52 protein-coding genes and 3 tRNA genes are annotated in these 57671 nt (G+C 56.9%); 18 read left to right on the forward strand and 37 right to left on the reverse strand.

The features are described from left to right. The 3 genes from HQL63_04500 to HQL63_04510 all read left to right on the forward strand — a co-directional run. A partial coding sequence (locus HQL63_04500; GenBank protein MBF0176094.1) for an ROK family protein occupies window positions 1-237 on the forward strand: 237 nt, incomplete at its 5' end. A 253-nt stretch (window positions 238-490) separates the two neighbouring features. Next, window positions 491-1093 (forward strand): LemA family protein, encoded by a 603-nt coding sequence (locus HQL63_04505; GenBank protein ID MBF0176095.1) that lies wholly within the window; start codon window positions 491-493, stop codon window positions 1091-1093. 8 nt (window positions 1094-1101) lie between these two features. Continuing rightward, window positions 1102-3099 (forward strand): M48 family metallopeptidase, encoded by a 1998-nt coding sequence (locus HQL63_04510; protein MBF0176096.1) that lies wholly within the window; start codon window positions 1102-1104, stop codon window positions 3097-3099. A 6-nt stretch (window positions 3100-3105) separates the two neighbouring features. Here the strand turns inward: HQL63_04510 and HQL63_04515 are convergent, their stop codons facing one another. The 8 genes from HQL63_04515 to prfB all read right to left on the reverse strand — a co-directional run bounded on the left by HQL63_04515 (window position 3106) and on the right by prfB (window position 11333). Then, window positions 3106-3867, reverse strand: a complete 762-nt coding sequence (locus tag HQL63_04515; protein MBF0176097.1) for an rRNA pseudouridine synthase — start codon at window positions 3865-3867, stop codon at window positions 3106-3108. Next, the gene (trpS, locus tag HQL63_04520) at window positions 3860-4888 is read right to left on the reverse strand and encodes a tryptophan--tRNA ligase (protein MBF0176098.1); all 1029 of its coding nucleotides are present in this window, start codon (window positions 4886-4888) and stop codon (window positions 3860-3862) included. The genes HQL63_04515 and trpS overlap by 8 nt, the downstream gene beginning before the upstream one ends. Window positions 4889-5193: 305 nt before the next feature. Beyond that, the gene (locus HQL63_04525) at window positions 5194-5934 is read right to left on the reverse strand and encodes an AAA family ATPase (GenBank protein MBF0176099.1); all 741 of its coding nucleotides are present in this window, start codon (window positions 5932-5934) and stop codon (window positions 5194-5196) included. A gap of 182 nt (window positions 5935-6116) precedes the next feature. Then, window positions 6117-6770, reverse strand: a complete 654-nt coding sequence (locus HQL63_04530; protein MBF0176100.1) for a site-2 protease family protein — start codon at window positions 6768-6770, stop codon at window positions 6117-6119. Further along, window positions 6767-7468: an ABC transporter ATP-binding protein gene (locus HQL63_04535; protein ID MBF0176101.1), complete on the reverse strand. Its 702-nt coding sequence runs from the start codon at window positions 7466-7468 to the stop codon at window positions 6767-6769. The genes HQL63_04530 and HQL63_04535 overlap by 4 nt, the downstream gene beginning before the upstream one ends. Next, window positions 7461-8705, reverse strand: coding sequence for a lipoprotein-releasing ABC transporter permease subunit (locus HQL63_04540; GenBank protein MBF0176102.1), 1245 nt, complete (start codon window positions 8703-8705; stop codon window positions 7461-7463). The genes HQL63_04535 and HQL63_04540 overlap by 8 nt, the downstream gene beginning before the upstream one ends. Window positions 8706-8716: 11 nt before the next feature. Further along, window positions 8717-10219 (reverse strand): lysine--tRNA ligase, encoded by a 1503-nt coding sequence (gene lysS, locus HQL63_04545; GenBank protein MBF0176103.1) that lies wholly within the window; start codon window positions 10217-10219, stop codon window positions 8717-8719. A gap of 9 nt (window positions 10220-10228) precedes the next feature. After that, window positions 10229-11333, reverse strand: a protein-coding gene (gene prfB, locus HQL63_04550) for a peptide chain release factor 2 (GenBank protein MBF0176104.1) whose coding sequence is annotated in 2 segments (ribosomal slippage) — window positions 10229-11263 and window positions 11265-11333 — 1104 coding nt in all. Because the reading frame shifts where the segments join, the coding sequence is not laid out codon by codon here. 216 nt (window positions 11334-11549) lie between these two features. On the opposite strand from prfB, the gene HQL63_04555 reads away from it, so the two are divergent. The 6 genes from HQL63_04555 (at window position 11550) to HQL63_04580 (ending at window position 16568) form a co-directional block, all read left to right on the forward strand. Then, window positions 11550-11849 carry a YciI family protein gene (locus tag HQL63_04555; protein MBF0176105.1) on the forward strand — a complete coding sequence of 100 codons (300 nt, stop codon included), beginning with the start codon at window positions 11550-11552 and terminating at the stop codon, window positions 11847-11849. Window positions 11850-11879: 30 nt separating this feature from the next. Beyond that, entirely contained in the window at window positions 11880-12452 is a 573-nt protein-coding gene (locus HQL63_04560) for a DJ-1/PfpI family protein (protein MBF0176106.1), read from the forward strand. Between the two features lie 163 nt (window positions 12453-12615). Further along, window positions 12616-13575 (forward strand): HAMP domain-containing histidine kinase, encoded by a 960-nt coding sequence (locus HQL63_04565; GenBank protein MBF0176107.1) that lies wholly within the window; start codon window positions 12616-12618, stop codon window positions 13573-13575. Continuing rightward, entirely contained in the window at window positions 13575-14057 is a 483-nt protein-coding gene (locus tag HQL63_04570) for a chemotaxis protein CheD (GenBank protein ID MBF0176108.1), read from the forward strand. The genes HQL63_04565 and HQL63_04570 overlap by 1 nt, the downstream gene beginning before the upstream one ends. A 57-nt stretch (window positions 14058-14114) precedes the next feature. After that, on the forward strand, window positions 14115-14702 hold the full coding sequence (locus HQL63_04575; protein ID MBF0176109.1) for an arylesterase: 588 nt from the start codon (window positions 14115-14117) through the stop codon (window positions 14700-14702). A gap of 123 nt (window positions 14703-14825) precedes the next feature. Then, window positions 14826-16568, forward strand: coding sequence for an EAL domain-containing protein (locus tag HQL63_04580; protein MBF0176110.1), 1743 nt, complete (start codon window positions 14826-14828; stop codon window positions 16566-16568). Here the strand turns inward: HQL63_04580 and HQL63_04585 are convergent. The 3 genes from HQL63_04585 to HQL63_04595 are packed head-to-tail and all read right to left on the reverse strand — an operon-like array spanning window position 16551 to window position 18585. Beyond that, the gene (locus tag HQL63_04585; protein MBF0176111.1) at window positions 16551-17384 is read right to left on the reverse strand and encodes a hypothetical protein; all 834 of its coding nucleotides are present in this window, start codon (window positions 17382-17384) and stop codon (window positions 16551-16553) included. The genes HQL63_04580 and HQL63_04585 overlap by 18 nt on opposite strands. Window positions 17385-17401: 17 nt before the next feature. Further along, on the reverse strand, window positions 17402-17719 hold the full coding sequence (locus HQL63_04590; GenBank protein MBF0176112.1) for a J domain-containing protein: 318 nt from the start codon (window positions 17717-17719) through the stop codon (window positions 17402-17404). Next, window positions 17716-18585, reverse strand: coding sequence for an HDOD domain-containing protein (locus HQL63_04595; protein MBF0176113.1), 870 nt, complete (start codon window positions 18583-18585; stop codon window positions 17716-17718). The genes HQL63_04590 and HQL63_04595 overlap by 4 nt, the downstream gene beginning before the upstream one ends. Before the next feature lie 244 nt (window positions 18586-18829). On the opposite strand from HQL63_04595, the gene HQL63_04600 reads away from it, so the two are divergent. After that, on the forward strand, window positions 18830-19525 hold the full coding sequence (locus tag HQL63_04600) for an OmpA family protein (GenBank protein ID MBF0176114.1): 696 nt from the start codon (window positions 18830-18832) through the stop codon (window positions 19523-19525). A 242-nt stretch (window positions 19526-19767) separates the two neighbouring features. Then, window positions 19768-21528 (forward strand): right-handed parallel beta-helix repeat-containing protein, encoded by a 1761-nt coding sequence (locus tag HQL63_04605; GenBank protein ID MBF0176115.1) that lies wholly within the window; start codon window positions 19768-19770, stop codon window positions 21526-21528. A 163-nt stretch (window positions 21529-21691) separates the two neighbouring features. On the opposite strand, the gene HQL63_04610 is transcribed toward HQL63_04605, so the two are convergent. Both HQL63_04610 and pepN read right to left on the reverse strand, forming a co-directional pair. Next, window positions 21692-22084: a PilZ domain-containing protein gene (locus HQL63_04610; GenBank protein MBF0176116.1), complete on the reverse strand. Its 393-nt coding sequence runs from the start codon at window positions 22082-22084 to the stop codon at window positions 21692-21694. A gap of 120 nt (window positions 22085-22204) precedes the next feature. Beyond that, complete coding sequence (gene pepN, locus HQL63_04615) at window positions 22205-24880, reverse strand: aminopeptidase N (protein MBF0176117.1); 2676 nt, start codon at window positions 24878-24880, stop codon at window positions 22205-22207. A gap of 191 nt (window positions 24881-25071) precedes the next feature. Between pepN and HQL63_04620 the strand changes: the two genes are divergently transcribed. Further along, on the forward strand, window positions 25072-28935 hold the full coding sequence (locus HQL63_04620; GenBank protein MBF0176118.1) for a DUF3683 domain-containing protein: 3864 nt from the start codon (window positions 25072-25074) through the stop codon (window positions 28933-28935). Between the two features lie 31 nt (window positions 28936-28966). Then, entirely contained in the window at window positions 28967-30571 is a 1605-nt protein-coding gene (locus HQL63_04625; GenBank protein MBF0176119.1) for a DUF1566 domain-containing protein, read from the forward strand. Here the strand turns inward: HQL63_04625 and HQL63_04630 are convergent. After that, complete coding sequence (locus HQL63_04630) at window positions 30553-32520, reverse strand: PAS domain S-box protein (protein ID MBF0176120.1); 1968 nt, start codon at window positions 32518-32520, stop codon at window positions 30553-30555. The genes HQL63_04625 and HQL63_04630 overlap by 19 nt on opposite strands. A gap of 297 nt (window positions 32521-32817) precedes the next feature. Here HQL63_04630 and HQL63_04635 point away from each other — a divergent pair, with 297 nt between their 5' ends. Both HQL63_04635 and HQL63_04640 read left to right on the forward strand, forming a co-directional pair. Next, window positions 32818-33933 (forward strand): D-alanyl-D-alanine carboxypeptidase, encoded by a 1116-nt coding sequence (locus HQL63_04635; GenBank protein MBF0176121.1) that lies wholly within the window; start codon window positions 32818-32820, stop codon window positions 33931-33933. A 150-nt stretch (window positions 33934-34083) separates the two neighbouring features. Next, window positions 34084-34365, forward strand: a complete 282-nt coding sequence (locus HQL63_04640; protein ID MBF0176122.1) for a hypothetical protein — start codon at window positions 34084-34086, stop codon at window positions 34363-34365. A gap of 225 nt (window positions 34366-34590) precedes the next feature. Here the strand turns inward: HQL63_04640 and HQL63_04645 are convergent, their stop codons facing one another. Next, on the reverse strand, window positions 34591-35316 hold the full coding sequence (locus HQL63_04645; protein ID MBF0176123.1) for a sel1 repeat family protein: 726 nt from the start codon (window positions 35314-35316) through the stop codon (window positions 34591-34593). Between the two features lie 229 nt (window positions 35317-35545). On the opposite strand from HQL63_04645, the gene HQL63_04650 reads away from it, so the two are divergent. Further along, entirely contained in the window at window positions 35546-35752 is a 207-nt protein-coding gene (locus tag HQL63_04650; protein MBF0176124.1) for a hypothetical protein, read from the forward strand. 208 nt (window positions 35753-35960) lie between these two features. Here HQL63_04650 and HQL63_04655 read toward each other — a convergent pair whose 3' ends face one another. Next, a complete protein-coding gene (locus HQL63_04655; GenBank protein ID MBF0176125.1) occupies window positions 35961-36473 on the reverse strand; it encodes a response regulator transcription factor in 513 nt (170 codons plus the stop codon). Between the two features lie 268 nt (window positions 36474-36741). Between HQL63_04655 and HQL63_04660 the strand changes: the two genes are divergently transcribed. Next, entirely contained in the window at window positions 36742-36900 is a 159-nt protein-coding gene (locus HQL63_04660) for a hypothetical protein (GenBank protein MBF0176126.1), read from the forward strand. Between the two features lie 148 nt (window positions 36901-37048). On the opposite strand, the gene HQL63_04665 is transcribed toward HQL63_04660, so the two are convergent. The 17 genes from HQL63_04665 to HQL63_04745 all read right to left on the reverse strand — a co-directional run bounded on the left by HQL63_04665 (window position 37049) and on the right by HQL63_04745 (window position 51618). Then, window positions 37049-38458: a YchF/TatD family DNA exonuclease gene (locus tag HQL63_04665; GenBank protein MBF0176127.1), complete on the reverse strand. Its 1410-nt coding sequence runs from the start codon at window positions 38456-38458 to the stop codon at window positions 37049-37051. Between the two features lie 4 nt (window positions 38459-38462). Beyond that, window positions 38463-39776 carry a hypothetical protein gene (locus HQL63_04670; GenBank protein ID MBF0176128.1) on the reverse strand — a complete coding sequence of 438 codons (1314 nt, stop codon included), beginning with the start codon at window positions 39774-39776 and terminating at the stop codon, window positions 38463-38465. Window positions 39777-39987: 211 nt separating this feature from the next. Further along, window positions 39988-41040: a hypothetical protein gene (locus HQL63_04675; protein ID MBF0176129.1), complete on the reverse strand. Its 1053-nt coding sequence runs from the start codon at window positions 41038-41040 to the stop codon at window positions 39988-39990. Then, window positions 41021-41650 (reverse strand): dTMP kinase, encoded by a 630-nt coding sequence (locus HQL63_04680; protein MBF0176130.1) that lies wholly within the window; start codon window positions 41648-41650, stop codon window positions 41021-41023. Before HQL63_04680 ends, HQL63_04675 begins: the two co-directional genes overlap by 20 nt. Window positions 41651-41672: 22 nt before the next feature. Further along, on the reverse strand, window positions 41673-42677 hold the full coding sequence (gene mltG / locus HQL63_04685) for an endolytic transglycosylase MltG (GenBank protein MBF0176131.1): 1005 nt from the start codon (window positions 42675-42677) through the stop codon (window positions 41673-41675). A 7-nt stretch (window positions 42678-42684) separates the two neighbouring features. Further along, complete coding sequence (gene fabF / locus HQL63_04690; GenBank protein ID MBF0176132.1) at window positions 42685-43932, reverse strand: beta-ketoacyl-ACP synthase II; 1248 nt, start codon at window positions 43930-43932, stop codon at window positions 42685-42687. A 75-nt stretch (window positions 43933-44007) separates the two neighbouring features. Then, a complete protein-coding gene (gene acpP / locus HQL63_04695; protein ID MBF0176133.1) occupies window positions 44008-44247 on the reverse strand; it encodes an acyl carrier protein in 240 nt (79 codons plus the stop codon). A gap of 98 nt (window positions 44248-44345) precedes the next feature. Then, window positions 44346-45089, reverse strand: coding sequence for a 3-oxoacyl-[acyl-carrier-protein] reductase (gene fabG, locus HQL63_04700; GenBank protein ID MBF0176134.1), 744 nt, complete (start codon window positions 45087-45089; stop codon window positions 44346-44348). Window positions 45090-45125: 36 nt separating this feature from the next. Continuing rightward, window positions 45126-46061, reverse strand: coding sequence for an ACP S-malonyltransferase (gene fabD, locus HQL63_04705; GenBank protein MBF0176135.1), 936 nt, complete (start codon window positions 46059-46061; stop codon window positions 45126-45128). Window positions 46062-46300: 239 nt separating this feature from the next. Next, window positions 46301-46834 (reverse strand): NYN domain-containing protein, encoded by a 534-nt coding sequence (locus HQL63_04710; GenBank protein ID MBF0176136.1) that lies wholly within the window; start codon window positions 46832-46834, stop codon window positions 46301-46303. Window positions 46835-47055: 221 nt separating this feature from the next. Then, window positions 47056-47130: transfer RNA gene (locus tag HQL63_04715), tRNA-Gly, on the reverse strand. Between the two features lie 33 nt (window positions 47131-47163). Beyond that, window positions 47164-47240 (reverse strand) — tRNA-Cys (locus tag HQL63_04720). 69 nt (window positions 47241-47309) lie between these two features. Then, window positions 47310-47384 (reverse strand) — tRNA-Gly (locus HQL63_04725). Window positions 47385-47574: 190 nt separating this feature from the next. Further along, window positions 47575-48126 carry a CDP-diacylglycerol--glycerol-3-phosphate 3-phosphatidyltransferase gene (gene pgsA, locus HQL63_04730; GenBank protein ID MBF0176137.1) on the reverse strand — a complete coding sequence of 184 codons (552 nt, stop codon included), beginning with the start codon at window positions 48124-48126 and terminating at the stop codon, window positions 47575-47577. A 12-nt stretch (window positions 48127-48138) separates the two neighbouring features. Further along, on the reverse strand, window positions 48139-49941 hold the full coding sequence (gene uvrC / locus HQL63_04735; GenBank protein MBF0176138.1) for an excinuclease ABC subunit UvrC: 1803 nt from the start codon (window positions 49939-49941) through the stop codon (window positions 48139-48141). A gap of 7 nt (window positions 49942-49948) precedes the next feature. Beyond that, window positions 49949-50776: a prolipoprotein diacylglyceryl transferase gene (locus tag HQL63_04740; GenBank protein MBF0176139.1), complete on the reverse strand. Its 828-nt coding sequence runs from the start codon at window positions 50774-50776 to the stop codon at window positions 49949-49951. Further along, entirely contained in the window at window positions 50773-51618 is an 846-nt protein-coding gene (locus tag HQL63_04745) for a prephenate dehydratase (protein ID MBF0176140.1), read from the reverse strand. Before HQL63_04745 ends, HQL63_04740 begins: the two co-directional genes overlap by 4 nt. Window positions 51619-51794: 176 nt before the next feature. On the opposite strand from HQL63_04745, the gene HQL63_04750 reads away from it, so the two are divergent. Then, on the forward strand, window positions 51795-52598 hold the full coding sequence (locus tag HQL63_04750) for a class I SAM-dependent methyltransferase (protein MBF0176141.1): 804 nt from the start codon (window positions 51795-51797) through the stop codon (window positions 52596-52598). Between the two features lie 164 nt (window positions 52599-52762). Here HQL63_04750 and HQL63_04755 read toward each other — a convergent pair whose 3' ends face one another. The 4 genes from HQL63_04755 to HQL63_04770 form a co-directional block, all read right to left on the reverse strand. Further along, window positions 52763-54109, reverse strand: a complete 1347-nt coding sequence (locus tag HQL63_04755) for a DUF4340 domain-containing protein (GenBank protein ID MBF0176142.1) — start codon at window positions 54107-54109, stop codon at window positions 52763-52765. Window positions 54110-54292: 183 nt separating this feature from the next. After that, a complete protein-coding gene (locus HQL63_04760) occupies window positions 54293-55639 on the reverse strand; it encodes a GldG family protein (GenBank protein MBF0176143.1) in 1347 nt (448 codons plus the stop codon). A gap of 23 nt (window positions 55640-55662) precedes the next feature. Next, window positions 55663-56439, reverse strand: a complete 777-nt coding sequence (locus HQL63_04765; protein ID MBF0176144.1) for an ABC transporter permease — start codon at window positions 56437-56439, stop codon at window positions 55663-55665. Then, window positions 56436-57392, reverse strand: a complete 957-nt coding sequence (locus tag HQL63_04770; protein MBF0176145.1) for an ABC transporter ATP-binding protein — start codon at window positions 57390-57392, stop codon at window positions 56436-56438. The genes HQL63_04765 and HQL63_04770 overlap by 4 nt, the downstream gene beginning before the upstream one ends. Window positions 57393-57671: the final 279 nt, after the last annotated feature.

Raw genomic sequence — 57671 nt, forward strand, 5'->3', positions numbered from 1 at the left:
TGTTCCAATTCGGTGGCCCTGATTGGCAAACCTTTGGAGAGTGAGATTTCCAAAGGGTTGGGGAGGCCGGTCCGACTGGCCAACGACGCCGATTGTTTCGCCCTGTCGGAGGCGGTCGATGGGGCGGGCGCCGGGCAACATTCGGTATTCGGGGTTATTCTGGGGACCGGGGCGGGAAGTGGGCTGGTGGTGGCCGGACGGCCTGTGCAAGGCCCGAACGGGGTGGCCGGGGAGTAATAACAAAGGTTTTTATATCCAGGCTTTTCTCGAAAGGGCGCTGAATAGTTACAGATCATTGACCGAACGTGCGGGACTGATACGGCAACGATTTCCGGGTGTGGTGCGGCCCCCGGTGGGACAATTTACCGGGTGAAACCGGTGATCGAGGGGATGAACCTCTGACGGGGTAGCCGAACTGACCGGGCAGGGTGGATTGTTCCTCTAGCGTGGGGTACAGTTGCCCCATCATTCACCGTCTTGGGGTCACGCCATGTCCACGCAAACCATCGTCCTCATCGTCCTCATCACTGTGCCGGTGTTGCTCGTTCTTTACGTGATCGTGCTCTACAACGGTCTGGTCGGCCTGAAAAACCGCATCAAGAACGGCTATGCCCAGATCGATGTGCAGCTCAAGCGACGTTTTGATCTGATTCCCAACCTGGTAGAGACCGCCAAGGCTTACATGGCCCACGAGCGCGACACCCTGGAGGCAGTGATCAAAGCCCGCAACCAGGCCGTCTCCGCCGCCGGCGCCGCCATGCAGGCCCCGGGCGATCCCCAGGCTATGGGGGCGCTCTCTGCCGCCGAAGCCTCTCTCGCCAGCGGCATGAAGGGCTTTTTCGCTCTGGCGGAAAACTACCCAGACCTCAAGGCCAACCAGAATATGAGCCAACTCTCCGAGGAATTGGTCACGACCGAGAACAAGGTTGCCTTCGCCCGGCAGGCCTACAACGACGCGGTGATGCACTACAACACCGCGCGGGAGTCGTTTCCCGCCAACCTGCTGGTGGAAAAGTTCGGTTTTCAGGAGGCTGCCCAACTTGAATCCATTGAAGTCCCCGAGGAGAGGAAGGCCGTCAAGGTCTCCTTCTGATTGCTGCCATGGATTTTTTCGATCGTCAACATCGGGCCAGGCGGCGCACCAGAATCCTGATCGCCTACTTTGTGCTGGCCGTCGTCGGCATCATCCTCACCCTGCATGTGGCGATGGTGATGCTGGTGGTGGTGGGAGAGAAAGGGGATCCGGTCGCCTGGAACTGGAAACAGTGGACAACCCTCTTCTGGCAGCCGGAGCAGCTGCTGATGGTGTCCGTGGGAACCTTGGTCGTGATCGCCATTGGCATGCTCTGGCGCATGTGGGAACTGCGCGGGGGTGGCGCGACCGTGGCCGAGGAGTTGGGGGGACGGCTGGTCGATGCCTCTACCCGTGACGCCGACGAGCGCCAACTGCTCCATGTGGTGGAGGAGATGGCCATCGCCTCCGGCACCTCTGTGCCACCGGTCTATGTGCTCGACGAGGAACCGGGAGTCAACGCCTTTGCCGCCGGTTTCGCGGCTGACCAGGCGGTCATCGGGGTGACCCGGGGGGCCCTCGAAGCGTTTCGCAGAAACGAGCTGCAAGGGGTGATTGCCCACGAGTTTTCGCACATTCTGAACGGCGACATGCGTCTCAACATCCGCCTGCTGGGGGTATTGGCAGGCATTACCACCATCGCCTCCATCGGCGAGATGATGATGCGCAACTCTTCCCACTCTCGCGACAAGAAATCGTCAGGGGGTGCTCTGGGTCTGGCGCTCTTCATCAGTGGCTGGATCGGCTATTTTTTTGGCCGCATGATTCAGTCGGCCATCTCCCGGCAGAGGGAGTTTCTGGCCGACGCCTCGGCAGTGCAGTTCACCCGCGATCCCACCACCATCGGCAGTGCCCTGGAGCGTCTGCGCACCTGGGATGCGGGGAGCGCCATGAAGCATCCCAAAACGGGGGATGCGGGTCATTTTCTGTTCGGCGAGGGGGCCACCCGCCTGTTTGGGCTGTTTGATACCCATCCTCCCCTGGAACAACGCATCGAGGCCATTTTCTCCCAGTCGCCAATGAGCCCCTTGCCCCCCACGTCGCAAATCGCACCTCACGACGAACAACCGCATTCCCTGGCTGCGCAAGCGACCAGGGAGGGAACGTCACAGATCGCGTCCCATCGCGAACAGCCGCAACAAAGGGGCAGGATGGCCGCTTCTGTGGCGGGAAGCGGTGCCCCTGCCCACCTGGCGGCGATGGCCATCATGGTCCACCCACGGCAACAGTCGATAGCGGTCGACGTGGAGGGGCTGATGGCCTCCATCGGCACCCTGGACACGGCGCAAGTGGACTTTGCCCGTTGGTTGAAGGAGACCATCCCCGAAACCCTGGTAATGGCCCTGCGACAGCCCCAGCAGGCCCAAGCAATGGCCTGCGCCCTGTTGCTGGACAATGATGCCACAGTGCGAGGGCGCCAGTTGGTGTTGCTGGCCGAGTCAGGGGAGCCCGGCCTGGCTGACATCACCCTGGGGCTGTGGGGGCAGCTTCGGCAGATGCCAGGGGAGGTGCGACTGACGTTGGTGCAGCTCATGCCACAGGCGCTCAAAGCCCTTGACGCGGCATCACGCCAGCGGCTGTGGCAGAGTGTGCAGGCATTGATTCAGACGGATGGGCGGGTCACCCTGTTCGAGGCGGTTCTCTCTCATGTACTGGAGCGGGTGTTGCAACCGGAGCGGCCATCCTCGGCGGGTCGGGCGCGACCGAAGGATCTGTCACGGGTGCTGGCGGCGTTGGCGCGGGCGGGATCTGTGGAGCCGGCTGCCCAGGAGGCGGCCTTTGCTGCCGGGGCGGCCCTGCTGCCGATGGTGGCGACCGAAGAGATGCCCGAGCCGGTGGCCACGGAGCAGGTCATTCACTCTCTACAACGATTGGCCACCCAGACGCCGCAGCTCAAGCGGGAGTTGGCCAGGGCGTGCATAACCACGGTGGCGGCTGATGGCCATCTGACGGCGGGCGAGGCGGAGTTGTTGCGTACGGTGCTGGCCCTGCTCGGGTGCCCCATGCCGCCTCCTGCCGCCCCATAACCGGGATCAGAATTTTTTTCCCGGTACGTTGGGTTTGAACCCGGCCACGCGCCGCAACCGCAAACTCTCGGTGGCATCGAGGGAGCGCCACCTGCCGACAGGCAACTCCCCCATCTGCACGCCCCCGTAGGCGATCCGCATCAGGCGGGACACATCCATGGCGAGTGTGGCGAAGATGCGCCGGATCAGGTGATTGCGACCTTCACGCAGAGTCAGAGTCAGCCAACTGTTGGCCCCTCCGGTATGATCCAGGGTGATCTCCAAGGGGCCGGTGGGTCCATCGTCCAGTTCGACCCCTCTGCGCAATTGCGCTAACGATTGCGGACTCACCCTGCCGTGGACGCGCACCCGATAAACCCGTTCCACGGCCTGCCGGGGATGCATCAGGCGATGGGCAAGCAGGCCATCGTTGGTCAACAGGATCATCCCTTCCGAGAGGTAGTCCAATCGCCCCACCGTCACCAGCCGTGGTGCGTCTGGGCCGAGCAGATCAAATACCGTAGAGCGACCTTCGGGATCATGCCGGGTACACATCACCCCGGGCGGCTTGTTCAGGACCAGGAGCAACCGTTCCAGGCGTCCCCGTTGCACCGGTTGTCCATCCAGGGCTACCACATCTCCGGGCAGCACGCGCACACCCTGCTGGGTCACCACTTCCCCATTGATGGCGACCCGGCCACTCTGGATCCATGTCTCCCCTTCGCGGCGCGAGCACAGGCCCGCCTCGGCCAGCCATTTTTGCAGGCGCGTCCCCGGCGACTCATCCATGGAAGCGACTCCTGCCCAACGGCAGGCCCAGGGTATCCATCACCTGGCGCATGATTTTCTCGGCCCGGGCCCGGGCCTGTCCGGCGCCCTGTTCCAGGAGATGTTCCAATTCGCCCCGGTCGTCGATCAACTTTTGGTAACGCTGCTGAATCGGCTCCAGCTGCGCAATGACTGCTTCGGCGGTTTCCACCTTCAACTTGCCGTAGAGGTTGTGACTGAAATGGTCCAAGGCCGCTGCACGGGTTTGTCCGGTGGCCACACACCACAAATCCAGAAGATTGGTCACACCAGGTTGTCCAGCCTCGTCAAAGCGAATGGATGCGGTGCTGTCGGTCACGGCCTTTTTAAATTTTTTTAAAATCTCCTTGGGTGCATCCAGAATCATCACCCGAGCCAGCTCCGATTCAGCGCTTTTGGACATTTTTTTGGTCGGATCCTGGAGATCCTTGACCCGCGCCCCCTCCTCCGCGATCAGCGGTTCCGGAACCTGGAAAACCTCGCCATAAAGATTGTTGAAGCGCAAGGCTACATCCCGGGTCAGTTCCAGATGTTGCTTTTGATCCTCGCCCACAGGCACCTTGTGGGTACCATACAACAGAATGTCTGCGGCCATCAGGACCGGATAGGTAAAGAGGCCGGCATTGACGTTTTGTTTGTGCCGTTGGGCCTTGTCCTTGAATTGGGTCATGCGTTCCAATTCGCCGATCTGGGTAAACGTGGCAAGCAGCCAAGCCAGTTCAGCGTGGGCTGGAACATGGCTTTGGATGAACAGCACGCTGCGTTGTGGATCCAGGCCGCAAGCCAGATAAATCGCGGCTAGTTCCAGGCAGCGCCGGCGCAGTTCGGCGGGATCCTGCCGCACGGTCAGGGCGTGCAGATCGACGATACAAAACAGGCCATCGTAACTCTCCTGCATGGCCACCCAGTGGCGCAGGGCACCAAAATAGTTGCCGATGGTCAACTGGCCCGTGGGCTGCGCCCCGGAAAAAACGATGGGTTGCGCTGTGTTGCTTTCGTTCACGCTAACGTCTCCTTCACGGGTGCATCATGTGTTATCACTAACATAATTATCCGTCAAATGATTGAAAATTAACTTAAAAATATAATTATCTGGCATCAACCCGGTTTTCTATCATAACCGGCAAGATGTTTGTCAAGTGACCAAATCCTTACCCTGGATCGAGGATGCCGTCCACACACTTTCTCCCAATCCTTGATCATAGACAAATCGGTAAAACAAATTTGCTGTAGCCATCCACGGGCTCTCGATAACAGAACACCACATCAGCAATGGCCCGCACAGGCAAAGCATCCAGCATGGCCGCGTTATGGTTGGTCAGAAATACGCACAAACGACGATGTTCCGACAAAAAAATCAATATGTTCTAAAATGGCTTTGGCGCGACTGGGGTGGATGCCATTGTCAAACTCATCCATGACCACCATGCTCCCATCGGGGACCGACAATAAAGCAGCAGCCATAGCCAGTACGCGCAGGGTGCCGTCCGAAAGTTCGCTCACATCAAATTTTTTGCAAGCACCTCCAAATGTTTCACTCAGTTCGAGCATGACATCTTCCCGAGCCGTTTTGATAAAGGAGATGGTTTCAATTTTTTGTTCCGGTAAACTACTGATAAATTTTAATATATTCTCACGATTTTCCTTTTCAATCTTGGTCAAGCCGTCGCCACCCTCTTTGTCTTCACCCCAAAGATGATACAGAACACTGGATATATTTCTGCCATCTCCGATCAAGTTTTTTTCTTTTATGTGACTATACCCACGCATTTTGCCAACAACCAAATCAAGAAACAGTATATTGCTCAAGCAAGAACGAATCGCAGTGTTCGCTTTTAAAATAATATCTCTTGATTTTGGATTTTGCTGCCTGAAGTGCCATGGACTATTAAATTGATTGAATACAGGAGACTGATCGCTAAACTTTAGGGAAGGTTTATTACCTCCTCTTCCCGATGCATTGGCACCTATGAGCATGGTCAGAGGAGCCAGCTTGAGAGTCGAGTCGGCGTGGCTTTTAAAATGTTTTATGGTGAATTCATTCAGCACGACAGGCTACTCTCTTCCTGAAAAAAAGTAACAATTCACCACCCCTTCAAGAAAAGCCTGGACAGGAATGCCTTTGTCAGGGCTTCACCCCGGACCCCATCGGGGCTTGGCCCCAAACCCCGCCATGAGGAAGGGCGCAGCCCTTCCTCATGGACCTCCATCCCAGTTTTTCAATCGTTTTTTTATGTCGAGCCGGCCATCCCCACAAACAGCGTCAAAAACCACCCGGCCACAGGGTTGATCATCTTGCCCAAGATGCCACTCATGGCCAAAATGACCACCAGAACCAAACCATAACGATCCAGGGATGACCAATAACGACTCAAGGACGGGGGCAACAACACAGCGACCACCCGCCCCCCATCCAGGGGTGGCACTGGAAAGAGATTGAATACCGCCAGAACCACATTGACGACAATGGCCGCTTCGAACATGTTGAACAAGGGCATGGAAAAAAAAGGCGGCAACTGTACGACCATGCGAGCCGCCAATGCACATGCCGTGGCCAGAAACAGATTCATGAGTGGACCCGCCACCGAGACCCAAAAAAGGGCCACCCGAAACGAGCCTCGAAAATAACGAGGATTAATTGGCACCGGCTTGGCGCCCCCAAAAGCAAAACCGACGGTGTATAACAACACGATGGGAACCAACACCGTCCAAACCCAATCGATATGCGGCAGGGGATTGAGGGTCAACCGCCCCATCATGCCCGGGGTGGGATCGCCAAAGCGGGAAGCCACGTAACCATGCGCCCACTCATGGAGCGTGATGGCAAACAGGATGCCCGGTCCCCAAAGAAGAATCTTTTGCAGAATATCCACCGTATCCGTCATGATTTTCCCTCGGCTGTGACTTCGAGCAAATGACCATCCCGCAGGTGAAAACGCCGATCCAAACGGGCCGCCAACTCGGGATTGTGGGTCACCATGAGGCAGGTCAGACGCCGCCGCCGGTTCAACTCCATGAACATTTGGAAAACGGTTTCGGCTGTTTGCAAATCCAGATTGCCAGTCGGCTCATCGGCCAAAAGCAGGTCTGGCCCATGCACCACCGCCCGGGCAATGGCAACCCGTTGCTGCTCTCCCCCGGAAAGCTGCCCTGGCTTGTGATGCATGCGGTCGGCAAGTCCCACTTCGGTGAGGATCTCCTCCGCCCGTGTCCGGGCCATCTCGCGGGGGTGCCGCCCAATCAGCAATGGCATCATGACATTTTCCACCGCAGAAAATTCCGGCAAAAGACGATGCGACTGGTAGACAAACCCGATGTGCCGGTTGCGCATGCCGGCCTGCTGCACCGGTCGCAAGGCAAAAATATCTTGCCCGTTCAACAAAACCTGACCCGAGGTGGGGCGATCCAGACAACCCAGAATCTGGATCAGGGTGCTCTTGCCGGCGCCAGAAACCCCCTGCAAGGCAGCCATTTCACCCACTTCCAGACGCAGACAAACCCTCTTGAGAATATCCAGACTCTGAGCAGGGGTCCGAAACGTTTTGAGCACATCCCGAGCTTCCAACAATGGGGTCTCACTCATAGCGCAGGGTCTCCACAGGATCGACCCGCGCCGCACGCCAGGCTGGATAGAGGGTCGCCAGCAGGGTAATCAACAAGCTGATGGAGGTCACCATGATGACATCGGAGCGTAACACCACCGAAGGCAAGTGGTCGATAAAATAGACATCTCCAGAGAGGAAACGAATGCCGAACTGCTTTTCGATGAACTGAAGAACGATTTCCAGATTGAAGGCCAAAGAGAGCCCCAGGATCGTTCCCATCGACGTTCCCGCCAAACCGATCACCCCCCCATTGATGACGAAGATGGTCATGATGCTGTTCGCCGTGGCGCCCATGGTTTTGAGAATGGCCACATCCCGCCCCTTCTCCATCACCACCATGATCAAACTGGATATGATGTTGAAGGCCGCCACCAACACCACCAAGAACAAAATGACGAACATGGTGGCTTTTTCAATTTGCAACGCCCGAAAAAAATTGTGATTCATCTGCATCCAATCCTGGACCGAATATTCATACGCCAACTTTTTCTCCAGGTCGCTGCGGGTGACAAAAGCGGTATCAGGGTTGGCGGTACGGATCTCGATGCCGGTCACCTGATCGTCAAAACGGAAAAAAACCTGAGCGTCAGCCAGATGGATGTAAGCCAGGGTTTTGTCATATTCGTACATGCCGGAGTCAAACACCCCCACCACCCGGAACCGTTTCATGCGCGGCATGGTTCCCAAGGCAGTGACGTTGCCGACGGGTGCAACCACCGTCAGAGTATCGCCCAGATGGACCCCCAGGTTGGCAGCCAGGCGGTTCCCAAGAATGATGCCATAGCCATGCAGGGCGTCCATCGATCCACGCTTCAGATTCTTGGCCAGCGAGGAGATCTCCCTCTCCCGCTCCGGGTCGATCCCCCGGATAACCACCCCTGCTGCCACGCCACTGGCAAGAAGCATGGCTTGTTGCAGAATATAAGGCGAGGCGGCCACTACGTTGGGGGAATGGACCACCTGCTTCAGCACATTTTCATAATCTGGCATCCGTCCGCCCGGGTACTGGACCACCACATGACTGGTGACACCCAGAATCTGCTTTTGCAACTCCTCCTTGAAACCCGTCATCACCGCAAGAACGACGATGAGGGCCGCCACCCCAAGAGCAACCCCTCCCACCGATATCAGAGTGATGACCCCGATGAAATGTTGTGACTTCTTGGCCCGCAAATAGCGCAGGCCGATCAGCCACTCATACCGTTGTGAAAACATGGCGCCGGATCTCACTCTGACTCTGACTGGGCAACCTGGGGACGCAACTGGGGAAACAAAAGAACCTCACGAATGGCAGCGGCATTGGTCAGAAGCATCACCAATCGGTCAATGCCGATCCCTTCGCCGGCGGTGGGGGGCATACCGAACTCCAAGGCGCGAACGTAATCGGCATCAAAGTGCATCGCTTCCGCATCCCCGGCCTGCCGGGCTTCGACCTGGCGTTGGAAACGCTGCGCCTGATCCTCCGGATCGTTCAGCTCCGAGAAGGCGTTGGCAATTTCCCACCCCCCCACAAAGAGTTCAAAACGTTCGGCTACCTCCGGATTGGTGTCACACCGGCGGGAAAGAGGTGAAACGGAGATGGGATACTCCATGATGAAGGTGGGTTGAATCAATCGGCTCTCCGCCACGGTTTCAAAAGCGGTCAGCAGCAGTTGACCCGTATCGGCGGCAGTATCGGGGGTGACCCCGTTATCCCGCAGATATTGCCGAAGATAGTCGATGTTCGTAACCTGTTCGGCATCGGCCCCGCCATAGGTCACCAACGCCTGGTCCAGGGTCAGGCGGGGCCAGGGAGGAGTAAAGTCGATCTTGCGCCCCTGGTGAATGACCCAGGGTTGGCCACACGTCTGGAAGACCAGATGGAGAATCAACTCTTCGGTCAGATCCATCAAGTCCCGATAATCCGCATAAGCCTGATAAAACTCCATCATGGTGAATTCGGGATTGTGCCGGACCGACAACCCCTCGTTGCGAAAATTGCGGTTGATCTCAAATACACGTTCAAATCCACCCACAATCAACCGTTTAAGATAAAGTTCCGGGGCGATGCGCAGATAAAGATCGACATCCAGGGCGTTGTGGTGCGTCACGAAAGGCCGCGCCGTCGCACCGCCAGGGATGGGATGCATCATGGGGGTTTCAACCTCCAAAAACCCTTTGCTTTCCATAAACTCCCGTATCAAACGAATGATTGCCGAGCGGGTGCGAAAGAGATTGCGCACATCGGGATTGACGATCAGATCCAGATAGCGCTGACGGTAACGAGTCTCCACATCTTCCAGGCCATGCCACTTTTCCGGCAGGGGGCGCAGGGCTTTGGCCAGAAGACGGAATGCGTTCACCCGTATGGTCAATTCGCCGGTCTGGGTACGAAACAACGTCCCAACCACGCCAAGAATGTCGCCCACCTCCACCTTGCGAAAAATTTCCTTATAGGTCTCCGCGCCCACGGCATCCCGTTGGACAGCAATCTGGAGTTGGTCCGTCGCATCCTGCAACGTGGCAAACGTCAGTTTGCCAAAGTTGCGCAGCAGCATGACCCGTCCTGCCGTCTGCACCTGGATCCCGGTCAAACTGTCTGGGTCGGTCACCGAACCAAACTCCCGACGGATCCATTCAAGTTTTGTCTCGGGCTTGAAATCATTGGGATAGGGATTGATCCCAGCGCTGCGCAACGCCTCAACCTTGGCCTTGCGACTGGCGATATGCTGATTTTCCTCGCTGGACATGGAGACTCCTCAAACTGACATGATTCTCTGGGCCAGGGCGGCCCGGATGAAGGGATCCAGGTGACCATCCAAAACCGCATCGGTGTTGCCGGTTTCCACGCCGGTGCGCACATCCTTGACCATGCGGTAGGGGTGCAGAACATAGGAACGGATCTGGTGACCCCAACCGATATCGGTCTTGGCGTCGGCGACTGCCTGGGCGGCTTCGGCCCGCTTGTCCAACTCCATCTGGTAGAGACGCGCCCGCAACATTTTGAAGGCATCGTCCTTGTTGCGGTGCTGCGACCGGCCATTCTGGCATTGCACCACGATTCCGGAGGGGTGGTGCGTGATGCGAATGGCGGAACTGGTCTTGTTGACGTGTTGCCCACCTGCCCCCGAGGCCCGAAAGGTATCGATGCGCAGATCCTTTTCATCGATGGCGATCTCGATGCGGTCATCCAGTTCCGGGTAGACATAGACGGAACTGAACGATGTGTGCCGCCGCGCCGATGCATCAAACGGACTGATGCGCACAAGCCGATGCACTCCGCCCTCGGTTTTCAGGAATCCGTAGGCAAACTCCCCCTCCACTCGAATACTGGCCGATTTGCAACCGGCCTCTTCTCCGGGCAGATAGTCAACCAGTTCGTGTTTGAAACCATGGGCATCGCACCAGCGCAGATACATGCGCAACAACATCTCCGCCCAATCCTGGGACTCGGTACCGCCGGCGCCGGGATGGATCTCCAGGAAGGCGTTGTTCATATCCGCCTCGCCGGAGAGCATCCGCTGCAACTCCATACCCTCGACCCGGGTCAGCATCTCCTGCGCCTGGGCGGCGACCTCCTGTTCCACGTCCGCATCCCCTTCGCTGCGGGCCAGCTCCAACAGGTCACGGGCGTCTTTGAGTTCCTGATCCAGGCGATCCCATTCACCGATAGTTTTTTCCAGCCGGGTTTTCTCCCGCATGATCTCCCGGGCTTTCTCCGGCTTGTTCCAAAGATCGGCGTCTGCGCTGAGGACTGTCAGCTCTTCGAGTCTTTTTCGTCCATGCTCATAGTCAAAGATGCCCCCTTAGGAGGGTCAACTTCTCCCGAACGGTGTCGAAAATTTTTTGTATGTTCTCTTCCATGGTCTCCCCAATGCACGGGTTTTTCACCAACTGCAAAACAATCCCCTCTTGAGTCCATGCTAACCTATTTTGAGGTGAATTGCCCTGGAGCATTTTTTTCATTTGGCAAAAAACAGCGCCTGCTCCCAACACCAAACCTGGACATCCTCTTGACGCACCAGACCAACATGATGGAGGATGCCGGAGGGAGCACATCATTTATCGGGAAGGATAGACATGTATTATGCCATCATGAGTCAGGATGTAGAAAACTCTCTGCCCTTGCGGCGCCAGGCCCGACCGGCGCATTTGGCCCGTCTTGAAGCGTTGTCCCGGGAGGGGCGTTTGTTGCTTGCCGGTCCGTTCCCTGCCATCCCCTCCGAGGATCCGGGCGAAGCAGGTTTTACGGGCAGTCTGGTGGTGGCCGATTTTTCCTCGCTGGCTGCCGCCCAGGCCTGGGCGGATCAGGATCCCTATGTGGCCGCCGGGATTTATAGGCATGTTGTGGTCAAACCCTTCAAAAAAGTCCTTCCCTGAAGGTCATATCCCCCAACAGGAGAGCATGTCATGAAAAGAGTACTTGTTCCACTGGCCCAAGGGTGCGAAGAGATGGAGGCTGTCACCCTCATCGACCTGTTCCGCCGGGCAGGCATCGAAGTGGTCTCTGCCGGCTTGGATGACCAACCCGTCAAAGCCAGCCGGGGGGTGGTTCTGCTCCCGGACACCACACTGGATCAGGTGATCGATCAGGAGTTCGATCTGATCGTCCTGCCTGGTGGCCTTCCCGGAACGGAACGTCTCAACCAGGATCCACGGATCAAATCGCTTCTCCAAAAAATGGCCGCCTCCGGCAAATATGTCGCCGCCATCTGCGCAGCCCCATCTGTCCTGGCCCATGCAGGGTTGTTGCAAGGTCGCCAAGCCACAGGCTATCCGGGAGTCCTGGAAAAGATGTCCATTCCCTCTCTCTCCATCCTGGACACCCCCGTCGTCACCGACGGAACCATCGTGACCTCCCGCGGTCCGGGAACAGCCCTGGTATTCGCTCTCGACCTGATCGAAAAACTGGCCGGGCTCGACAAGCGGTTGGAAGTGGCCAAAGCCCTGCTTTCCCACCCCCATACCGGACAACCAGCTTGATCTCCTCCAACCCGCCAGACAAGAAAGCGAAGTTGGAGGGAGCCAGACCCCTGGGCACTGGTTCGTTGCCGGGTGGTGAGTGGCTACCAAACCGGTAGCAAAAAATTTCATGATATGCCATACTGGAGGGATGTCGTGAATTCACTTTGCAGGGGATTTCACCGTGAGCAGAATGACAGATGACGAACTCATCGAGGAACTGAAAGCCCGCTTTGACAACACCAAGCAGGCCCTCCATGACGTCAAGATGGTGACAAAAAAGCTTGAAGTTGTCAATAAAAAGTTGGAAGCGTCCGAGAGGGTCAAAAGCAACTTTGTCTCCCACATGAAAAACGAGATCAACAATCCGTTGACCTCCATTCTCGGACTCTCCCAACAACTGATGGCCATGGAAACCCCGACGCATGAGATTGTTTCTTCCGTCAGCAGCATGATCCACTCGGAAGCCTTCAACCTGGACTTTCAGCTGCGAAACATCTTCGCCGCTGCCGAACTGGAGTCTGGAGATACGGAAATCCATGTGTCCGTAGTGGATATTGACACCGTGATCATGGAAACCGTGGACTCTTTCGAGCATGTCATCCTCCTCAAACGGCTCTCCGTCGGTTACAACCGGAAGGCCCAGTTCGACGCCAATGAACATCTTCTTTTTAAAACCGACGCCGAAAAGCTGCAATTGGTTTTTGCCAACCTCTTTTCCAACGCCATCGAATTCAACCGGGAAGATGGCAGAGTCCACATCGATCTGCATGTCCGGGATGGCCGTCTCCTGTTATCGGTGACCGATACGGGCATCGGTGTGGACAAGACCCAGCTCAACCGAATCTTCGACCGTTTTGTTCAGTTGGAGTCCGGGGTGACCAAAACCCACAAGGGCCATGGTCTCGGTCTGAGCATCACCAAGGCGATCATCGACATGCTGGAGGGATCCATCTCCGTCAACAACATCACCTTCTCCGACGATGACCCCTCCACCCTGGAGAACAGATCGGTAAGACCGCTGAAATCGGGGTGCATCTTTACCATTGCCATCCCGGAAGTGGAAATGGATGTAGACGCCGATGCATTTTCGGTCGATGGCAACGAATTTTTCTTCGACGACGAGAAAGTCGAGGCCTTTTGATGGGTTCGGACATCAACCAGCAAAGGAGCAACGACCCTTTTCTGTTACCTGGTCAGCTCTTCGCAAAAAAAGGGCAATTCCGGATCACGACGGTGTTGGGATCCTGTATTGCCGTTTGTCTGTGGGATCCGACCCTGCGTCTGGGCGGCATGAATCACTTCAAGCTCCCCCTCTGGAACGGCGATGGCCTCCCGTCGCCAAAATTTGGCAACATTGCCATCAGCAAGCTGATCGAAGGGATGGTCTCCATTGGATGTCGCAAGGCGTCCCTGAAGGCCAAAATATTTGGCGGAGGCGCCGTGTTGCAAAGCGCCAGCGGTCTTCTCAACGTTGGTGAGCGGAATATCAATGCCGCACGCGATATTTTGCGCGAGCACGGTGTTCCCATCGTGGCGGCAGATGTCGGAGGCACCGTCAGCCGGAAAGTGATCTATAATACCTATGAAGGCACTATTCTTCTGAAAAAATCCAGTTCCTCATAGATGCCTTGTCGGCAGCTGTTCGGCGCTCGTTCACAAAGGACTTTTTGTTGGTGACATATGCTCGGCTTCGGCCTGTCGGGGGGCGGATTTCGCCCGGGAGGAGTTCTTTGTTTCGGTGACAGTTTGACCGAGGGATTTGGCGTTGATCGGAACGAATCCTATCCCGCGCTTTTGCAGCAACGTCTGCGTGAGCATGGTCATGCTCATCAGGTCATCCAAGCTGGGGTCTCTGGTGAAACCACCGGAGACGCCCTGGAGCGCCTGCATGTAGGGCTCCGGTCTCGACCTGGGATCGTCATTGTGGCCCTGGGGGCCAACGATGCCTTCCTGGGGATCCCGACCGCCATCATGGAGAGCAATCTGGCGGAGATCATCCTGGCCTTTCAAAATGCCGGATGTCGTGTCATTCTGGGCGGTTTGTCGATCCCCGCTGTTTTTGGTGTGGTTGATCCGCAGGGGTTTTCTGCCGTTTTTCCAGCTCTCGCCAAACGCCATGGCGTCGCCTTTGTCCCTGACTTTCTGGCAGGCGTGCCCGGCCAAAGGCGTTACAACCTTCTGGATGGCTTCCACCCCAATGGGGCCGGGTATCGCCTGATCATGGAAGGTGTCTGGAATATTCTGCATCCCATGCTGCCACCCGGGTGACTTTTCCGGCTCGCAACCGTTCATCAGCAGCTGAGGTATGCGGAAAATCCTTGACGGCAAGAGGCAAATGGCTTCAACTTCCTCCCGTTCAGGTGGAACCAAATGGGACAAAGTAGAACCAGAATGGGAAAAGAACCTACCCCTCTCATCAAGCAAGGCCTCCTCCTGCCACAGGGGGCGGTCGACTTTTTCAAGCTGGCGGAGCAGATGCCCGATGGTGTCGTGATCCACAAGACAGATCGGGTCTTGTTTGCCAACATTGTCGCAGCCACCATGGCGGGCGAGAGAAGCGGAGATGTCCTCACGCAACGTCCTTTCCTCGATTTATTCCATCATGACTCCCGCCCAACTGTGGAGAATATGGCCTATGCCTTGCTCCAGGGGCCAGAGCGGTTTCAGCCCAGCGAAATGAAATGGCTGCGGCGGGGTGCCGGCGTCCTGTCCGTCGAGATTACCATGGCCCGTTGCGAAATCGACCAGGAGTTGGTTCTGATTTCGCTCGTTCGCGATATCAGCCAGCGCAAGGAGGCCGAAGAGCGCATCCTGCACCAAGCCAACTATGATGCCCTGACCGGGCTGCCCAATCGAGCCTTGTTTCTGGACCGTCTCCAACACGAGTTGACCCGTGCCAAACGGAGTCGTAGCCGTGTGGCCCTCATGTTCATTGATCTGGACCGGTTCAAATGGGTCAATGATACCCTCGGTCATGCTGCCGGTGATCAACTCCTGCGCGAAGCTTCTGCCCGTCTCCTCTCCTGCCATCGGGAATCGGACACCGTCGCTCGTTTGGGGGGTGACGAATTCACCGTCATCCTGCCTGACATGGCGCGTGGACCACACGCCGAGCGTGTCGCAGCGCAAATTTTGAAAGTTTTGGCAGAACCCTTTATTCTGTGTGGACAGGAGGCGTTCATCTCGGGTTCCGTGGGAGTGACCATTTTTCCCGACGATGGGCAGGAACTTGACGAACTGCTGCGCAATGCAGACAGTGCCATGTATTACGCCAAAAACGATGGGCGCAACGCCTATCGCTTCTTCACGCCGGACATGCAGGCCGAGGCTCTGGAAAAAGTGGCCCTGGAGAAGGATCTTCACCGAGCCATGGAACACAACGAGATGGTTGTCCATTACCAGCCCATCGTCGACATCCAGAGCGACCGCATCGTGGGCGCCGAGGGGTTTATGCGCTGGCAGCATCCCAAACGCGGCTTCGTCTCGCCGGAAATTTTCATCCCCATGGCCGAAGAGATCGGCATCATCGCCACCCTGACGGAGTGGATGCTTCGCACCGGTTGTGCCCAGGCTCAGCAATGGCGAACTCTGGACCATCATCGCAACTTTTTCATCTCCCTGAACCTCTCCTGTACCCGTTGCCGGGAACTCTCCACGGACGATAAAATTCCCGGCATTTTACGCGATACCGGCCTGCCTCCCACTGCTCTGGTCCTGGAGATCACCGAGAACATCTTGAGTGAGGACAGGGCCCGCGCCATGGCCATGTTGGATCATCTGCGCAAACTGGGCGTCAACCTGTGGCTGGACGATTTCGGCACGGGCTACTCCTCGTTAAGCGTACTCAAACGCCTGCCCGTCAGCGGTGTCAAGATTGACCGGGCCTTTGTCCCGGAGGTCACCAACGACCCGGATACAGGGCTGCTCGTCGATGCCATCATGACCCTGGCCAAAAGCCTGAAGCGCAAGGTGATTGGCGAGGGGGTCGAAAGCCGCGAACAGAAGGAGTACCTCCGCAGTCGTGGCTGCGACTACGCCCAGGGATACCTCTTCGGTCGCCCGATGTCCCACGAGGAGTTCGGCAAATTCCTTGAGAAGAACAACGACCGGGGATCTTCATCGGAAAAATCCTGACAAACGGTCGGCGTGTTCCTTCTGACCTGCGTCCAGGGCGGCGTACAGCTTTTCGTAGGATGCCACGACCGCCTCGCGCAGTTGCAACCACTCCCTGAAAGCCTCGGTGCGCTTTTTGGCCCAATCCACGGAGTTGAGGTGGATATCAGGAATCGCGGTCAAGGGATTGATCCGGCTGGTAACAAAAGCCGTTGCCGCCTTGCCGAAGGCCTCCCATGGCTCTTTTTGGGCATCTTTGATACCCAGCCACTTTCTGAGATCCTCAAGATAGCGGCGCAACCCCTCTGGACCGTTACCAACAACGCCAATTCCCAGCAGGCCGGTGTCCGTCAAAGGGGACCAATCCCCTCCCCCGCCAGCGGCCAACCCACCTGGCGGAGCGACAGGGCCGGCGTAATATCCCGAAGCATGGGCAACGAATCCGGGATCCTGGGCCGGAAACGAGGGCCGGGTTGCACCTGACCAGGCGGAGTTGGCCCGGCGGTCGCCAGCCTGTGGTTGGGCCAGGGGGACATGGTCCGCTTCCTGGGATCCCCACACAACGCCGCCGGTTCCTCCCTGGTTTTGGTTCCAAGAGGCATTGTTTGGTCTGCGCTGCGCCCAATGGTCCTGTTCCGCCTGGGAGTTGATATACGGTATCCCCTGCCCCTGATAGGATGAGGGCTGTTCACGATTGACAGAGGAAGAGGCGGACGTGGACCCTTCACTCCCGCCGGGCCACTCCTGGGCGCCAACCGATCCTGCCGGCCCCGGGGTCAACACGGCCACGCAGCAAAGGACCATCCAGCACGTTTGTCGTCGCAGAATACATCTCATCGTCATCTCTCCCCGAGTCAGGAATGTCCCGCCCCTTCACCAAACCTTTTGAGCCACCACTCGTCCATGGGGAGATATTTTTCCACTTCCGAACGGCTGAAAGAGTACCGGTAATGGGCGCAATAGGCCTTGATGATGCGGACGGCGTCCAGTATGGCCAGAGTCTTCTCATGACACAAGACGGGATCTTCCTGACCATGGTCCGGGTGCCATTGCATCAACAGGGCCCGCGAGCGGGTCTCGATCTCATCCAGAGTGGACTCCTCTCCCAGGCCAAGGAGCAAACGGGCCTGGGTGATCTGCTCGTAATAGCCGGGTTTATCCAGTACACTCACGCAATCTCTCTCCTGGCCTGATACAATCTGTCCAGGTCACTGGGGGCCATGCCGAAAAAGGCAAAGATGCCATCTGGAAGGCGTGGAAGAGGCTGGTCTTCGCTGCGAGCCAGGATCCACTCGGCAAGATTCAGGATACCGCAGAGCGTGGCCGCATGGCGCAAGGCCACCCTGCGGCCCGGCTGTAAAATCCCACCTTCCTGGTTGTGATCGCAGATGGCCTGGCAAAATGCCTCCGGCAGACACCACCTTCTGGCCACCAGGGCGCCAGCCAAACCATGATCCGTGCCGAACAACCGCCACTCCTCGGCGACCCGCATATACCCGAATCTGGTCACTTCCTCCTGGTAGAATACGGCATATTCGGGCAGGCGAAGGCCAAGAGCCATCAGGCCACAATCGTGCAGCAAACCCAACGCATAGGCCGTATCAGGTGTCACAGGATGGAGCGCCCCGCCATGGAAGTGAACCGCCAACCGTGGCAGTTCACCGGCAAGCCAACCCGCCACCCGGCCCACCTGCACACCACGCTCACAGATCCACGACAAGCCGTTCTCTCCACCCTCTCGGAGAGATTTCCGGATGGGGTCGCGAAGAATCTGGCGCAGTCTCTCCAATCCCAGGAGCAAAATGCCCTGTTCCACCGAATCCACGCTTCCCCGCAGAGTCCGCGACTCCATGTTGGCACGTTGGAGAACACACCCGGCCAGGGCAATGTCCTGCCCTGTATCAGTCGTCAAACTGGCCAGATTGGGTGACGGGCCATCGAGAGCATCCCTCACCTTCTGCCCCATGGAAGATTGGACAGGAATGGAAAGGCCAGTGATCAAATCCCGCGTCCTGCTGGCAATTGTTTTCATGCTCATGGCAGTTCCCGGGTTTGTGTACGATCCGCACGCCAATCCTCCCCCACTTTCATGACCACACCTCATTTCCTTGCCACCCGGAAGCCGAACGGAAAGGATTGTATACTACAATGAACGATGCTAAAGGAGTACACTGATCTCCCACCATGGATTTGGCAGCGAGAACGGCAACCCACGAAGAGAATCCATGCTGTACCATATGTCTTTAAAAAAATCAAAACGATTGTCCAAAGGAGTATGACCCATGGGAAACATACCAATCGGCGCGTTCATGTTCCTCTCATTTTTAGCTTTGTCGATCTCCCCGGATATTTCCTTTGCCGAAGACAAGACAACCTATTTCCAGGACGTTCCCAATGAAGTCGAATTGTTGCAGGCCTTGGGAAAGATCAGTCCAAAGATCAAATACAGAGGAATCAAGACAAGGGCGATCGTCTTCACCGATGAACCACCCGGACATGCGGAAAACACCCCCCAACAACCCAGCCCCTCCTCCCAGGAGGATGCAAGCATTCAAACGAGCAACCATGAACAAACCCCCTCTGAAGGTGCCCCAGCTCAACGCAAGCATGCCGGGAAACCCCAGCAACAAGCCAGCGGGGAAGCCAGAAAAAAGGTCGCGCTTGGCCTCTATTTCAACGTAAACTCTGCCGAGTTGACGGAGAAAGCCAGACAATATGCCGACTCCATCGGCAAAATGCTCCATATGAAGCAGGATTTGACCATCACTTTGCATGGCCATACAGATGCCACCGGTTCTGATGACATCAATATTCCCCTCTCGGAGAAACGGGCGGAGAGTGTTAAAATTTATGTTGTTAACCAATATCATATCGCTCCGGAACGCATCGCCATCGTGGGCAAGGGGGCAACCGAACCCCTCCCCGACACCCCCGGGACGGCAGCCATCAATCGGCGCGTAGAGATCGTTCCGCAATAAATTCCACCAAGCCTGAATCGTCCCTCTCTGCCCTGTCGCCTGGATAACAAGAGATGAAGGTAACTATTCAGCACCCTTGCAAGAAAAGCCTGGATATGAAAGCCTTTGTCAGGTGCAAGAAAAGCATGGATATGAAAGCCTTTGTCAGGGCTTCGCCCCGAACCCCACCAGGACACTGTCCTGGACCTGCCAGGGAGCCAGCCCCCTGGATCCCGATTCGTGTCCGGGTGGCATAGTTACAGATGAAGAAAGGTCACTCAGCCGGGATTTTTCTTGCGGGCGTTCTTCTGTTCACCGTGGTGGGCTGTGGCGGAGAGAAGGCGCCACCCACAGCTTCACTCCCCGACAAGGCAACAGCCACCTCGAAGCCTACCCAGGACGCATCCCGAGGTGACAGGGAGCGGCAGCAAACTCCTGCCGCCGTCACACCTCCCAATCAGACCCATCCGGCGAAGGATGGGGAGAGATCAGATCTGCCCCGCAAGGTCGCTGTTCTTCCCTTTCGCAACCTCACCCTGGATCCAGACGCTGGTGAGACGGTGCGGAGGTTGTTTTTCAACTTTTTCAGATCCCTGAACTACGACGCCGAACCCATGCCAACCGTGGATCGTCGCCTGCGGGAGCACCATCTGTTCGGCCCTCTGTTACAGGGCGGGAACGCTCCCCTGGAACGGGTCTGCCAGGCCCTGGGCGTCGATGCTGTCATTCGGGCCGTGTTGTCGGATTATGGCCGCCGGGAGGCCCTTGTCCAAGCCCAGCGTCAGGTCACGTTGCAAGCGGAGTTGGTGCGTTGCCAGGGAAACCAGCTCATCTGGAGTCGGAAGATGTCGCTGCCCATCCTGGAGAGTGACACCTCGCTGCATACCACTGGCCAAGCCCTCTCCGCCATCAGGGCGTTCATTGGCCATCGCCGTGCCACCTTGCTACAGACGGCAACCCGGCTTTGCCTGTTGATGACCCAGGAACTGCCCAACCCCAAAAGGGCCTCCGACCCACCCCCACGAATCACTTTCATGGCGCACAGCGGGGCTGGACGATTTCTTCTGCCTGGCCAGATTTTGCGGATTGTCGTCATCGGGGAAGCCGGGTTGACTGGTTCCTGGGATGTCGGACCGGGAATCGTCAACCAACCGTTGCAGGAGAAATCCCCCGGAATGTATGTGGGCGCCTTCTCCATTCGGGAAAAGGATCGCGTCATCGACACCTTGCCGGTGGCGCGCCTGACCACCCGTTCCGGGGTTGTCAACCTCTGGGAGGATATTCTTGGCGGTGTGAATATAGGGCGTCTGTCCCCCCTGCCCGGCATGGTGGTCAAGGACACGACCCTGACCGCAGCCCAGGGCCCTTACATGATTCACCCGGCTCTCATGGTCCAATCCGGTGCAACCCTGACCATCGAAGCCGGCGCCGTGATTTGGGTGCGTGGCAGGGGGATCGTGGTCAAAGGGGCCCTTGTCGTGTTGGGGAGTCCAGATCGCCCTGTTCGTCTGCAAAGCGCCACCTCGGAGATCTCCTGGGAAGGTATTTTTCTGGATCACACTCAACGACCCAACACCTTTGCCAACATTTTTATCAGTGGCGCCCGATATGGCATCAACGCCCAACACGCCAAGGTCGCCCTCCAGGCAGGCGAACTGCACAACAACACCTGGGGCGTGGTTGTGAATGATGGTGAACTGGATTTGCAAAACAGCCACATCCTCAACTCGGAGAAGAGCGGCCTGACCATCAGCGAAAGCCGTGGCTTTGTTGGCATGAACAGGATCATCGACAACCGTGGCGGCGGCATTCAACTTCGTCATGCACAGGTCCGGATCGAAAATAACGACATTTACGGAAACACACCCTGGGAAATCCGTAATCTGGATCCCGGAGATCCCTTTACTGCGCCGCAAAACTGGTGGGGTCGGTCCCAAATCAGCGAGGTTCCCCTGCAAGGGGCCGTCAGTCTGGATCCCCCTTTGCGACAACCCGCAACCTCCCAGGCCGGAACGGCCCCTTGAAACGGATCGCAACCATTCACCACCCGGCAACGAATCGGGGTCCAGGGGGCCAGACGTACCGTTTGGGATCATCATGGTCGAAGGTGGATCAAGACCCAAAACATCGTGCGCGTTCATGCGCGTCAAGGCAGGTCAGCACATATGGGTCAGCTCCCTGGGCAGTTCATAACTCCTCCTCGGAGGATTCGCTGATACCATTTTCCACGACGATGGCAGCTTTCTCCTCGCTCCTGTCATCGGGCTCGTCAAAGTGCAGACCCACACCCTGGGGTGTCACGCGGGCCACAACGCAAGGGAAAGCCATGTTGTATTGGTGTTCACCTTCTTGGACGGTGATGGCCGCCACACCGCTCTCCCCTTGGGTAATGCCTGTCAAAGGGGCATCTGTGAAGAGGAACGCACCACTGAGACTGACATCCCGAGTATAACCGATGATCGTGACTCCCCCGTCCGTGTGCAAGGTCAGGTCAGTGACGAAACGAAACCGTTCATTCAAGCGGGACGGCTCGCTTTCCGTGGGAGGATGGTCTGAGTGAGATGGAAGTGGTGTGGTCATATGGATCCAGATTTCCTGTTGCACATGTCAAGATGCGTGGTAACCATCCAGCACCCGGCAACGAACCGGGGTTCCGGATTCTCCCACGATGGCGAGGATTTCCGCAATAAGAATGCCAAATTAAGCCAAAATTTTTCCCACTATTTCACAAACATCACGGGAGAGGTTGGCCTGGCCCGCAATATGTTGCAACACTTCCAGCATGCGTGCGGAGCGTCCGGGTTCAAAATCGCGCCAACGGTTGAATGGTGTCAGCAAACGTGAGGCGACTTGCGGGTTCGACCGGTCAAGCCGCAGAATCCACTCACCGAGGAATGGATAACCTTGGCCGGCAGGGTGGTGGAAACAATAAGGGTTTCCTGCGGAAAAGGCTCCAATCAGGGCCCGTACCCGGTTGGGATTGTTGGCATTGAACAACGGATGCCTTGTCAAAGCCGTGACCCGATCAAAGGTCGTTGCCAAAGGAGCCGTGGCCTGGAGAGTCAGCCACTTGTTGGTGACCAAAAAATCTTCCCGCCACTGCTGAAGAAAATCCTCCAGAAGCGTCTCTGCCTGTGCCGCGCCTGCATGCACCAGAGTGGTCAAGGCTGCCATGCGATCGGTCATGTTGACACTGCCCCGATATTGCTGCTCACAAAGCTGGTACACATCTGCATGTTCCGACGCCGCCAGGAGGGAAAGAGCTAGATTTTTCAAGGCGCGATGCCCTGCGACCACAGGGTCGAAGCCGACTGCGCACCCCATGGCAAGCTGCTCTTTGGACAACTGTTCATAAAGCTGCCGCAACTCTTTTCCCAAGACCATGGCCAAATCATGGCGGAGAAAGTCCCGTACCGCATGGACCAAATCCGGATCGGCCTGGGGCATGCGGTCAAGCAGATATTTTTCCCCCGGCAGGGTCAAGGCCAGGGCCCGCATGGCAGGATCAAGGCTGGTATCCTGCAAGGTGGCCAGAAAGGAAGCCCGCAGAGGGGCATCCCCGACCAGGGATTGTCCCTGTTGGCAAGCCTTGATCCAACGAAACAACCAACGCTCCAGCAGTTCCTGCCCGGCATCCCAACGATTGAAGGGGTCGTTATCGTGCCCCCATAGGAAAGTCAGTTCGGCGTCGCTGCGCACCATTTCCAAGCGAACGGGCGCCGAAAAACCCCTGAAAAGCGAAGCCACTGGCCGTTTGCTCATGCCCGTCGGACCAGAAAAATGGAACTCCTGGCGGGCCTCGCGCAACTCCAGGACACGCTCGCGCGGGGCTGCACCAGGATCTTCACCCGGCAAAGCCAGGGGAAGAAGAGAGCCATCCTCACCGAATAAAGCCACTTTGACGGGAATGTGCAGGGATTTTTTTTCAGGTTGCCCGGGAGTGGGCGCCGTTTTCTGGGTCAGGACAAGGGTCGATACCCCGGTAGAGGGAGCGAAGTTCAGCTCGGCGCACACAGTCGGGGTGCCGGCCTGGTGGTACCAGAGGCGAAATTGCGCCCATTCACGACCGCTTGTCTCCTCCATGACCCGGACATAATCGTCCACCGTCACCGCCTGTCCATCGTGGCGTTCAAAATAGAGATCCATTCCCCGGCGAAAGGTCTCCTCCCCCAGAAGGGTGTGGAGCATGCGCACCACCTCGGCGCCCTTGTTGTAAATCGTTGTCGTGTAAAAGTTATTGATTTCAATGTAGGCGTCCGGTTGCACCGGATGAGCGGTCGGACCGCTGTCCTCCGCAAACTGCACGGTGCGCAACATTCTGACATCCTTGATTCTTTGCACCCCACGCGACAGTGTATCGGATGAGTACTCCTGGTCGCGAAAGACCGTCAACCCCTCCTTCAGGCTCAATTGAAACCAATCCCGGCAGGTGATGCGATTGCCGGTCCAATTGTGGAAATATTCGTGAGCGATAACGCTCTCGATGGCCTGAAAATCGTCGTCGGTGGCCGTAGCCGACTTGGCCAGGACATATTGGGAGTTGAATATGTTCAATCCTTTGTTTTCCATCGCTCCCATATTGAAGTCATTGACCGCCACGATCATATAGACATCCAGATCGTACTCCCGGCCAAAGCGCTTTTCATCCCAGGCCATGGACCTTTGCAGGGATGCCAGGGCATGGTCGCAACGGTCGACATTTTCCGCCTCGGTGTAAAGGTGCAGATCGACCCGTCTTCCGGAGTGTGTGGTAAAGTCGCCCGAAACTCTTTCCAGGTCACCCGCGACCATGGCGAACAGATAGGCTGGCTTCGGAAAAGGATCCTCCCAGGTGGCGAAATGCCGATCTCCCTCCAGTTGTCCCTGACGGATACGGTTGCCATTGGCAAGAAGGACGGGAAAACCCTGCCGGGGAGCCACGATGGTGACAGTAAAACGTGCCAAAACATCCGGACGATCCAGATACCAGGTTATCTTGCGAAACCCCTCCGGCTCGCATTGCGTACAATACCGGCCACTGGACATGTAAAGCCCCTCCAGGGAGGTGTTGCGGGCCGGGTGGATTCGGTTTTCGACCTCCAGGACAAAATGATCGGGCACCCGGTGGAGGATCAAATGTTCGTGATTGACCTCCCAGACATCCTTCCCGGGAACCTGGCCATCCAGCCGCAGAGAGAGCATTTCCAGTTCCTGTCCGTCGAGATGGAGATCCGTCACATACTCCGAGGCCGGATTGCGGTGGATTGCCAAACGGGACTCCACCCGTACAGAATCGACCCCCAGATGCACGGTCAGATGGATCTGATCAATCAGGAATGGAGAGGGACGATAGGCTGCCAGGTGAATTTTTCGGGGTGCGGCTGGTTTCTGTGTCACAACATCACTCCAGATCAGGGAAAAGGGAATGCCACGCAGTTTGCCTAAAATTCCCAAAAAGTTCCACCAGTGAAAGGTTGTGCCCCTCCTCTCCCCATGCCGTCTTCACTCTTGGGGACAAAAGGAGCAGAATGGGCGAAAGATGGGCATGGTGGTTTGGGTGCTGGAGAGGTTCTGTTGAAAGTTTGGCCATGAATATTCGTGAAATACCCTATAATTACACCTCATTTTCTGATCGGGAGGTGGTGATTCGGCTCCTTGGCGCGGAGATGTGGGAGCATCTGAATCAACTCCGGTCCAAGAGGAATACCGGTCGTTCGGCGCGCATGCTGTTTGAAATTTTGGGAGACCTCTGGGTGGTCTCCCGCAATCCGTTTTTGCAGGATGATTTGGGAGCGAACCCCAAACGTCTCGAAAATTTGCTGGCTACGTTGCACGCCCGTTTACAGCATATCGAGGCCCGCGCCGACGGCAACGCCCTGGTTGAACAGCTGGTGTCGAAAAGCCGGGCAGCCATCGAGACTTTTGCCGATCATTTTCAGCAACAAAAGCGTCTGCGTCAGGATATTCTGCAACGTTTGGGGCCGCCCGTTACCCGGCGTGACAACATTGATTTCAGCGCCCTGGGACGGGTTGCCCAGGTCACGGATGCCACGGACTGGCGGGTGGAATATCCAGTCGTGGTTCTCATGCCGGACCGGGAAGAGGAGGTTCTCCCCCTGGTGCGCGAGTGTATGGCCCTGGATCTCACCATCATTCCCCGGGGCGGTGGCACCGGGTACACCGGTTCCGGCATCCCGCTTTTTCCCCATACAGCGGTGATCAATACGGAAAAACTGGATCGCATCGGGCCGGTGGCTTTGCTCCACCTGGATGGTCAGAGGGAAAAAATCGCAACCATTTCGGTTGGGGCCGGGGCGGTGACACAACATGTGGCCATGGCGGCGGAGGCGGCTGGCTATGTGTTTGCCGTGGATCCGACCTCGCAACAAGCCTCGACGATCGGCGGCAACATCGCCATGAACGCAGGGGGCAAAAAGGCGGTCCTGTGGGGCACCACCCTGGACAACCTGCTCTCCTGGCGCATGGTGATGCCGGATGGCAACTGGCTTCAGGTCACCAGGCTTCACCACAATCTGCGTCGAATCCATGACCAACCGGAGGCGCATTTTCGCGTCGTGCGTTTGGCGGACGATGGCCTGACAGAGATTGATCAGTCCGAAATATTGACCCTTCAGGCGGCTGAGATTCGCAAACCCGGCTTGGGCAAGGATGTCACCAACAAGTTTTTGGGCGGAGTGCCCGGCGTGCAGAAAGAGGGGTGTGATGGCATCATCACCAGCGCCACCTTTGTGCTTCACCGCATGCCGGCCCAAAAAAGGACAGTTTGTCTGGAATTTTACGGCGCCGACCTTGGAACCGCCGTCGCGGCCATCGTTGAGATTAAGAATTACCTCGACAAACATGCGGATGTGGTGTGCGCAGGCCTGGAACACCTGGATGAGCGGTATGTGCGGGCCGTCGGCTATACCCCCAAAGCCCCACGCGGTGTTCGCCCTAAAATGTTGCTTTTGGCCGATCTGGCCGGCGATGAAGCCGGATTGGTCGACGCAGCGGCGGCCCATGTCGTGCATCTGGCCGCAGCGCGTGAGGGGGTTGGATTTATTGCCAGCACCCCTGAAGCCCGGGCTGAGTTCTGGGCCGACCGGTCCCGGGTGGCTGCGATCGCAGCTCACACCAACGCCTTTAAAATCAATGAAGACGTTGTCATTCCGCTGGAGCGCCTGACGGAATACAGTCAGGGCATCGAACGGATCAATATCGAACAATCCATACAGAACAAGCTGCGCATTCTCTCCGAGGTCAGCGCCTTCCTGGAAGGGGATCGTCTGGCGCGAACTCTGCCGACTCGCCTGGACAACAGCACCGAAGGTGGGGTCATTCTGGCGGGCCAGATCGAGGCAGCCTTGCATCTGCTCGCCGAAATCCGACAGCGTTGGCAATGCTGCCTGGATAACCTGGATCGTGCCACCGATGATCCAACCTTGCCGGCCCGACTCCTGGCGCCAGATCTGGTACGCCCCGGGGCCACGCTCATACAACTGTTGCTGCGGCGGGAACTCCTGATTTCCTATCGTCGGGAGGTGGAACGACCCCTCAAACATCTCCTCGGCGGTGAATTCTGGTTTGCCACGCGGCAGGAGTTGGATGCCATCCACGCACGTGTCCGTTCAAGCCGGCTCTTTGTTGCGCTGCACATGCATGCCGGTGACGGCAATGTCCACACCAACATTCCCGTCAACTCCAACGATTATGCCATGCTGGGCGAGGCGGACCGCATTGTGGACCGGATCATGGCCCTCGCCCGTCATCTGGGCGGTGACATTTCCGGAGAACATGGCATCGGGTTGACCAAATTCAAGTACATGGATCCTGTCAAAAAGGCCGCCTTCGCCCGCTACAAAACGAGAGTGGACCCCCTGGGATATTTCAACCGTGGTAAACTTCTCGCGGGGGGTGGGTTGGAACTGGCCTATACCCCATCGCTTCGCCTCGTCCAGCAGGAAGCCCTCATTTTGCGCGAAAGCGAGCTGGGAGCCCTGAACGATGATGTCCGTAACTGCCTACGTTGCGGCAAATGCAAATCCGTATGTACCACCCATGTTCCACGCGCCTCCCTGCTCTTTTCTCCCCGCAACAAGATTTTGGCCACCGGTTTGATTATTGAGGCATTCCTCTATGAGGAGCAAACAAAAAGGGGCATCTCACTCCACCACTTCGACGCCCTGAACGAATTGGCGGATCATTGCACCATCTGTCACCGTTGTCGCCAACCCTGTCCTGTCCATATCGACTTTGGCCAGGTCACCATCCGCATGCGGGAGACACTGCAACATCAAAACAAGAAAAGAAACTCCCTGGCCGGCAACCTGGCCTTGGGGTTTTTAACGCTCACCGATCCACAGAGCATCGACTGGTCCCGACGCCTGCTCCTGAATGGGGGTTATGCCGGTCAACGCCTGGCACATCACATATGGCGGCGTTTGCATCCGGTTTCCGCTGAAAATCTGCCACCCGCTTCCAACGAGCCTCCGCACTGGAGTGCGCGGGTAGCACACATCCTGGACACTCCCTTGCCTGGTCGGCTTCCTCGTTACCCCCTACGATCCTGGTTGGGCATCGAGAATCCAGACGTCATCCCGTTGCTGCGCGATCCAAGTCGCAGCAATGAACGCGCTCCAGCCATCTTCTATTTTCCGGGGTGTGGGTGCGAACGGCTCTTCAGTGACATTGCCTTGGCCCTCCTAGCCTTGTTGTTTCACCATGGCGTTCAGGTGGTGCTGCCACCGCGATATACCTGCTGTGGATTTCCTCAGAATGCTTCCGGTGATCCAACCCTGGGACGTCGCATCAGCACCGGCAACCGGGTGCTGTTTCATCGCCTTGCCAACGCCTTGAAGTATCTCTCGATCAAGGAGGTTCTGATCTCCTGCGGCACCTGCCTGACCCAGCTGCATACCTACGAATTTGATCGTATTTTTCCCGGCAGCCGTCTCATGGATTGTCATGAATATTTGTTGGAAAAAGGGTGGTCGATCACGGAAACCCCCAACCATGACGCCCATCGGGCTCCTTTGTTGTTTCACGATCCGTGTCACTCTCCCACACGTTACCATCCAGGCCAGCAAATCGTTGAAAGGTTGCTTGGCGAGAGGTGTATTGTGTCCGAGCGGTGTTGTGGCGAGGCGGGAACATTTGCCGTCAACCGCCCCGATGTGGCGACCCAGGCCCGCTTTGCCAAACGGGAGAGCCTGCAAAAAAGTTTGCATAAGGCCATGGCGCAACAAACACAGAATCATCCCCCCCCTGCGGAGGCCATCGTGTTGACCACCTGTCCCTCTTGCCTGCAAGGCCTGACCCGTTACACGGAGTCCCTTCCCCTTCAGGTGGAGTTTCTGGTGATCGAATTGGCCAAGAGAGAGTTGGGACCGGAGTGGCAAAAAAAGTTCATGGCCCACATTCGGCAAGGTGGCATCGAGCAGGTTTTGCTCTGAAGCCGGCAATGGGGAGAAGAAAGGGCGCTGAATGAAAAGGGTGCTGAATGAAAACAGACCCACAGCCAACCAAAGATTGCGACGAACGACCCTGAGGGCTGCTGCGTCAGCTTTGACATGGGTAAGTGTGGCTGTTGCTGCACCGTTTCCCGAGGGAGCTGGAATCGTGGATACAGGGCAGGATCGTTGTTTTGACAACACCGGGGAGATCCCCCCTCCCCGTCTGCGCGAAGATTTTTTTGGCCAGGATGCCCAATATCAGGGAAGAAAGCCCGCCTATCGGGACAATGGCAACGGTACGGTCACCGACCTGCACACCCATTTGACCTGGTCCAAGGCCGTCGAGAGCCAAAAACTCTCCCCGGAAGAGGCTGAAGGTGTGGCTGAGAACATGGATTTGGGCGGTTACCGCGATTGGCGCATCCCCGACATCAAGGAGCTGTACTCCCTGATCGATTTTCGCGGCTACACGGGTTTCGGGCCCGGCCAGGGTGTGCCTGCCAACGCGGTTCCTTTCATCAACACCGATTTTTTTGACTTTAAATACGGTGATATCCGCCAGGGTGAACGGTACATCGATGCACAATGGCTCTCCAGCACCATGTACGTCAGCACCACCATGTTGGGCGATAAAACGGTGTTCGGCGTCAACTTTGCGGATGGACGCATCAAGGGGTACGGCTATCGGCGTCCGGGTATGCCGGGAGTTGCCAAACGATTCTATGTCCGCTATGTACGCGGACCCATTTATGGGGTAAATCAGTTTGTCGACCACGGCAACGGTACGGTGAGCGACCTCTCCAGTGGCTTGATGTGGGACAAAAGCGACAGCGGCAAAGGGATGGTCTGGGAAGATGCCCTGCGTTATGCCAAAAATCACCGTCTGGCCGGATACGATGACTGGCGCCTGCCCAACGCCAAGGAGCTGCAAGCTATCGTTGATTATTCCCGTTCCCCGGATACGACCAACTCACCCGCCATGGATCCGATGTTTCTTGCCACATCGATCCTCAACGAGGCTGGGCAGCGGGATTTTCCCTACTATTGGACCTCCACCACCCACCTGGATGGCCCGCGCCCGGGCGACAGGGCTGTCTATATCGCCTTTGGCAGGGCCATGGGCCAGATGCATGGGCGCGTCCTGGATGTCCACGGAGCTGGGGCGCAGAGGAGTGATCCCAAGACGGGAACGCCGCAACTCGGTCGTGGCCCTCAGGGAGATGCCCAAAGGATCTTCAATTTTGTGCGCGTCGTGCGCGGCGGCCATGTGGCTCTCCAGCCTCCCGGATTTTCGCCAGACCAGGATCGCTACCCCAACAACACACAAAAATTGCGTTTGACACCACTCCCGAACCAACAGGAACCCACTGCAAGTATTCCCTCCCCATCCGGGCCACCACCCGAGGCGATCGCGGCCTGCCGGAACAAAAACCCAGGCATGACCTGCGGCTTCATGGGATACCGTCACGAACTCCTGACCGGAGTCTGTTCTTTCCCACCCCCAGGCCGCATACCCGTTGCCGCAGACCACGGTTCCGAACAACCGGCATCCGGCAAGACCCATGAACCAGGTAACCTGCCTCTGGCGTGCCGCCCTTTGCGGCGTGGTTCCCCTGGTCACATGCCAAGGGATTGAAGCGCTTCCAGAGAATCCTCCTCCTGGTGGGATGGGTCGGCAAATTTTTCTCTGACTTCCAGAATGGCCGGAAGGATCCTGGAAAACAGATCCACGAGGCTGGGATCGAAGTGCGTTCCGGAACACCGTTGCAACTCGGCCATGGCCTGTGGGACAGACCAGGCTTCCTTGTAGGGACGTTTTGAGGTCAAGGCATCGAAAACGTCCGTCACGGCGCTGATACGCCCTTCGAGGGGGATCCCCTCCCCTCGCAAGCCGTAGGGGTAGCCCGACCCATCCCACTTTTCATGATGGGTCAAGGCGATGATGTGCGCCGTTTTGAGAGGTTCTTCGTCGTGACCAAACAACATATGGGCGCCAATGGTGGTATGGGTCTTCATGATGGCATACTCCTCTTCGGTCAGACGCCCCCTCTTGAGGAGAATGGCATCGGTGATGCCAATTTTGCCAACGTCATGCATCGGCGCCGCATTGAGGAGGATTTCGCACCGGTCATCGTCCAGACCGGTCGCCTTGCCCAACAAAGCTGCAAAGCGACTCATGCGAATGATGTGCATCCCGGTTTCGTTATCCCGAAACTCCGAAGCCATGCCCAAACGGTGGATAATCTCCAATCGGGTTTCCTTGAGGGCCTTGTGGGTACTTTCCAGCACCTCTTCCATTTTGCGCCGCTGAATGATGGTCGCCAGGGTCTGGGAAATGGTGTGCAAAATGCCCTCTTCCTCGTGATTGAAGGGGTGTCCGTCGGGAAGAAGGATGGATAGAACCCCCAATAGCTGCCGGTGAAACAGGATAGGGACACAGTAGTGGCCATGGGGCTGGATCTCCGTCAAGTGACGGTCATGGCGCAGATCGCGCCAATTGGCGAAAACGGTTGTTCGGGTGGTTGCCGCCAGACCACACAGGCAACTTCCATAGGGAACCTGTGCGCAAGCTTCGGCAAGGTTGCCCTGGTGCGTTTTTTGGACAGCCAAATGCAGCACTTGGGTCCGCTCATCTGCCAAAAAAATGCCTCCTCCCATGCGTGCGGCAAACCAGGGCAGGGTGTGGATGATCTCCAGGGCGACCTCCAACTGACGTGTCAGCGTGAGGGGTTCCAAAGCAGTCTCCAGCAAAGCACTGATGGCCACACGATTCTGCATGGCCCGCTCCCGTTCCTGCTCCAGCCGTTTACGTTTGGTGATGTTGCGCATGATGCCGGAAAAGAAGAGCTGCCCGCCCGCCTCCCACATGGCGAGAGTCGCCTCCAGAGGAAATTCCTCCCCTCCCTTGTGCAGTCCGACCAATTCAACCGTGGTGCCAGACAAACACAACTCCCTGCTGCCGACCGCTCGACCAAAGCCCAGAAGGTGAGAGCTGCGCAGCCTCTGGGGCATCAACATGGTAAGGGATTGGTGGAGAACCTCCGTCTCGGTATAGCCAAAGGCCTCCTGGGCGCTCCGGTTCCATAGGATGATTCGGCCCTCCGCGTCAGCCGTAACGATGGCGTGTGCAGAGGAGTGGACAATGGAACGAAATCGCCCCTCGCTCTCAAGAATTTTACGTTCGAGGTGGCGACGTTGCAGGAGGTTGGCAATCCGGTGGCGCAGAAGCGCCCAGTTGATCGGTTTTGTGATGAACTCCTCCACCCCAAGGCGGAAAGCCTGATCCACCGACTCCTCGTCGGCCAGACCGGTCACCATGATGATGGGAACCCTCTTGTCCGTGTCCAGTTTGCACAGCTCTTGCGTGGCTTGGAAGCCACTCATCCCCGGCATATTGGCATCCATGAGAACCAAGTCGGGCCGGCGCGTGCGAAACATCTGGATCGCCTGGTGACCGCTTTCGGCCAGGAGAGGGAGGAAGCCGTTTTTTTCCAAAAATCGGCTCAGCAACAGCCGCATATCCGGATCGTCATCCGTGACCAGAATGCAGGGAAGAGAGTCGCCGACGTTCAGGGGATCCACCATACGCAGACCTCTCTTTGGCCAACCCGGGCAACCGCCAACAATTCGTTCATGGCATGTTACCACATTCCAGGCTGCGTTAACACTTTTTCTACCAATTTTCATGTTGTTGTATGACTTAGGCCATGTTGGCAGGAAAATTGCGAAACACTGTCACAGGTGCCCCTCCAGAGGGGATGCCCCCTGATGGTGGATTATAAGTATCTGATCATAAAGCATGTGTACAGAACAGGTTTGTTTTTTACGACGGATCGCATTACCTTACCATCCTGCAAACCACAACGACGGGAAAAGGGTGTCATGTTGCCAACATGTTGCAGAACCGGGACGGCTAGAATTCTCTTCATTCTCCTGGTATTGGCTGGGGTGTTCGGCCCCTTTTCGACTTATGCAGCCGATGAGCGTCAGCAACTGTCTGCTGCTCATGTGCAAAAGGTCTCCTTACAAAAATTGACGCATAAGTCAAAAAAATTGGGGAAGAAGCACGTTAGCAAGACAAAACAGCGGTCGAAGAATGCCCGACATGCCAGGGCAGTCGTCGATCCAGCGGCCAACTACGCCGACCTGGTCATTGACGCCAGAACGGGCCGCATTCTGCATGCGACCAGCCCGGACGAGCTTCGTCATCCCGCTTCTCTGACCAAAATGATGACGCTCTATCTGGCATTCGATGCCCTGAAAAGGGGTCAGCTGCGTCTTGACCAACAACTGCCCATCTCGCCAAACGCAGCCAACCAGGAACCTTCCAAACTGGGCCTGAAAGTTGGCCGGCAAATCCGCGTCGAGGATGCCCTGTTGGGGCTGGTCACCAAATCCGCCAACGATGCCACGGTCGTGTTGGCCGAGGCCATGGGCCAAAGTGAAGATGGATTCGTGCGCTTGATGAACGACAAAGCCCGGGATTTGGGGATGACCCACACAGTATTCCGCAACTCATCCGGCCTGCCAGACCCTGACCAGGTCTCCACCGCACGCGATATGGCCGTTCTTGGGTATGCCCTTATCTATCATCATCCACAGTTCTATCCCTACTTCAGCCGCGAGGCGTTCACCTACGCAGGTGTGCATCACAACAACCACAACCACTTGATGAGCCGCTATCAAGGCATGGATGGCATCAAAACCGGGTACACCCGTGCCTCTGGCTTTAACCTTGTGGGATCGACGGTGCGTGGGTCGACACGATTGATCGCTGTCGTCTTTGGTGGCCGTTCTGCCGTAGCTCGGGACAATAGGGTGGAAGCTTTGCTGGATCAGGCTTTCGCTCAATTGCAAAGTGAGCGCTCGTTTCAGCAGGTAGCGTCGGTCCGCGGCAACGCAGCGGGGACCACTCCAGGCCGGGTTGCTGTTCCCCTCAAGGCGCCGGTCAATGCCGGACCGCGTCAGAGTGTGCCTGGAAAGTTCGACAACTCCTGACCGCACCGCTTCGCCCCAAACCCCACCAGGACACTGTCCTGGTGGGTGGGGTGCAACTACAAAACGGCGCGATTTTTGCTTGAAATATTTCCGACGGTTGACCATGCATCATCAATCAGCATCGGACTGGCCAAAGGATCCCTGGAGATCATGCGCGACATCGAGCCGAACGAATCCCTGCCCCCCCTCTTGAGCGCCGAATTGCGCAGCCTTCTCCGTTGGGCTGACCGGGTGGATAACGACAGCGCCTGGGCACATTGGCGCAATCTGGAGTGCATCATGGGGCCGCTGCTGGTCTCGGGTGCTCCAGAGAGCTTTGCGGGACAGCCCCAACTTTCCCAGGAGATACCTCCCCCCCTTCCACCCCGTACCGTGAGAGAAGTGGAAAAAAATGCCTCCGTAGCCATGCCATCGACACGTCTCGTTTCGTAACACAGGCCTGAAAGCATCCTGACGCTCAGTTGTTCCATGTTCCGGTCAGGATATTGGATACAGAGTCAGACCTGGCGCCGGCAAGGGATTCTCCCTCCCTGATTCCCTCTTGCTCCCCTTCCCGGTTTCATGATTCCAGGCTGAGAGTGTGGCTCTGTTGACGCATCTCCCTCAAGCGCCATTTTTTTGTCGGCGCAGAAGGGTGGGTGCTCCCTGGAATGGGAATCACTCCCACTTTTTGGGGGTGGTGTCTGGGAGTTTCTCGGTGTCGTCGGTCGGTTGCCGTGGCGCAAACGCAGGCGGCAACCCAGCTTCCGGGTTGGGGGTTTTGCCCTGATCCATCTCGGCCAGCGCTTTGATGGCACCGGCATAGCCCTGTTTTGCCGCCAGTTCAAACCATTGTCTGGCTACAGCGCGATCCATGGGGAGAGCCTTGCCAAGGGCATGGTGGAACCCCATCATGGTCTGTGCAGCCGGAACGCCTCGTTCGGCAGCCTTGCGGCACCACTCCAGGGAGAGCTTCTGATCAGCCGGGACAATAGTTCCCTCCGCATAAATGGAACACAGGTAAGCCTGGGCAATCGGATGTTGGTTTTCCTGAGCCGCTGTCTGAAACCATTTCAGGGCCTCGTTGTTGTCCTGTGGGACATCCGTTCCTCCAAGGTAAAGAAAACCGAGTCGGGCCTGGGACTCCGCATGCCCTTGTTGTGCTGCCCTGCGGTACCACTGTGCAGCTTTCAACGGATCCCTGACGACCCCCTGCCCCTCCTCAAGCATACGACCAACCAAAAACTGGGCACGCGGGTCATCCTTCTCTGCAATGTGGAGAAAAAGGCTGTAGGCCATGTTGGCATAACCGCTTTTCAGAGCCACGACCGCTTCTTGAAAATCTTTCTCTTGATTGGGATCCTGACGCGAGGCGCTTCCGCCAACAATGGGCCATATCATCATGAATAACAATGCAAACCAAACATGTGCCGATTTTCCGACGCTGCTTCCCGGTTTGGACCCTTGCAAAAGGGATAAAAGCGATAATTTCTTGACGACCATGATCCGCATCACCCATGAACTGTTGAATTTATTGTGACTTCCAAACATACCCCACCTGGAACGGAAGCTGCATTTACCGGCCATGAACACCCACCAATCCGTTCTGCATGAACATGAAAGATGAACAGCGATGGACTTTCACATCATAGCCAAAAAGAACGACTTCAGAATCTACGACCTGGATGACCGGCAATACGTGGTGGTGGGACTCAAGACGTTGGAAGATGCCCAAAGGGTTCATCGCAAGCTCCTCAAACTGAGGGAAGCGATTGCCAAACTGCCGGCCAAACAGCAGGTTCCGAGTTCCCGCGTTGCTCCTCAAGCCGAGAGTGCCTGAAGAGTTACCGGACCGTGTACCCCTCCGGTGGGAGATTTGGATCCCCACCGGAGAACTCTCCTCCGACCTCTGTCCTGTCCTCCCTTCTCTTCTCCCCCGCTTGCCCTTGATCCAGCCCGACTGACCCTCTCGCCGTGCGCACGTTCGCCACGCCCGGCAACGATGCCCGTTCTCTCGCCATGCGCACATTCGCCACGCTCGGCAGCAATCAAGGATCGTCGTTGCCTGGCAATCCACGGGTGAGGCTGTTCAACTCCCGCATCTCCTCAGGCGACAAAATCTGCCCCATGGAGCTTGGCGGGTCTGTTTCGGAAGTATGGGCAAGGAGGTTTTTCTCTTCCTGGGCACGCACGACCTTCAGATTGCGCTCCCAGGCCCGGAGCTTGGCCTCCAAAAGGTTTTGATTGAAGGGTTTGGTGATCAGGTCATCACCACCCGAATCAAGACATTGGGCCAGATCATACGCATCCGTCATGGCTGTCAGGAAAAGAATCGGTACGAACCGGCCTGCACAGAGACGCTTGATTTCGCGTGCAACCTGGCAGCCGTCCATATTGGGCATGCAGACATCCAGGATCACCAGATCTGGACCGTCAACCTGGAATCGTTCAATTCCACTCGGACCATCGAAGGCCTGGAGAATCTCATAACCATCGTCGTGCAATATCTCGGCAATCAGGATATTCACGAGCCGGTCGTCGTCGATGACCAGAACTTTCATTCCAACATCCCCCTTCTGCCCCCTCTTGCGGGAACATTTTCTCGGGAAGAGGAGTTTTCAAGGGAAAACAATAACAAACAATGTGACCAAAATCCAGGTTTCCCGTATATTGCCAGCTTTCATGCAACTGTCAGCACCCGACAACGGATCGGGGTCAGAGTGCCGAATAGTTGCGTTTTTGTGAGAATTCGATCAAGTGATCCTTCGCTGCGGTCGATGAAAGGGTCAGGGAGCAAGAGGAAAACTTTCAAACAGCAGGGAGAGTCCAATGGAACGCCGCAATGAACCGATGGGTGGAAGCGATCCCATTTCTCAATCCATTCGTGAGTTCGAACTCGTGGTCAAGTCTCTGAATGCGCTGTTCGATGAGCTGGGCAAACAGTACCTGGAGCATGTCCCGCAGCCCTCCCGAAAAAAGTTCAGTTGATTGGGTTTGACACCTCTTTCTGGCCGCCCAAACCCTTCGGCGCGGTCTCTCCGCTTCGGCCATCCCACCCCACGGGGGTGGCCGAAGATGGCGGGGACTTTGGGGTGCACCCCTGCCACAGGGTTCAGCCCGGCCTGACGAGGCGTGGTCAACCCAGCCTGTCAAGGCGCCGGGCGCGAAAACGGACACCCAAAGATTCGGCAAGGTGGTGACAAGCAGCAATATCCACACCCTCAGCCCCGTCAATGGCCGTCGCGGTCACATCCGGGACGTGGGCACGCACGGCGCGTATGAAGGCGAGCATGCCCTCATATGAGCCCGCCAGGGATGGTCGGCAAAGTCGGTCGTAAGTGGCTTGGTTCTGTGCAGTGAGGGAAACGGAAACAGCGTCGATCACTCCGTGAAATTTCGGAGTCACATCCTCACGATAAAGCAAATTGGCCAGGCCATCCGTGTTCAGCCGTACACGGCGCCCCCCCCGGCGTTTGATCTCGGCGGCGACATCCAGAATCACCGCCAGGCGTAACGTCGGTTCGCCAAAACCGCAGAAGACAACCTCGTCATAACCGGATACCTCCCCCATGGCTTCGATCAGCTCAGCTGCCGAGGGGTTGCGAGTCAAGGTCAGGTCATACTCGTGGACCTCCGGTTCGTCACGCCACTTGGGGCAATATTGACAGCGAAGGGTGCAACCCCGGGTCACATTCAGGTAGAGCCCCTGGCCAATGGTATAGGCCAGAAGGCCCGGAGAAGTGGCAGACACCCCACCCCCTCCCGATGTGCCGATGCGAAAAAGTTTGCGATAGTTTCGAGTTGTGGCAGCAGCAAACACTGCCAGAGGGATCTGGCGCCACTCCGCCAAAGTGCGTGCCACATGCACGACATACGCTGGAACGTTGCGCTTACCCCGGAACGGTACCGGCGTCAGGTAGGGCGCATCTGTCTCGATCAACATGCGTTCCAGGGGTATCCCGGAGGCTATGTCACGCAAAGCATGGGCGTTGCGGAAGGTGACGACACCCGAAAACGAGAGATGAAAACCCCGCAACAAAGCCCAATCGGCCAACTCTTGTGAACCCGTAAAGCAGTGGATCACGCCGCCGCGCCCCGGAATTCCCTCCTCTTCCAGGATACGCCGTGTATCCTCTTCAGCCTCACGGGTATGGACAACCAACGGCAAATCCGCCCGGTGCGCGGCACGAATATGTTCCCGGAAATGGGCCTCCTGCAAGGGTCGGGGACTCCGGTCATGATGAAAATCAAGACCCGTCTCCCCAATGGCAACCACCTTGGGGTGTTCACACGCTTCCAGGATGGCCCCGACCGTGACGCTCTCCTCTTCAGCGTAGTGTGGGTGGATCCCGACAGTGGCATACAGGTTGGGAAACCTTTCGGCCATGGCACAGAGGCGCCCCGCATCCTTCAAACGTGTGCCCACCGTCGTGACAAAACCAACACCTGCGGACTGGGCGTCTAAAAATACCTGCTCCCACTCTCCCTGAAAATCCGGAAAATCGAGGTGGGCGTGGCTGTCAGCAAAAACCATGGCGCTGCTCATGCGTTCATCTCTCTCCAGATGGGGCCTTGCCACTCTTTCCTGGCGCCGTTTTATGGGTAACCTGCTCTTTCTCTGGACTCTTCTTTCTGCGCACACGCCGCCGACGTTTGCGTTTCTCCCCCTCTCCTTCGGCAACCTTCACCTCAGCCCTCGCCTCGGGCTTCGCTTCGGGCCGTGGCACAGACCGTTTTCCGGAAGAGGCTTTTTCACCTCTCCTTGCAGCAGGGGCCGCACCGGAAGGGGCGGAGAGAGGAAGAGGGTTCATGACCGGGAGTTCCAACTCCTCCACGACCGCATCACTCTCCTCAGCCACATCCGGATCACCGGCTGGCCGATCTTCCGGATTGACGTAGGTCAGTTCGGCAATAGTCAAGTTTGCCCTGCCCCCGGTTTCGTCACAAAATTGAACCTCCGCTGTGCCACGGATGGGATGAATGTTGCGGATCTGCACCTCCCGGCCATCCTGCGTGCGCATTCGGCAGTTGACCTTGGGCAATGTACCGCGCAACGTCCGGTACAGTTCATTTTCATAACCCAGACAACACATCAGGCGTCCACACACACCGGAAATGGCATCCGGGTTGAGGGACAACTCCTGATTTTTGGCCATTCTGACCGAAACCGGGTAAAATTTGTCCAAATGTCCCGCACAGCAAAAAGTCCGGCCACAGGGCCCGAGACCATTCAGCAACCGGGTCTCATCCCGCACCCCGATTTGCCGCATCTCCACCCGCATCTGGAAATGCCGGGCCAGGATACGAACCAATTCCCGAAAATCGACGCGATTTTCTGCTGTGAAATAAAAGATCGCCTTGGTGCCATCCGGCATGAAGGTGACCTTGGAAAGCTTCATGGCCAGACCCAGTTGGCGGATACTCTCTTTGCAGAGTATGCGTGCCTGGAGTTCCCTCTCCTGACACCATTGCCGCCGTTCGTACTCCTCCCCGTCAAGGGCCCGTTTGATCTGCTTGATCGGACCGGGATAGAGGCGTTCCTGAGCTGGCATCTCCTCCTGGTGGGAGGCAAAAACCACCACGCCGTTCTCTTCGCCGTGCGAGGTTTGCACCACAACGTTTCCGTTGGCTTGCAACATCTGCATCCTGGCTCCTACCCGATACACCATGCAGGAGTGCGGCAAACGGATCCCGACGATCTGCCACACCTCACCTGGAGGAACAGGGACCGGATCCTCACGGACCATGGGTTCCAAAATGACATCCGGAGGAGCAGTCAAATCCTCCCAGGAGTCGTCCGGCCCATCCTCGGCATCCAGCTTTAAATCAACCGGGATATCTGTAACCGTCTCCTGTGCATCCATTGTGAACGCCACCTTGTCCATCTGCGCTGCACCCATTTACACGTGTAATTGTTCGGCACCATTTGAACAAGAGATTGGATATGAAAGCCTTTGTCAGGGCTTCGCCCCGAACTCCACCTGGATTCTGCCTGAAGCCATGCCAGGGAGCCCACATCCTGGACACCGATGCGTGGCCGGGTGGCGGATCATTGCCTTAAATTTCTGTTATCATTCAGAAGGAAGCGCCCCGCCAACGCGCCAAATGGATCAACAACGTCTCCATGACCATCTGCCGATTCAGATTGAAGGTTTCCGCCTGTCGAAACATCTCCCGGCTTTTTCGGCCCAGGTCAAGGGCCAGGATTGCCGAACCCCCTGTCTGCCAACAGGAAACGCTCTCCCGGATATTATCCCGGAACCACGCCATGAGAAAGGCCTGGGCCAACAGAAATCGTTCGGGTTGCTTTTTGTGCGTCCAAAATGCGGCGATCTCACAAAGCGCCGCCAACGAACAGCGTGGCAATTTTTCCATATCCAGATAGAACCTATCTTTCAATTCCTTGAAATCACTAGTACATAGTTGGATCAACCGACTGACGCTCCCTTCGGCATGGTTGATCGCTTCATCGCGGGTTTCCTGGTCCATGTCTGCCAGTTGTCTGGATGCCACCTGCATCAACTCTTCCCGGCTCAGGGGAAAGAAACGGATCATCTGGCAGCGTGACCGGATGGTCGGCAACAAAGCTCCCAAACGACGGGTGTTCAAAACAAGCAGTGAACCGGGCGGGGGCTCTTCAAGGGTTTTCAGGAGGGCATGCGCGGCCCCTTCATTCATCAAGGCAGCGTCATCCACGATGGCCACCTTGCATCCGGCCTCCAGGGGGGTCAGCGCAAGAAAACTACATAGTTCACGAATTTGTTCGACCACAATTCGGGTTTTCAGCTTTTCACCGGAACCCGCATCCTCCGCCTCCCGACCATCGCCAGAAGCGGACAACAACCCCACCCGCACCAGGTCCGGATGGTATCCCCCCATGACCTTGTCGTGGATGGTGCGACACCTTTCACAGCGACCACACCCCGAACAGCCCATCCCGGCGCCGCTTCGAGTCTGCTGGTGACAAAAGAGCGCCGCTGCAAAGGCGCAAGCCACGCTCGCCTTGCCAATGCCGGAAGGACCGGAAAAAATCATGGCATGCGGCACGCGCCCGCTCTGCAAAAAACCCTGCAATCGCGCCAATGCCTCCCGATGTCCGCAGATACTCTCAAATCCTGGAGTGGACATCACCAAGCCTTGCCTGAATCTGCTGAAAAATCACCTCAGGGGATTGCGAGGCATCCACAAGATGAATCCTTTCCGGCTCCTGGCGGGCAAGGTGCAAAAAACCCTCCCGGACCCGACGATGAAACGCCAGGTTTTCTTGATCCAGTCGCGTCAAAAGGGTCAAGCGGTGGTGGCATCTTGTCAAACCTGTTTCGGGGTCAACGTCCAACAAGATGGTCAGGTCCGGCACAAGGCCACCTCTGGCCAGCGCCCCCAGGCGCACGATCATTTCCGAATCCAGACCACGACCATAGCCCTGATAAGCCAGCGTACTGTCTTGGAAACGGTCACACAACACCCAGGTTCCCCGGATCAACGCAGGACGGATGACCTCGCCAACATGCTGGGCACGCGCCGCAAGAATCAGATACAACTCTGTCTCGGCGCACACCCCTTCCGCATCACCGGCCAGGAACAACTCCCGGATACGCTCCGCCAAGGGCGAACCGCCCGGCTCCCGAGTGGCATGCACCACAACGCCCCGGGAGTGCAGGAACTGGGACAGCATCGCGATTTGCGTGGATTTGCCGGCTCCCTCAACCCCCTCAAAGGTGATGAAACGGCCACGCATGCCCCCCCCCTTCCTGCCGCCCTCAGCGACCACCTGGATGCTGGAAGCGCACAACATTTTTATTGTGCTCGGACAGATTACGCGAAAAAATGTGCGTCCCATCACCCCGGGAGACGAAATAAAGATCCTCGCTCTCCTCTGGATGCAGGGCGGCATGGATGGAGGCCCGACCCGGATTGCAGATCGGTGTCGGTGGAAGTCCAGGAATGGTATACGTGTTATAAGGCGTGGGCGCCAACAGTTGGGCCCGGGTCAAAGAACCCATGAAATTGGGAATCCCGTAAACGACGGTCGGGTCACTTTGCAACTTCATTTTGCGCCGCAGGCGATTGTGGAACACCCCGGAGACATGGGGCCGTTCCGCAGCGTTGCCCGTCTCTTTTTCGATCATGGAAGCGATGATCAGGGTCTCGTAGATCGACAGGGTATACCCGGGAGGACGTGTCATCCACTCCTGATCCAAAACCTTTTTGCCCTGAGTGACCATGCGCAGAATGATATCGTCCTTCGGATCCTTGATGCGATAGTAGTAGGTGTTCGGGAACAGAAAGCCCTCCAGGGAGTGGGCCTCCAGCCCCAAACGCGCAGGCAGGCCCGGGTCAGCCACAGCCATCGCAGCTTCCAGGAGATCCTTTTTTTTTAGGTGATCGGCAACCTCTCGCAGCGTCAACCCCTCCGCAATCACCAGCTTCCCTTTGGCGACATCGCCACGCCGGAGACGATCAAGAATCGCATCAACACGCATCCCCTTTTCAAAACGGTAATACCCGGCCTGAAAAAGGATCGAATCGCGCACCACGCCCAGAAGCACGAACCACGTTGGCGAGGATACGATTCCCAACTGCGCCAATTCGTGGGCTGTCTTTTGTATTCCCCACCCCTTTTGAACGGCCAATTCGACAGACCCCGGAACCTCGTACTCCCGAAAGCCCCTGAAATCTTTATAGAGATAACTGGAGACAATGAAAGATCCGAGGACAACCCCACCCATGGTGATAAGACGCCAATTGTCGAAGAACCGTTTCAAGGAGGGCTCAATCGTAACGCTTCAGCACCAATGAAGCGTTCGTCCCTCCAAATCCGAAAGAGTTGGACATGGCGTATTCCAGTTTCTTTTCCCTGGCGGTATGCGGCACATAGTCCAGATCGCATCCGGCTTCAATATCGGGCGCATCGAGGTTGATCGTGGGGGGAACGACGCCATGATGCAGCGCCAAGGCCGTAAAGATGGCCTCCACGCCACCGGCGGCGCCCAGGAGATGACCGGTCATGGACTTCGTGGAGCAAACCATGACCCGTTTGGCATCTTCTGCGCCAAAGACTCTCTTGATGGCCATCGTCTCCACCACATCTCCCAGGGGGGTGGAGGTACCATGGGCATTGATATGGTTGATCTTGTCTGGAGAGATACGCGCATCATCCAGGGCGGACTTCATGCACCGCGCCGCTCCGTCGCCATCAGGATCCGGGGCCGTGATATGGTGGGCATCGCCGGACATGCCGAAACCGCACACCTCGGCATAAATTCTCGCTCCCCGTTTCCTGGCGGATTCAAGCTCTTCGAGAACCACCACTCCTGCCCCTTCAGAAGGGACAAAGCCGTCGCGATCCCGATCCCAGGGCCGTGAGGCCGCCTGGGGATCGTCGTTGCGGCTGGAAAGGGCCTTGGCCGCAGCGAACCCGCCAACGCCGAGCTCACACAAGGCAGCCTCCGCACCACCGGCCAGCATGACATCGGCCTCCCCCCGTTTGATGATACGCATGCCGTCGCCGATGGCATGACTGCCCGTGGCACAAGCCGTCACGACGGAGTGGTTGGGGCCTTTGAGGCCATATTTGATGGCGACATGCCCGGAGATCAGATTGGAGAGGGACATGGGAATGAAGAAGGGGGAGATCCGACGTGGTCCTTTTTCCTTCAGGGCCCAAGCCTGATTTTGTATGGATATGAGGCCGCCGATGCCGGAGCCGATAATAGTACCGATGCGCGTGGCATTTTCTTCGCTGACGGTCAGGCCGCTGTCTTCCCAAGCGAACTGGGCCGCAACCAGGCCGAAGTGAATAAAAAGATCCATTTTTTTGATCTCTTTTTTGGGGATCCAATCTTCGGGATTGAAATCCCTGCACTCTCCGGCAATGCGTGTGGAATACTCCTCGGCGTTGAAGCGGGTGATGGGGCCGATGCCTGACCTGCCCGCCAGCAAGGCCGACCAAGTCTTCTCGTTGCCGGTGCCGCAAGGGGTAATCAGACCCACCCCGGTGATGACCACTCTACGATCCACAGGAGGCTCTCCCAAAAAATGAGCGCCAGCCGCTCGGCAGACGAGGCTGACGCTGCAAATTGACTTGTTTCAAGATCAAGATGCGAGGCGCGCTGCGATATAGTCAACGGCCTGTTTGACGGTTGTGATTTTTTCGGCATCCTCGTCAGGAATTTCGCAACCAAACTCCTCTTCAAGGGCCATGACCAGCTCAACTGTATCCAGAGAGTCTGCCCCGAGGTCATCCACAAAGTTGGACTCTTCGGTCACCATATTTGCATCCACACCCAACTGATCGATCACGGTCTTAATGACGCGCTGTGCAATATCGCTCATGAGATCTTATCCCTTCTATCTGCAATTTTTGATGACAAAACCAGACCGCATGCACGGGGAAACCAGACAAAACATCTTCAACAACAACAGGCAATCCATCAAGACATGTACATGCCGCCATTGACGTGAATGGTCTCCCCCGTGATGTAACCGGCCTCATCCGAGGCCAAAAAAGCAATCGCGTAGGCCACATCCTCTGCCCGCCCCATGGCCCCCAGGGGTATTTGCGCCAGCATGGCTTCTTTTGCCGTCGCACCCAGCACATCGGTCATACGGGTCTGGATGAAACCAGGCGCCACACAATTGGCTGTCACTCCGCGCGATGCCACTTCCCGGGCCAAGCTCTTGGTAAAGCCCATCAAACCTGCCTTGCTGGCCGCATAATTGGCCTGGCCGGCATTGCCCGTAACGCCGACAACCGAGGCAACACTGATGATGCGCCCATAGCGCGCCTTCATCATGGAACGAAGAACCATACGGGTCAGATGGAAGGCACTGGTGAGGTTGATGTTCAGCACATCATCCCACTCGGAATCCTTCATCCGGATCATCAGGTTGTCACGGGTGATGCCCGCATTGTTCACCAGAATGTCGATGCGACCGAATCGTTCTGTAGCTTGTTTGACCACCTCTTCGAGGCGGGAGCGTGAGGCCATATCCGCCTCGTATCCTTCCGCCTCGGCGGAGAGGGCCCGCACCTCCTGCAAGACCTCCGGGATCTTCTGAGCCTCATTGCTGGTGATGATAAGCTTCGCCCCGCGACGGGCAAGTTCCAACGCCGTCACCCTTCCGATTCCACTGGTCGAACCCGTAACAAGGGCAACGCGATCTTTCATAAGCATGGCAGACCCTGAACATGTTGCTTAAGTGGAAGGGGATCAAGCCGCAGGCAGGGCTGCCAGATCCTCAGGACCAGAAACATTGAAAACGGCCAAATTTTTATCGATCCGCTTGACCATGCCACTCAAAACCTTGCCGGTTCCCAGTTCGATAAAAAGATCCACGCCCAGGGCGACCAACCGGTGGATGATCGCCTCCCACATGACAGGCGCCGTAATAGCCTGTACAAGGCCCTTGCGCACCTCGTCGCCGAGGGACACCTCACGGGCTGTCACGTTGGAAACCAGGGGCGCAGAGAGATCCTTGAACGATATCTTCTCCATGGCCGCAGACATCTGCCGGGCCGCAGGCTCCATGAGAGGGCAATGAAAGGGGGCAGAGACGGCCAACATGACCGAGCGCTTGGCTCCTGCTCCCTTGGCCATCTCCACAGCCTTCTCCACAGCATGTTTGTGGCCGGAAATGACAATCTGGGCCGAGGAGTTGTAGTTGGCGGCAACACACACCCCACCGGTTTCGGCTTGCGACTGGCGACACACTTCCTCGACCTGCGCTGCGGGGAGATTGAGTATGGCAGCCATGGCCCCGACACCCACCGGAACAGCCTGTTGCATGGACTGCCCGCGCAACCGGACCAGCGCCACCGCCTCGGCAAACGTGATGCCACCTGCGGCACAAACAGCCGCATACTCCCCCAGCGAGTGGCCAGCGACATAATCCGGTCGCAATCCGGTTTTGGAGAGAACCAACCGAAAGGCCGCCATGGCCGTCGTCACCAGGGCAGGCTGTGTATTTTCCGTCAAGGTCAGCTTTGCCTCCGGTCCCTCCAGCATCAACCGACTCAAGGAAAAACCCAGCACCCGGTCGGCTTCGGAAAACACGTCGCCGATCAGCTCACCGCAGGCCAACAAGGCCTGCCCCATGCCCACAGCCTGGGCTCCTTGCCCCGGAAACAGGAAGGCTCTCTTTCCCATAGCTTAAATCCTTTCAAACAATCCCGGAGGAACGGGGCGACCCAACCGTCGGTCCACACCTCGAAAAACACGGGCACTGGGGATTCCCTGCCACTCAGGGAAAACAAGGCCCTTGACCTGGACCTCATTGCGCAGACGTAAATATAAGGTTCAAACCATTCACGCAAGGGATCATGGGAAAAGAGGTAAATTTTTCCCAAACTCCTGCACTCTCCCAGCCCAGGAATCGCTCTTTCGGCTCAGGAAGATCGTCGGATCAGGCTGTCCTTGATCGAATCCAATTCGATAAACTCATCGGCCTGGCGGCGCAGCTCATCGGCGATCATGGGCGGATGGGTCACCAGGGAGCTGACCACGGTAACCTGTTTGCCAAGGTTTTGTACGGCCTCGACGATGGAGCGAAAATCACCGTCACCAGAAAAAAGGACGGCATGATCATAATAAGGCGCCATACTGATCATGCCCACAGCGATTTCGATATCCATGTTGCCCTTGGTTCTCTTGTTCCCGGTGACGGGATCCACATACTCCTTGATGGGTTTGGTCACAACGGTATAGCCATTGTAGGCAAGCCAATCCACCAGAGGGCGAATGGGAGAGTACTCCTGGTCATCCCCCAGCGCCGTATAATAGTAGGCGCGCACCAGCCGGCACCGGGCATGGAAGTAGTCAAGCAGCTTTTTGTAATCAAAATCAAATCCAAGGGAACGAATAGCCGCATACAGATTGGACCCATCAATGAAGACAGCCACTTTTTCATCCTGATAAAACATTCGTGAAATCCTTTGTTTGGAAGAGGGCAGCACACCGGATAACGATGCCATGGTTTCCTCATCCTCCCGACACTGCCCAGGCAAGAACTGCCGCAAAGCTCACGACAGGAGAGGATGCGTCCAAAAAAAATCCCGCACTCGGATATAAAGAGGCGCCGAAGGGGGTGGGTGTCCGAGCGACAAAAAACAAAACCATCCAGTCAATGCAGCAAAGAAATGATTGGAGCGGGAGAGGGGAGTCGAACCCCCGACATCAACCTTGGCAAGGTTGCGCTCTACCCCTGAGCTACTCCCGCACACCAGAGACGCGCAGACACATCAGGAAATTGTGGAGGCCGGGGTGGGATTTGAACCCACGAATAAAGGTTTTGCAGACCTCAGCGTTAGGCCACTTCGCCACCCGGCCATACATCCCCATCTTCATCAGGTGAGGGGAGAGACTGCCACGCCCGCCCCCGACACACAGGAGCCAACATGGAGCGGGAGAGGGGAGTCGAACCCCCGACATCAACCTTGGCAAGGTTGCGCTCTACCCCTGAGCTACTCCCGCTTGAAAATCCTACGCAATACCACACCATCCCCGTCAGAGTATGTCACCTCTCACACCCTGAAAGAGAGACCCGAGACCGGCCAGGCTGAACAAAGGCCCCCCGGACAGAACCTCCGCTTTATAAAAGATAAACAAAGACCCGTCAACCCCCCATGAATGCAACCACCCCAAAATCACCTCCGCCCGAACGTCAAATACTGGAACGGATACGGGGCCAAGCCTGTGCCAAATATTGATACCCGGTCTGCCAGGTAAGGATCGTGCAAATATAGAGGCACAACTCACCCGGCCCAGCCAAAGGCAAACCAAGCAGGCCATCCTGGAGCATGAGCATAATGATGGCGGCCATCTGGAAACCGGTCTTCCATTTGGCGAGACCAGAAACAGGCACGGATGAACCCAAACCGGCCATATACTCCCGCAAGCCGGTGATGGTGATCTCCCGAGCCGTGATGAGCAGGACAAGAACCAGGGGCGCACGCCCTTCCGACACCAACAAAACCAGGGCAGAAATGATCAACAATTTGTCCGCGACAGGATCAAAAAATTTTCCGAAGGGGGTCAACAACCCCCAACGCCTGGCCGCAAACCCGTCTGCCCAATCCGTAATGGCGGCCAGGGAAAAAAACAGCGCCGGCAAAATTTTTCCCCAACTCCCGGGCAGGTAGACACTGGCCACGAAAAAAGGGATCAAGCCAATACGCACAGCCGTTAAAAAATTCGGAAGATGGTTCCAAGCCATGGCAGACGCCAACTACCCTTCACTGTGCAACATGGTGTGGATCTGCTCAGCCAAGCCCAGCGCGATCCCCTTGACAGCGGTCAACTCGACTACCGAAGCGCCGCGTAGGTTTTTGACAGAACCGAAGTGACGAATCAAGGCCCTTTTGCGTTTGCTTCCGATGCCTGGGATGGCATCCAGATCGGAACGGGTCTGTTCACGGCTCCGTTTGTGCCGATGGTAGCCAACGGCGAAACGATGGGCCTCATCGCGAATATTTTGCAACAAAAACAAAACCGGCGAATCGGGAGGGAGTATAACGGGCGACAACTTGTCCGGCAAGAAGAGCCGCTCTTTTCCCGCGTGGCGATCAGCGCCTTTGGCCATGGCGCATAACGGGATCGCCGAAGCTTGGATTTCCCGGGCGACATCCATGACAGCATGCAACTGTCCCAAACCACCGTCAAGGATGATCAAGTCAGGTTGTTCCTCCGCTGCGGACTCCTGTTGCAGTTTGGTCAATCTTCGCCGCAACATGGCGGCCATACGGGCCGTATCGTCATGCAGGCGGTCGTCCGTCAAGGCATAACGTCGGTAGCCGCTCCTGACGAACCCGGAAACGCCGAACACCACCCGGGAACCAACAACGTTCCGATCCTGGATATGGGATACATCATATGCTTCGAGGCGTTCCAATGTCCCATCCAGGCCAAGCGCTGCGGCCAGTTGCTCCAGCCGGCGCCGATTTTCCGCCTCCCCGCCCAGGCGGCGCACCAGTGCCGCAGCCGCATTGGTGGTGGCCATTTCCAGGATGCGGCGGCGTCCACCTCGTTGGGGGAATCGCAGGGTGGCGCCCAACGCCTTGGAGAGCCACTCGACGTCCGGCACCACCAGATTGACCAGAATTTCGCGAGGAGGTTTTTTGTCTGCATAAAATTGCATCAGAAAGGCCTCCAGCACCTCTGCCACGGGAACGCCTGCCGTATTCTCCGGGAAAAACCCCCGATTGCCCAGGTTGATGCCGGCGCGAATGAAAAAAACCTGGACGGCATGGACCCCTTCCCGCTCGACAATGCAGACGGCGTCCAGATCATCATCCGGTTCCAGGTCGAGACGTCTCTTTTCCTGGACATGTCGAATCGACTGCATCCGATCCCGCAACATGGCAGCGGTCTCAAAATCATGGCGTTCCGAGGCCTCCCACATGGATTTGGCAAGTTCCTCAACCAACTGCCGGTCGCGCCCCTCCAAAAACAGAACCACTTCCCGGATCCAGTTGGCATATTGTTCCTCAGAGGTGCGTTCACAACAGGGTCCGGAACAGCGGCGGATTTGGAATTGCAGACACGGGCGGCGGCGACTTTGAAACTGTCCATCGTCACATTGCCGGATGGGAAATATTTTCTGTAAATATTTTAAAGTTTCTCTGACAGCCTGCACCGATGGATAGGGGCCGAAATACCGGCCTGCCTCCTGCCTCCCTCCCCGATAAAGGGAAAGACGCGGAAACCTCTGCTGCGTGGAAAGGTGAAGATAGGGATAGGATTTACTGTCCTTGAGCAAGACGTTGTAGCGGGGTTGCAACTCCCTGATCAAATGGGCTTCAAGGATGAGGGCATCGGTCTCCGATGCCGTGATGGTGATCTCCAGACGGCGCGCCTGCTGGATCATCACCTGGATGCGTGGAAGTGCGAGAGCACGGGAAAAATAAGACGAGACACGCCGCTTCAAGGATTTTGCCTTGCCGACGTAAAGAAGATCTCCCCCTTCGTTCAGGAAGCGGTAGACCCCGGGCAATTCCGGCAATCCCTCCAAGGTTGCATGCAGCGGGTGCATGGCCAGTTCACGCGGGGGGCTCGGTCTCTGACGCGGAAGGCGCAGCCTCTGACTCTGTCGCCGGTTGCAGCACGGCCAGCAACATCATGCCCACCCCAATGATGGCCATGGGCAGCGTCAACCATTGGCCCATGGTGAGGCCAAAACTCAAATAGCCAAGCTGCACATCCGGTTCCCGGACAAACTCCACCAAAAAACGAAACAGGGCGTAGAACGCCAGAAAAGCCCCCAACATGAAACCACGGGGCCGCTCACGGCGCCCCAACCACCAAAGAATGACAAACAGAACAACGCCTTCCAGTGCGGCCTCGTAAAGTTGGCTCGGATGCCGTGGCAAACTCCCAGCCCCGGGAAAAACCATACCCCATGGCAAGTCCGTTGTGCGGCCCCAAAGCTCACCGTTGATGAAATTGCCGATACGTCCCAAAAAAAGCCCCAGGGGAAAGATGGGAATGGCCATATCCGCCAAGGTCAGACAGGAGATGTTGCGCCGACGGGAAAACACATAGCAAAGGAACAAAACGCCAACAAGCCCCCCGTGAAAGGACATGCCCCCTTCCCACACCCTGAGGATGACCCAAGGATCGGCCCTGACATGGGCATACTGGTAGAAGAGAACATAACCCAGGCGCCCACCCAGAATGACGCCAGCCAGGATCCACACCACAAGATCCCCCAGCATATCCCGGTCCAGGTGGGGTAGATGACGTTTCGCACGATACTTGAGAAGCGGCCAGCCTAGAATGAAGGCCAACGTGTACATCATCCCGTACCAGCGAATTCCCAGGGGACCGATCTGAACAATGACCGGATCCAGATGAGGAAAGGCAATCATGCGGCTTGATCTCCTTCGGGAGGTTCAGGCTTGTCCGATTCCGGATAGCAGCCGAGATATTTAATGCTGTTGGTGAAAAATTTCAATTCATCCAGGGCATGTCTGACGGAGACATCGTTCGGGCGTCCCTGAAAATCCAGATAAAAGTGGTAGGCCCAGGGCATGCCCTGGATGGGTCTCGACTCCAGTCGGGTCAAATTGACGCCATTGGTGGCAAAACCGCCCAGACACTTGTAGAGAGCAGCCGGAATGTTGCGCACGGCAAACAGCAAACTGGTCTTGCACGGAAGGTCATCCGGGGGCGCGACCTCATCTCTGGCCACCAGGAGAAAACGGGTGGTGTTCATGCGGCAATCCTGAATATCCCTCTTCAACACCTTCAACCCGTACAGATCCGCACACAGCTCGGAAGCAACGGCCACATCCGCAGGGTTGCCGCGTTCCACCAGATCCGCCGCAGCCCCGGCTGTATCGTAGACGGAAAAACGTACCCAGTTGTAGCGTTTCAGGAAAGCTCGACACTGGGCCAACCCCTGAGGATGGGAATAGACCGCCTTCACCCCGTCGAGGTGGGCATCGGGCAATCCCAACAGGGAGTGACGCACCAACAGGTAGTGCTCCCCAACGATATGCAGTTTGTGGGTTGCCAACAGGTCATAACTGTCGCTGACCACACCCGCCATGCTGTTCTCGACGGGCAACATGCCGATGGCAGCCTTTCCATCCTCCACAGCCAGAAAAACATCCTCGAAACTGTAGCAGGGGAGCAGATCCCGACCTGGCAGTTTCTCCCGACAAGCCTGTTCACTGTAGGCCCCGCGCTTACCCTGAAAGGCGATCATGTCCGTGCATCCCACAATTCCTTGTCATTTTCCGCCAGTTCGGATACCCGAGTACAACCCTCTGGCAAGAGTGACTCACGGAGTCCATTCTTGCAAAGGATTTTTAGTTTGCACCGTTTTTTGGGCGCATACTGCGTATGCACGGTGAAACATCAAAAACACATGGTGGTGAAATCATGTTGGATGAACGGCGTTGCAAAGCAGACTCACGAGGCGCCATCGCCGTTAGCGCTACCGATTGGTCGCTCCAAGCGTCGGCACAAAATTTGGCAACCTCCCTCCAATTGCCTTTCGTCACCTTGGATAGCCACGATTATGCCTTCCTGTTGACCTGCACCCCGGAGCGCCTTGAGTTGCGGGCAACCGGTCCGGATGGTACCGGACCGGTTTATGTTTTCTTCGATCCGGGGGATTGGATCAACCGCAACCGTCCCGGCCAGGGGCGCCAACGTGACCTTGCAGTGGCCATGGGGTTGCGGCGCAGCAAACTCCTGCCTACCATCCTCGATGCGACGGCAGGATTGGGACGTGATGCCTACGCTTTGGCTTTGCTGGGCTGCAAGGTGACCATGATGGAGCGATCTCCCATCGTGGCCGCCCTGTTATGGGACGGCCTGGAGCGGGCGCTCCGGGAACCCCTTATCGCCCCTTTGGTGGAGAGGAATCTCATCTTTGTCCCGGGTAACGCCGTGTCTGTCATGCAAACCGGCGGGGATGACGCCGTGCGTCCAGATGTGGTCTATCTGGACCCCATGCATCCTCCCCGAACCAAGTCTGCCCTGGTTCGCAAGGAGATGCGCCATTTACGGGTCATTGTTGGTGATGATATGGACTCGCAGGATCTTTTGACGGCAGCCCTGGGCTACGCACGGCGGCGCGTCGTACTTAAACGCCCCCGTCGGGCTGAATGGCTTTCCCCACAGCACCCTAGCTACATCGTTTCAGGTCGCACGGTTCGCTACGAAGTCTATCTGATATAACCCTGAACATCAGGGCAATCGCATCTGAAAATGGCGCACCCGAGGCTGTGATCGCTGTCAACAACGAAACGGGGTCCAGGGGGCTGGCTCCCTGGATCCCGTTTCGTTGGCGGGTGGTGAATAGTTACTATTTGTCTTTAAGGGGGGCTGGGCAGTCACGACGGTTACTTTTTTTCCTTTGTTTCCTTTGTTTCAGGAAACAAAGCCTTCAGAGATTCATCCAAACTCACCGATTGCAAAGGGGTCAAGCGCAGAAGAAGCGGGCGATCGGGTGGAGCCAGTTGGTAGCTCTCTCCCTCTTTTTTGAAGGGGATTTTGAATGGAACGCCTTTGTTTTCCACTGTGACAACAAAATCGGGCGGGACAAGAGGAGCCTCAGCCTCAGCCGCAACCGCATCCCGCAACAACACCTCTGCAACCGATTGCCAGGCTGGATGGGGCCAATCCCCCTCCTCCTTGACTTTGCCATGCACGGCCATTTTATCCACCTCAACCGACTTCCCCTCTGCGGTCTTTTTTCTCTCTGCGTCCAAATGCTTCTCACCACGATCCAAAAGAAGGCGTTGCAGATCCAAACCAGGGGGAAGTGGGCGCAAATCGACCAGGCTCAGTGGGGGTTTGTCCAGCATCTTGGCAATGGTTGCCTCCAGAATCATGTTGTCCGGATCGCCCGGGCGCCTGGCCAAAAGCGAACCACCACTACGCCAAGCGACCAGAACGAGCGGTTCCCCTTTGCCTGGCTGCAAAGTCAGTTTCCAGTCCGGTTTTTCCGGTGGCGTCCCGACCGCAAAACTGACTGCCGCAGCGTGCAGCAATCCATCCAACCAGCCCTGTACCAGATGACCCGAAGCCCGGTCCGCAAAGGGTTTGACCAGTTGCCACGACCCGTTCTGATCCTGTTTCAGATGGATCTCCTGACCATCCTTGTCGACCAGACCCATGGCAACAATCTGTTGATTTTCCAGGGAAACACCCCATTTTTTAGCGCGCAGATCCTGCAATTTCTGGGTCAACCCGGAAATCTCATAGCTGGGAACCATGACCACGGGTCCGTCAGCGCCCAAGCGAAGATACCGGTTGGTGCTGGTAGGGGATTGACTGCCGAGCTGCAAAACGGTGGGAGCTCCAGACGCAGCATCATGCAGCGTCAACACGGCATCCGGTTCTGCCAAACCAAAATCGCCCGGGTTGTCGGGCTTGTCTGTGATTTTCTCTTTGAAGTGACGTTCCAGAACAGCGAAAAGGCGGGTAACGGCTTCCTGGTCAGTCAACATGGAGCCCGGAGAGGTGATCTCCCACTTGTCGGACTTTTTCTCCAACGTGATGGAGTTCTCACCCTTGGGTTGCAGAGTCGCCCGGGTCAGCTTGGCCACGGTCAGGGTGGAAATGGCACGCGAAAGCTCTTCAGCGTTCTTTTTTTGTATCTCGTTGCGGTCAGCCAGCCACAAACCCGCACCACAGGCCAACAGGATGGCCAGGAGGAGAAGATTGATCATCCAACCTCGGAACATGACGCCTCCTCATATACACGTTTCATACGGCTATTCACAATCCTTTTGGAAAAAGCCCCGACATGAGAGCCCTTGTCAGGGCTTCGCCCCGAACCCCACCAGGAAGAAGGGCACAGCCCTTCCTCCTGGACCTCCATCCCAGTCTTTCAATCGCCTTCTGGGCGGGTGCTGAACAGGTACCGATTATTTCCTTCTGCGTTTGGACCAGATCACAACACCGGTACCCACCAGGATCAGAGGAATGCCCAACAACGCCCCCAGGAAGAGAAATTGGGCCGTGCGACCAGGAATGGACAATCCGGCATCCATGTTTTTCTTGGGTTTGATGGCAATGAAGCTCTCATCCTCGGCCAGCCAACGCACCGTATTGAGGAAAAGGGTGTCGTTGCCGGAATATTGGATGTAAGCATTGGAGGCAAAATCCGAGTCCCCTGTAACGGCAAGCCGGAAATCCTTCTCCTGTACCGTAACACCCATCCAGATTGGACCTTTCAAATCCTTGTCTGGATTGAACTCCACCGTGCCCGACGAGATGTCTCCGGCTTCCAGCCAGCCACGATCAGCACCAGCCAGAATACGTGTCCGGGTGGGCCCGTTGGGCGCACTTGTGGGCTCCATGTTGATCCCACAAGCCTCGGCAAGGACGGCAGGCATCTTCAAATCCTTGGTGATGGGGTGGGATGGGTCATATTGGGAGATGATGGGGGTAGTCGGACCGGCCCCGAACAGACGGGACACCGGATCGATCACAACCCCTTCCTGGAAGGAGATGCCCTGGGTCAGAAGAAATTTTTCCAAACCGGATTGCGTGCGCGGGTCGCGCATGATCAAGGCCCGACCTTTACCGGCCTGCAACCATTTTTCGAGGCGTTCGACCTCCATGGGCAGCAAGGATTTGGCCGGCCCAGCCACGACCACAACGGTGGTATCCGCCGGAACGGCCTCCTCGCTGGCCAGATTCAACTCCTGGACCTGATACCCTTCACCCCGCAACAGCTGGGCGACGACCTGATAGGAGGCACGCTCCTCACCAGAAAGCGGATGTTCGCCATGACCGGTCAGGAAACGCAAAATTTTGACCGTTCCCTTCTGGAGCCGAATCAAAGCATTGGTCACCGACTCCTCCGTGGTTTCGGTGATTTTTTCCGACTTGTTGTTGGCACGCAGAAGGACGGTACCGTAGGTGGCGATGCTCTCCTGCCGGGCAAGGGCCGGGTTGCTGTCCGGGTTGATGAATTGAATGGTCAGTTTGGGATTAATCACCCGATATTTTTCCAGCAACTCTGAAATTTCACGTCGGCGATCCTTGTCTTCCTGAAGGAAAACCGTGGCAGAAAGACCTTTGTCGAAAGCTTGGACGGCTTTGACCGATTGCTCGGCCAAGGTATGCCGTCCGCTGTTGGTCCAGTCCCACTGCCTTGGATAGCGATTCGTGGCATAGGCCGCCACGATGAAGAGAAGGGCCAACAGCAAGCCGGTGAGCAAATTTTGCGTGCGCAGGTTCAAGCGGGTTGAACGATTCATTCTCATGGTCGAGTTCCCTCCTTGTGATCTCAGAATCCTTCTACCCGTTGTGCCAACAGGCGTTGCCGGGCAAAAGTCAGACCGGCAACCGAAACGATGATGAAATAGGCCAGATCAGCTGTACTGACGATCCCCTGGAGCAATTTTTCATAGTGGTCGATCAAGGAGGCGTATCCCAGGATGCGTCCGGCCCCCTCGGCGCCTGAATCCCCGAGCCAACCGACAATCCAGAGCAACAACAAGGCGCCAAACGTCAACACGGCGGCCACGACCGGATTGTCGGTCGCGCTGGAAGCTGCCACACCAATGGCGCCGAACGTGGCGGCCAAAAGAAACAGACCGATCATGCCAGAGAAAAATTGGCCCGGGTCGGGATGCCCATAGAGAAACAGCATGGCCGGCAACAGACCGATCAGAAGAACAGTCACCCCCAGAAACAAAAGCAACCCCAGATATTTACCCAAGACGATCTGTAAAGGGGAGAGTGGGGAAGAAGCCAACGCCGGCCAGGTGCCCCGGCGTTTTTCATCCGCGATCAGACGCATGCTGATCAAGGGAATGATGAGCAAAAGCAGGACAGCCGTGTTGCCCAACAGAGGCGTCACGGTCCATTCGGTCAGGGGCAATCCCCCTCCCATACCCTGGCCATAGGCCTGATATTGGAGCTGCCGGAGCAAATACTGTTGCACCAGACTGCCAAACATGTAGGCGCAAATGGCGAACAGAACGCCCAAAAGGGTCCAAGCCAGCGGCGAAAGAAACATGGATCGCCACTCGCGAACAGCCATGGTCCAGATCGCTTTCATGAATTCACCTCCGCAGGTGTGACAGAGTCGGATTCCGCCTTGGTCAGTTGCACAAAAATATCCTCCAGGGAGTGTGCATTGGGTGTCAGTTCCCGCAAATCCCAGTTGCCGGACACCGAACGCCGGACCAGCTCAGGGACCGGGTCTGCCTGCTCCTGGGGCGTGATGTGCCAGAGTTCCTCTTCCATGGACACAGCGGCAACCCCCGGTATGTCCATGATCGCCTTTTTATCGGGCGGCAATCCCCAACGAACCGTGATCCGCGCTCTTTGTTGACTGCGTTGTTCCAGGCCGGCCAGGGTATCTTCCACCACAATCCTCCCCTGGTGAATCAGAGCCACCCGGTCGCAGGTCATTTGGACTTCCGGCAGAATGTGGGTCGAGAGCAATACGGAGTGTTCGCCACCCAAGGTGCGGATCAGGCTGCGTATTTCCCGGATTTGCAGGGGATCCAACCCGGCTGTGGGCTCGTCGAGGATCACCACCTCCGGGGAGTGGACGATCGCCTGCGCGATACCCGCCCGCTGCCGATAACCCTTGGAAAGGTGTCCCAACAACCTGTCCGCCTGATCGGACAATCCACAGTGAGTCATAGCCCGGTCCAACGCATCCTTGAGGCGACTGGTCGGCACGCCGCGCAAACTGGCCAGATAAGCCAGGTATTCCCGGACCGTCATGTCATCGTAGATCGGCGGACTCTCCGGCAAAAACCCGATCTTGGCCCGTGCTGCCTCGGGTTTCTCCAAAATGTCCATGCCAGCCACACGGATGCTTCCTTCGGTGGGGGCCAGCAATCCCGCCAGGATGCGCATGGTGGTCGTCTTGCCGGCGCCATTCGGACCCAGAAACCCCATGACTTCGCCTCGTCTCACGTTGAGGGAGATCCGGTCCAAAACCCGATTGAGGCCGTAATAGCGCGTGAGTTCTGATACTTCTATCATGTTTTCGGACATCTGCGGCTCCTTCCGTTGTCATCCGTCATCTTCCGCGATCCCGCTCGCAGGCTCAACGATCACCATGCGCAGGGTTCGGGGGTTGGATGATCAGCGTGCTGGTATCGGTGTCGACGTGAAGTGAGTAAAAGATAATCATGCATGTGATGAATTTGCCATCACTCAACCTATCTATGGTTAAATAATAAGCACTCCACCCCTGTCCATTTTTGGAATTTTGTTTGCTTATCTTTTTGAAAGTGTTGAAAATGCTATCGATAAACAACAAGGCAGACAGAC

It is taken from the genome of Magnetococcales bacterium (assembly GCA_015231175.1).
Taxonomy (GTDB): domain Bacteria; phylum Pseudomonadota; class Magnetococcia; order Magnetococcales; family DC0425bin3; genus HA3dbin3.

Bases quoted from the DNA above. Each gene is read 5' to 3' on its own strand.
- HQL63_04650 (MBF0176124.1), top strand. From the start codon at position 35,546: ATGGACTTTCACATCATAGCCAAAAAGAACGACTTCAGAATCTACGAC.
- HQL63_04620 (MBF0176118.1), top strand. From the start codon at position 25,072: ATGAATATTCGTGAAATACCCTATAATTACACCTCATTTTCTGATCGG.
- HQL63_04670 (MBF0176128.1), bottom strand. From the start codon at position 39,776: ATGGATGCACAGGAGACGGTTACAGATATCCCGGTTGATTTAAAGCTG.
- pgsA (MBF0176137.1), bottom strand. From the start codon at position 48,126: ATGGCTTGGAACCATCTTCCGAATTTTTTAACGGCTGTGCGTATTGGC.
- HQL63_04605 (MBF0176115.1), top strand. From the start codon at position 19,768: ATGAAGAAAGGTCACTCAGCCGGGATTTTTCTTGCGGGCGTTCTTCTG.
- HQL63_04630 (MBF0176120.1), bottom strand. From the start codon at position 32,520: ATGGTGGATCCCCTGAACGTCGGCGACTCTCTTCCCTGCATTCTGGTC.
- fabG (MBF0176134.1), bottom strand. From the start codon at position 45,089: ATGCTTATGAAAGATCGCGTTGCCCTTGTTACGGGTTCGACCAGTGGA.
- HQL63_04745 (MBF0176140.1), bottom strand. From the start codon at position 51,618: ATGATCGCCTTTCAGGGTAAGCGCGGGGCCTACAGTGAACAGGCTTGT.
- HQL63_04625 (MBF0176119.1), top strand. From the start codon at position 28,967: ATGAAAAGGGTGCTGAATGAAAACAGACCCACAGCCAACCAAAGATTG.
- HQL63_04770 (MBF0176145.1), bottom strand. From the start codon at position 57,392: ATGTCCGAAAACATGATAGAAGTATCAGAACTCACGCGCTATTACGGC.
- HQL63_04580 (MBF0176110.1), top strand. From the start codon at position 14,826: ATGGGAAAAGAACCTACCCCTCTCATCAAGCAAGGCCTCCTCCTGCCA.
- HQL63_04645 (MBF0176123.1), bottom strand. From the start codon at position 35,316: ATGATGATATGGCCCATTGTTGGCGGAAGCGCCTCGCGTCAGGATCCC.
- HQL63_04505 (MBF0176095.1), top strand. From the start codon at position 491: ATGTCCACGCAAACCATCGTCCTCATCGTCCTCATCACTGTGCCGGTG.
- HQL63_04755 (MBF0176142.1), bottom strand. From the start codon at position 54,109: ATGTTCCGAGGTTGGATGATCAATCTTCTCCTCCTGGCCATCCTGTTG.
- HQL63_04635 (MBF0176121.1), top strand. From the start codon at position 32,818: ATGTTGCCAACATGTTGCAGAACCGGGACGGCTAGAATTCTCTTCATT.
- HQL63_04595 (MBF0176113.1), bottom strand. From the start codon at position 18,585: ATGAGCATGAAAACAATTGCCAGCAGGACGCGGGATTTGATCACTGGC.
- HQL63_04655 (MBF0176125.1), bottom strand. From the start codon at position 36,473: ATGAAAGTTCTGGTCATCGACGACGACCGGCTCGTGAATATCCTGATT.
- uvrC (MBF0176138.1), bottom strand. From the start codon at position 49,941: ATGCACCCGCTGCATGCAACCTTGGAGGGATTGCCGGAATTGCCCGGG.
- HQL63_04530 (MBF0176100.1), bottom strand. From the start codon at position 6,770: ATGACGGATACGGTGGATATTCTGCAAAAGATTCTTCTTTGGGGACCG.
- HQL63_04675 (MBF0176129.1), bottom strand. From the start codon at position 41,040: ATGTCCACTCCAGGATTTGAGAGTATCTGCGGACATCGGGAGGCATTG.
- fabD (MBF0176135.1), bottom strand. From the start codon at position 46,061: ATGGGAAAGAGAGCCTTCCTGTTTCCGGGGCAAGGAGCCCAGGCTGTG.
- acpP (MBF0176133.1), bottom strand. From the start codon at position 44,247: ATGAGCGATATTGCACAGCGCGTCATTAAGACCGTGATCGATCAGTTG.
- HQL63_04750 (MBF0176141.1), top strand. From the start codon at position 51,795: ATGTTGGATGAACGGCGTTGCAAAGCAGACTCACGAGGCGCCATCGCC.
- HQL63_04560 (MBF0176106.1), top strand. From the start codon at position 11,880: ATGAAAAGAGTACTTGTTCCACTGGCCCAAGGGTGCGAAGAGATGGAG.
- HQL63_04710 (MBF0176136.1), bottom strand. From the start codon at position 46,834: ATGTTTTATCAGGATGAAAAAGTGGCTGTCTTCATTGATGGGTCCAAT.
- HQL63_04510 (MBF0176096.1), top strand. From the start codon at position 1,102: ATGGATTTTTTCGATCGTCAACATCGGGCCAGGCGGCGCACCAGAATC.
- HQL63_04680 (MBF0176130.1), bottom strand. From the start codon at position 41,650: ATGCGTGGCCGTTTCATCACCTTTGAGGGGGTTGAGGGAGCCGGCAAA.
- HQL63_04540 (MBF0176102.1), bottom strand. From the start codon at position 8,705: ATGTTTTCACAACGGTATGAGTGGCTGATCGGCCTGCGCTATTTGCGG.
- HQL63_04760 (MBF0176143.1), bottom strand. From the start codon at position 55,639: ATGAGAATGAATCGTTCAACCCGCTTGAACCTGCGCACGCAAAATTTG.
- HQL63_04610 (MBF0176116.1), bottom strand. From the start codon at position 22,084: ATGACCACACCACTTCCATCTCACTCAGACCATCCTCCCACGGAAAGC.
- lysS (MBF0176103.1), bottom strand. From the start codon at position 10,219: ATGTCCAGCGAGGAAAATCAGCATATCGCCAGTCGCAAGGCCAAGGTT.
- HQL63_04570 (MBF0176108.1), top strand. From the start codon at position 13,575: ATGGGTTCGGACATCAACCAGCAAAGGAGCAACGACCCTTTTCTGTTA.
- HQL63_04535 (MBF0176101.1), bottom strand. From the start codon at position 7,468: ATGAGTGAGACCCCATTGTTGGAAGCTCGGGATGTGCTCAAAACGTTT.
- HQL63_04555 (MBF0176105.1), top strand. From the start codon at position 11,550: ATGTATTATGCCATCATGAGTCAGGATGTAGAAAACTCTCTGCCCTTG.
- HQL63_04575 (MBF0176109.1), top strand. From the start codon at position 14,115: ATGCTCGGCTTCGGCCTGTCGGGGGGCGGATTTCGCCCGGGAGGAGTT.
- HQL63_04665 (MBF0176127.1), bottom strand. From the start codon at position 38,458: ATGAGCAGCGCCATGGTTTTTGCTGACAGCCACGCCCACCTCGATTTT.
- HQL63_04640 (MBF0176122.1), top strand. From the start codon at position 34,084: ATGCGCGACATCGAGCCGAACGAATCCCTGCCCCCCCTCTTGAGCGCC.
- HQL63_04515 (MBF0176097.1), bottom strand. From the start codon at position 3,867: ATGGATGAGTCGCCGGGGACGCGCCTGCAAAAATGGCTGGCCGAGGCG.
- HQL63_04765 (MBF0176144.1), bottom strand. From the start codon at position 56,439: ATGAAAGCGATCTGGACCATGGCTGTTCGCGAGTGGCGATCCATGTTT.
- HQL63_04600 (MBF0176114.1), top strand. From the start codon at position 18,830: ATGGGAAACATACCAATCGGCGCGTTCATGTTCCTCTCATTTTTAGCT.
- HQL63_04740 (MBF0176139.1), bottom strand. From the start codon at position 50,776: ATGATTGCCTTTCCTCATCTGGATCCGGTCATTGTTCAGATCGGTCCC.
- HQL63_04585 (MBF0176111.1), bottom strand. From the start codon at position 17,384: ATGAGATGTATTCTGCGACGACAAACGTGCTGGATGGTCCTTTGCTGC.
- HQL63_04660 (MBF0176126.1), top strand. From the start codon at position 36,742: ATGGAACGCCGCAATGAACCGATGGGTGGAAGCGATCCCATTTCTCAA.